Source organism: Kitasatospora sp. UYEF31 (genome assembly GCF_057291755.1).
This window is the reverse complement of the sequence record NZ_JBXAWK010000043.1, coordinates 1-56,222: the sequence shown is the minus strand read 5'-3', so window position 1 is coordinate 56,222 and position 56,222 is coordinate 1. Positions and strand designations below refer to the sequence as shown.

General features: G+C 67.8%; 54 protein-coding genes, 3 tRNA genes and 1 pseudogene. 20 read left to right on the top strand and 38 right to left on the bottom strand.

The annotated features are described in order from the left end of the window. Positions 1-150 precede the first annotated feature (150 nt). From mutM to AC0Z36_RS20800, 8 genes are all read right to left on the bottom strand, one after another. Positions 151-1,032 (bottom strand): bifunctional DNA-formamidopyrimidine glycosylase/DNA-(apurinic or apyrimidinic site) lyase, encoded by an 882-nt coding sequence (mutM, locus tag AC0Z36_RS20835; RefSeq protein ID WP_485464486.1) that lies wholly within the window; start codon positions 1,030-1,032, stop codon positions 151-153. Continuing rightward, on the bottom strand, positions 1,033-1,797 hold the full coding sequence (rnc, locus tag AC0Z36_RS20830) for a ribonuclease III (protein WP_485464485.1): 765 nt from the start codon (positions 1,795-1,797) through the stop codon (positions 1,033-1,035). Between the two features lie 7 nt (positions 1,798-1,804). Beyond that, complete coding sequence (gene rpmF, locus AC0Z36_RS20825; RefSeq protein WP_485464484.1) at positions 1,805-1,978, bottom strand: 50S ribosomal protein L32; 174 nt, start codon at positions 1,976-1,978, stop codon at positions 1,805-1,807. Between the two features lie 2 nt (positions 1,979-1,980). Next, positions 1,981-2,565 carry a YceD family protein gene (locus tag AC0Z36_RS20820; protein WP_485464491.1) on the bottom strand — a complete coding sequence of 195 codons (585 nt, stop codon included), beginning with the start codon at positions 2,563-2,565 and terminating at the stop codon, positions 1,981-1,983. A 200-nt stretch (positions 2,566-2,765) separates the two neighbouring features. Continuing rightward, on the bottom strand, positions 2,766-3,737 hold the full coding sequence (locus AC0Z36_RS20815) for a cell division initiation protein (protein WP_485464483.1): 972 nt from the start codon (positions 3,735-3,737) through the stop codon (positions 2,766-2,768). A gap of 75 nt (positions 3,738-3,812) precedes the next feature. After that, entirely contained in the window at positions 3,813-4,298 is a 486-nt protein-coding gene (gene coaD / locus AC0Z36_RS20810) for a pantetheine-phosphate adenylyltransferase (RefSeq protein WP_485464482.1), read from the bottom strand. A gap of 25 nt (positions 4,299-4,323) precedes the next feature. After that, positions 4,324-4,890 carry a 16S rRNA (guanine(966)-N(2))-methyltransferase RsmD gene (gene rsmD, locus AC0Z36_RS20805; protein ID WP_485464481.1) on the bottom strand — a complete coding sequence of 189 codons (567 nt, stop codon included), beginning with the start codon at positions 4,888-4,890 and terminating at the stop codon, positions 4,324-4,326. A gap of 29 nt (positions 4,891-4,919) precedes the next feature. Further along, a complete protein-coding gene (locus AC0Z36_RS20800) occupies positions 4,920-5,438 on the bottom strand; it encodes a hypothetical protein (RefSeq protein WP_485464480.1) in 519 nt (172 codons plus the stop codon). Positions 5,439-5,733: 295 nt separating this feature from the next. Here AC0Z36_RS20800 and AC0Z36_RS20795 point away from each other — a divergent pair, with 295 nt between their 5' ends. Then, positions 5,734-6,102 (top strand): hypothetical protein, encoded by a 369-nt coding sequence (locus AC0Z36_RS20795; protein ID WP_485464479.1) that lies wholly within the window; start codon positions 5,734-5,736, stop codon positions 6,100-6,102. Positions 6,103-6,218: 116 nt separating this feature from the next. On the opposite strand, the gene AC0Z36_RS20790 is transcribed toward AC0Z36_RS20795, so the two are convergent. The 4 genes from AC0Z36_RS20790 to AC0Z36_RS20775 all read right to left on the bottom strand — a co-directional run bounded on the left by AC0Z36_RS20790 (position 6,219) and on the right by AC0Z36_RS20775 (position 11,569). Then, positions 6,219-6,806, bottom strand: a complete 588-nt coding sequence (locus AC0Z36_RS20790; protein ID WP_485464478.1) for a hypothetical protein — start codon at positions 6,804-6,806, stop codon at positions 6,219-6,221. Next, complete coding sequence (locus AC0Z36_RS20785; protein ID WP_485464477.1) at positions 6,803-7,348, bottom strand: RNA polymerase sigma factor; 546 nt, start codon at positions 7,346-7,348, stop codon at positions 6,803-6,805. The genes AC0Z36_RS20790 and AC0Z36_RS20785 overlap by 4 nt, the downstream gene beginning before the upstream one ends. Positions 7,349-7,420: 72 nt before the next feature. Beyond that, positions 7,421-9,688 (bottom strand): ATP-dependent DNA helicase RecG, encoded by a 2,268-nt coding sequence (gene recG, locus AC0Z36_RS20780; protein WP_485464476.1) that lies wholly within the window; start codon positions 9,686-9,688, stop codon positions 7,421-7,423. 255 nt (positions 9,689-9,943) lie between these two features. Then, positions 9,944-11,569, bottom strand: coding sequence for a DAK2 domain-containing protein (locus AC0Z36_RS20775; protein ID WP_485464490.1), 1,626 nt, complete (start codon positions 11,567-11,569; stop codon positions 9,944-9,946). A gap of 325 nt (positions 11,570-11,894) precedes the next feature. Between AC0Z36_RS20775 and rpmB the strand changes: the two genes are divergently transcribed. Beyond that, positions 11,895-12,080 (top strand): 50S ribosomal protein L28, encoded by a 186-nt coding sequence (rpmB, locus tag AC0Z36_RS20770; protein WP_485464489.1) that lies wholly within the window; start codon positions 11,895-11,897, stop codon positions 12,078-12,080. A gap of 133 nt (positions 12,081-12,213) precedes the next feature. Here rpmB and thiD read toward each other — a convergent pair whose 3' ends face one another. Both thiD and AC0Z36_RS20760 read right to left on the bottom strand, forming a co-directional pair. Beyond that, positions 12,214-13,047 carry a bifunctional hydroxymethylpyrimidine kinase/phosphomethylpyrimidine kinase gene (gene thiD / locus AC0Z36_RS20765; RefSeq protein WP_485464475.1) on the bottom strand — a complete coding sequence of 278 codons (834 nt, stop codon included), beginning with the start codon at positions 13,045-13,047 and terminating at the stop codon, positions 12,214-12,216. A 286-nt stretch (positions 13,048-13,333) separates the two neighbouring features. Then, on the bottom strand, positions 13,334-14,287 hold the full coding sequence (locus AC0Z36_RS20760) for a thiamine-phosphate kinase (protein ID WP_485464474.1): 954 nt from the start codon (positions 14,285-14,287) through the stop codon (positions 13,334-13,336). Between the two features lie 150 nt (positions 14,288-14,437). Between AC0Z36_RS20760 and AC0Z36_RS20755 the strand changes: the two genes are divergently transcribed. Together AC0Z36_RS20755 and AC0Z36_RS20750 are read left to right on the top strand one after the other, a co-directional pair. Next, positions 14,438-14,674: an Lrp/AsnC family transcriptional regulator gene (locus AC0Z36_RS20755; RefSeq protein WP_485464488.1), complete on the top strand. Its 237-nt coding sequence runs from the start codon at positions 14,438-14,440 to the stop codon at positions 14,672-14,674. A gap of 16 nt (positions 14,675-14,690) precedes the next feature. Beyond that, positions 14,691-15,200 (top strand): DUF3515 family protein, encoded by a 510-nt coding sequence (locus tag AC0Z36_RS20750; protein WP_485464473.1) that lies wholly within the window; start codon positions 14,691-14,693, stop codon positions 15,198-15,200. Between the two features lie 198 nt (positions 15,201-15,398). Here the strand turns inward: AC0Z36_RS20750 and AC0Z36_RS20745 are convergent, their stop codons facing one another. From AC0Z36_RS20745 to AC0Z36_RS20735, 3 genes are all read right to left on the bottom strand, one after another. Continuing rightward, entirely contained in the window at positions 15,399-16,526 is a 1,128-nt protein-coding gene (locus AC0Z36_RS20745; protein ID WP_485464472.1) for a D-alanine--D-alanine ligase family protein, read from the bottom strand. A gap of 268 nt (positions 16,527-16,794) precedes the next feature. Further along, entirely contained in the window at positions 16,795-17,793 is a 999-nt protein-coding gene (locus tag AC0Z36_RS20740; protein WP_485464471.1) for an NAD(P)H-dependent glycerol-3-phosphate dehydrogenase, read from the bottom strand. Continuing rightward, positions 17,790-18,527 (bottom strand): lysophospholipid acyltransferase family protein, encoded by a 738-nt coding sequence (locus AC0Z36_RS20735; RefSeq protein WP_485464470.1) that lies wholly within the window; start codon positions 18,525-18,527, stop codon positions 17,790-17,792. Before AC0Z36_RS20735 ends, AC0Z36_RS20740 begins: the two co-directional genes overlap by 4 nt. 368 nt (positions 18,528-18,895) lie before the next feature. Here AC0Z36_RS20735 and cofC point away from each other — a divergent pair, with 368 nt between their 5' ends. Together cofC and AC0Z36_RS20725 are read left to right on the top strand one after the other, a co-directional pair. Then, positions 18,896-19,564, top strand: a complete 669-nt coding sequence (gene cofC / locus AC0Z36_RS20730) for a 2-phospho-L-lactate guanylyltransferase (protein WP_485464469.1) — start codon at positions 18,896-18,898, stop codon at positions 19,562-19,564. 14 nt (positions 19,565-19,578) lie between these two features. After that, on the top strand, positions 19,579-19,782 hold the full coding sequence (locus tag AC0Z36_RS20725) for a S1 domain-containing protein (protein ID WP_485464468.1): 204 nt from the start codon (positions 19,579-19,581) through the stop codon (positions 19,780-19,782). Positions 19,783-20,026: 244 nt separating this feature from the next. Here the strand turns inward: AC0Z36_RS20725 and AC0Z36_RS20720 are convergent, their stop codons facing one another. The 4 genes from AC0Z36_RS20720 to leuC all read right to left on the bottom strand — a co-directional run bounded on the left by AC0Z36_RS20720 (position 20,027) and on the right by leuC (position 23,639). Continuing rightward, positions 20,027-20,776: an HU family DNA-binding protein gene (locus tag AC0Z36_RS20720; protein WP_485464467.1), complete on the bottom strand. Its 750-nt coding sequence runs from the start codon at positions 20,774-20,776 to the stop codon at positions 20,027-20,029. A 116-nt stretch (positions 20,777-20,892) separates the two neighbouring features. Beyond that, entirely contained in the window at positions 20,893-21,108 is a 216-nt protein-coding gene (locus AC0Z36_RS20715; protein ID WP_485464487.1) for an SCO5555 family protein, read from the bottom strand. A 197-nt stretch (positions 21,109-21,305) separates the two neighbouring features. Next, positions 21,306-21,908, bottom strand: coding sequence for a 3-isopropylmalate dehydratase small subunit (leuD, locus tag AC0Z36_RS20710; RefSeq protein ID WP_485464466.1), 603 nt, complete (start codon positions 21,906-21,908; stop codon positions 21,306-21,308). Positions 21,909-22,223: 315 nt separating this feature from the next. Further along, entirely contained in the window at positions 22,224-23,639 is a 1,416-nt protein-coding gene (gene leuC, locus AC0Z36_RS20705; RefSeq protein ID WP_485464465.1) for a 3-isopropylmalate dehydratase large subunit, read from the bottom strand. Between the two features lie 121 nt (positions 23,640-23,760). Here leuC and AC0Z36_RS20700 point away from each other — a divergent pair, with 121 nt between their 5' ends. Beyond that, positions 23,761-24,486, top strand: coding sequence for an IclR family transcriptional regulator (locus AC0Z36_RS20700; RefSeq protein WP_485464464.1), 726 nt, complete (start codon positions 23,761-23,763; stop codon positions 24,484-24,486). 196 nt (positions 24,487-24,682) lie between these two features. Here AC0Z36_RS20700 and AC0Z36_RS20695 read toward each other — a convergent pair. The 6 genes from AC0Z36_RS20695 to AC0Z36_RS20670 all read right to left on the bottom strand — a co-directional run bounded on the left by AC0Z36_RS20695 (position 24,683) and on the right by AC0Z36_RS20670 (position 27,904). Then, positions 24,683-24,758: transfer RNA gene (locus tag AC0Z36_RS20695), tRNA-Glu, on the bottom strand. A gap of 70 nt (positions 24,759-24,828) precedes the next feature. Continuing rightward, positions 24,829-24,901 (bottom strand) — tRNA-Glu (locus tag AC0Z36_RS20690). A gap of 61 nt (positions 24,902-24,962) precedes the next feature. Beyond that, positions 24,963-25,034 (bottom strand) — tRNA-Gln (locus AC0Z36_RS20685). A gap of 329 nt (positions 25,035-25,363) precedes the next feature. Then, on the bottom strand, positions 25,364-26,887 hold the full coding sequence (gltX, locus tag AC0Z36_RS20680; protein ID WP_485464463.1) for a glutamate--tRNA ligase: 1,524 nt from the start codon (positions 26,885-26,887) through the stop codon (positions 25,364-25,366). Then, entirely contained in the window at positions 26,880-27,677 is a 798-nt protein-coding gene (locus AC0Z36_RS20675) for a fumarylacetoacetate hydrolase family protein (RefSeq protein WP_485464462.1), read from the bottom strand. Before AC0Z36_RS20675 ends, gltX begins: the two co-directional genes overlap by 8 nt. A 74-nt stretch (positions 27,678-27,751) precedes the next feature. Next, the gene (locus AC0Z36_RS20670; protein ID WP_485464461.1) at positions 27,752-27,904 is read right to left on the bottom strand and encodes a hypothetical protein; all 153 of its coding nucleotides are present in this window, start codon (positions 27,902-27,904) and stop codon (positions 27,752-27,754) included. Between the two features lie 627 nt (positions 27,905-28,531). Here AC0Z36_RS20670 and AC0Z36_RS20665 point away from each other — a divergent pair. The 5 genes and pseudogenes from AC0Z36_RS20665 to AC0Z36_RS20645 all read left to right on the top strand — a co-directional run bounded on the left by AC0Z36_RS20665 (position 28,532) and on the right by AC0Z36_RS20645 (position 34,830). After that, complete coding sequence (locus tag AC0Z36_RS20665) at positions 28,532-32,713, top strand: nitrate- and nitrite sensing domain-containing protein (RefSeq protein ID WP_485464460.1); 4,182 nt, start codon at positions 28,532-28,534, stop codon at positions 32,711-32,713. Beyond that, positions 32,710-33,132 (top strand): roadblock/LC7 domain-containing protein, encoded by a 423-nt coding sequence (locus AC0Z36_RS20660; protein WP_485464459.1) that lies wholly within the window; start codon positions 32,710-32,712, stop codon positions 33,130-33,132. Before AC0Z36_RS20665 ends, AC0Z36_RS20660 begins: the two co-directional genes overlap by 4 nt. 41 nt (positions 33,133-33,173) lie before the next feature. After that, positions 33,174-33,500: pseudogene (locus AC0Z36_RS20655) on the top strand (DUF742 domain-containing protein); the annotation flags it as partial. After that, positions 33,481-34,068, top strand: coding sequence for a GTP-binding protein (locus tag AC0Z36_RS20650; RefSeq protein WP_485464458.1), 588 nt, complete (start codon positions 33,481-33,483; stop codon positions 34,066-34,068). The pseudogene AC0Z36_RS20655 and the gene AC0Z36_RS20650, both read left to right, overlap by 20 nt. A gap of 333 nt (positions 34,069-34,401) precedes the next feature. Further along, positions 34,402-34,830 (top strand): hypothetical protein, encoded by a 429-nt coding sequence (locus tag AC0Z36_RS20645; RefSeq protein WP_485464457.1) that lies wholly within the window; start codon positions 34,402-34,404, stop codon positions 34,828-34,830. Positions 34,831-34,990: 160 nt separating this feature from the next. Here the strand turns inward: AC0Z36_RS20645 and cimA are convergent, their stop codons facing one another. The 4 genes from cimA to AC0Z36_RS20625 form a co-directional block, all read right to left on the bottom strand. After that, positions 34,991-36,595 (bottom strand): citramalate synthase, encoded by a 1,605-nt coding sequence (cimA, locus tag AC0Z36_RS20640; protein ID WP_485464456.1) that lies wholly within the window; start codon positions 36,593-36,595, stop codon positions 34,991-34,993. Between the two features lie 409 nt (positions 36,596-37,004). Continuing rightward, on the bottom strand, positions 37,005-39,401 hold the full coding sequence (locus tag AC0Z36_RS20635) for a caspase, EACC1-associated type (protein ID WP_485464455.1): 2,397 nt from the start codon (positions 39,399-39,401) through the stop codon (positions 37,005-37,007). Further along, positions 39,395-39,523 carry a hypothetical protein gene (locus tag AC0Z36_RS20630; RefSeq protein ID WP_485464454.1) on the bottom strand — a complete coding sequence of 43 codons (129 nt, stop codon included), beginning with the start codon at positions 39,521-39,523 and terminating at the stop codon, positions 39,395-39,397. Before AC0Z36_RS20630 ends, AC0Z36_RS20635 begins: the two co-directional genes overlap by 7 nt. Then, positions 39,516-39,983 (bottom strand): effector-associated constant component EACC1, encoded by a 468-nt coding sequence (locus AC0Z36_RS20625; RefSeq protein WP_485464453.1) that lies wholly within the window; start codon positions 39,981-39,983, stop codon positions 39,516-39,518. The genes AC0Z36_RS20630 and AC0Z36_RS20625 overlap by 8 nt, the downstream gene beginning before the upstream one ends. A 157-nt stretch (positions 39,984-40,140) precedes the next feature. On the opposite strand from AC0Z36_RS20625, the gene AC0Z36_RS20620 reads away from it, so the two are divergent. The 3 genes from AC0Z36_RS20620 (at position 40,141) to AC0Z36_RS20610 (ending at position 41,201) form a co-directional block, all read left to right on the top strand. Continuing rightward, the gene (locus AC0Z36_RS20620) at positions 40,141-40,389 is read left to right on the top strand and encodes a ribbon-helix-helix domain-containing protein (RefSeq protein WP_485464452.1); all 249 of its coding nucleotides are present in this window, start codon (positions 40,141-40,143) and stop codon (positions 40,387-40,389) included. A gap of 2 nt (positions 40,390-40,391) precedes the next feature. Continuing rightward, a complete protein-coding gene (locus tag AC0Z36_RS20615) occupies positions 40,392-40,841 on the top strand; it encodes a type II toxin-antitoxin system VapC family toxin (protein ID WP_485464451.1) in 450 nt (149 codons plus the stop codon). Positions 40,842-41,009: 168 nt separating this feature from the next. Continuing rightward, positions 41,010-41,201 carry a hypothetical protein gene (locus AC0Z36_RS20610; protein WP_485464450.1) on the top strand — a complete coding sequence of 64 codons (192 nt, stop codon included), beginning with the start codon at positions 41,010-41,012 and terminating at the stop codon, positions 41,199-41,201. A gap of 64 nt (positions 41,202-41,265) precedes the next feature. Here the strand turns inward: AC0Z36_RS20610 and AC0Z36_RS20605 are convergent, their stop codons facing one another. Both AC0Z36_RS20605 and AC0Z36_RS20600 read right to left on the bottom strand, forming a co-directional pair. Then, positions 41,266-42,372: a branched-chain amino acid aminotransferase gene (locus AC0Z36_RS20605; RefSeq protein WP_485464449.1), complete on the bottom strand. Its 1,107-nt coding sequence runs from the start codon at positions 42,370-42,372 to the stop codon at positions 41,266-41,268. A 346-nt stretch (positions 42,373-42,718) separates the two neighbouring features. Then, positions 42,719-43,765, bottom strand: coding sequence for a 3-isopropylmalate dehydrogenase (locus AC0Z36_RS20600; RefSeq protein ID WP_485464448.1), 1,047 nt, complete (start codon positions 43,763-43,765; stop codon positions 42,719-42,721). A gap of 647 nt (positions 43,766-44,412) precedes the next feature. Here AC0Z36_RS20600 and hsdR point away from each other — a divergent pair. The 5 genes from hsdR (at position 44,413) to AC0Z36_RS20575 (ending at position 51,151) form a co-directional block, all read left to right on the top strand. Next, on the top strand, positions 44,413-46,896 hold the full coding sequence (gene hsdR / locus AC0Z36_RS20595) for an EcoAI/FtnUII family type I restriction enzme subunit R (protein ID WP_485464447.1): 2,484 nt from the start codon (positions 44,413-44,415) through the stop codon (positions 46,894-46,896). A gap of 85 nt (positions 46,897-46,981) precedes the next feature. Then, complete coding sequence (locus AC0Z36_RS20590) at positions 46,982-47,584, top strand: type IV toxin-antitoxin system AbiEi family antitoxin domain-containing protein (RefSeq protein WP_485464446.1); 603 nt, start codon at positions 46,982-46,984, stop codon at positions 47,582-47,584. A gap of 128 nt (positions 47,585-47,712) precedes the next feature. After that, positions 47,713-48,465: a nucleotidyl transferase AbiEii/AbiGii toxin family protein gene (locus AC0Z36_RS20585; RefSeq protein ID WP_485464445.1), complete on the top strand. Its 753-nt coding sequence runs from the start codon at positions 47,713-47,715 to the stop codon at positions 48,463-48,465. Positions 48,466-48,470: 5 nt separating this feature from the next. Then, positions 48,471-49,967, top strand: a complete 1,497-nt coding sequence (locus AC0Z36_RS20580; RefSeq protein ID WP_485464444.1) for a class I SAM-dependent DNA methyltransferase — start codon at positions 48,471-48,473, stop codon at positions 49,965-49,967. Next, the gene (locus AC0Z36_RS20575; protein ID WP_485464443.1) at positions 49,964-51,151 is read left to right on the top strand and encodes a restriction endonuclease subunit S; all 1,188 of its coding nucleotides are present in this window, start codon (positions 49,964-49,966) and stop codon (positions 51,149-51,151) included. Before AC0Z36_RS20580 ends, AC0Z36_RS20575 begins: the two co-directional genes overlap by 4 nt. Here the strand turns inward: AC0Z36_RS20575 and AC0Z36_RS20570 are convergent. From AC0Z36_RS20570 to AC0Z36_RS20550, 5 genes are all read right to left on the bottom strand, one after another. Then, the gene (locus AC0Z36_RS20570) at positions 51,135-51,797 is read right to left on the bottom strand and encodes a UPF0758 domain-containing protein (protein WP_485464442.1); all 663 of its coding nucleotides are present in this window, start codon (positions 51,795-51,797) and stop codon (positions 51,135-51,137) included. The genes AC0Z36_RS20575 and AC0Z36_RS20570 overlap by 17 nt on opposite strands. 2 nt (positions 51,798-51,799) lie before the next feature. Further along, complete coding sequence (locus AC0Z36_RS20565; RefSeq protein WP_485464441.1) at positions 51,800-52,927, bottom strand: hypothetical protein; 1,128 nt, start codon at positions 52,925-52,927, stop codon at positions 51,800-51,802. A gap of 85 nt (positions 52,928-53,012) precedes the next feature. After that, positions 53,013-53,507 carry a DUF262 domain-containing protein gene (locus AC0Z36_RS20560; RefSeq protein ID WP_485464440.1) on the bottom strand — a complete coding sequence of 165 codons (495 nt, stop codon included), beginning with the start codon at positions 53,505-53,507 and terminating at the stop codon, positions 53,013-53,015. Positions 53,508-53,655: 148 nt separating this feature from the next. Further along, complete coding sequence (gene serA / locus AC0Z36_RS20555; RefSeq protein WP_485464439.1) at positions 53,656-55,248, bottom strand: phosphoglycerate dehydrogenase; 1,593 nt, start codon at positions 55,246-55,248, stop codon at positions 53,656-53,658. Positions 55,249-55,541: 293 nt separating this feature from the next. Further along, on the bottom strand, positions 55,542-55,949 hold the full coding sequence (locus AC0Z36_RS20550; RefSeq protein WP_485464438.1) for an FHA domain-containing protein: 408 nt from the start codon (positions 55,947-55,949) through the stop codon (positions 55,542-55,544). Positions 55,950-56,222: the final 273 nt, after the last annotated feature.

The following is a 56,222-nucleotide window of genomic DNA, read 5'->3' as shown; positions in this document are numbered from 1 at the left end:
CGCGCAGCGCCCCGAGCGCGCCCGGAGGGCGCGGCCCGACCGGGCGACGCGCGGGCGCCGAACGGCCCCGGAGCGCAGCGACGGGGACGTGAGGACGACGCCCGCGCTTGGAGCCCGGCGGACAGCACAGCCCGCGCTTGGAGCCCGGCATCAGTAAGGCGCCTTCTGGCACACACCGCAGAAGTAACTGCTGCGGTTCATGAACGAGATCCGCTGGATCTGCGTACCGCAGCGGTTGCAGGGCTCCCCGCCGCGGCCGTACGCGTCCAGCGAGCGGGAGAAGTAGCCGCTCTCACCGTTCACATTGACGTACAAACTGTCGAAGGACGTGCCGCCGACCGCCAGTGCGTCGGTCATGACCTGCCGGGCGTGCGCGACCACGCTTGCTGTCCGGGCCCTGGTCATCGTCGCGGTGGGCCGCGCCCCGTGCAGTTTGGCGCGCCACAGCGCCTCGTCTGCGTAGATGTTCCCGATGCCGCTGATCAACGACTGGTCGAGCAGCGCCCGCTTCAGTTCGGTCGTCCGCCGGCGCAGGGCACGGTGGAAGGCTTCCTCGTCGAACAGCGGGTCGAGGGGGTCGCGGGCGATGTGCGCGATCGACACCGGCAGGCCGTCCCCCGCTTCGGACACCACAGTGAGCGGCTCGACGGCCAGGCCCCCGAACGTGCGCTGGTCGACGAAGCGCAATTCCGTACGCAGATCGTCTTCGAAGGCGAAACGGACCCGCAGGTGCTTCTCGTCGACGGCTCCGGAAGGCTGGATCAGAAGCTGCCCGGACATGCCGAGATGCCCGACCACAGCGTGGTCGGGCAGCTCGTCGACTGCGGTACGGAACGGCAGCCAGAGGTATTTTCCGCGCCGGTGCGCGGCGGTGACCGTACGACCGTTCAGAACGGCCGCGAAGTCCGCCGCCCCGGCGGGGTGCCGACGGACCGCACGGGGATGTGCGACCTCGACGGCGTTGATGGTCCGGCCTACGACCCAGCGTTCCAGGCCGCGTCGGACCACCTCGACCTCAGGCAGTTCCGGCATCTATGCGTCCGACGACTCAAGAGACTGCGGGGAGCCGTCCTCAGCTTCGGGTGCTTCGTTGTACTTCGCCTGGATCCCGAGCCACGCGCTCTCGGCGGCCATCTGCTCCGCCTCCTTCTTCGAGCGCCCGGTGCCGGTGCCGTAGTCGACACCCGCGACACGGGCGAGCGCGGTGAAGGTCTTCTCGTGGTCCGGGCCGGTCTCGGAGATGACGTACTCCGGGACACCGATGCCGACCGTCGCGGTCAGCTCCTGGAGGCTGGTCTTCCAGTCCAGGCCGGCGCCCAGCGACGTGGATGCCTTGATCAGGGGGTCGAACAGGCGGTGGACGAGTTCCGTCGCAGCGCCCAACCCCTGGTCCAGGTACACCGCGCCGATGATCGCCTCAAGGGTGTCGGCGAGGATCGAGGACTTGTCCCGGCCGCCGGTGCCCAGTTCACCCCGGCCGAGCCGGATGGACCGGCCCAACTCCAGGGTCCTGGCCACGCCGGCGAGCGCCCGTGAATTGACCACGGCCGCGCGCAGCTTGGCCAGCTGGCCTTCCGGAAGCTCCGGGTGCAGTCGGTAGAGCGTGTCGGTGACGACCAGCCCGAGCACCGAGTCGCCCAGGAATTCCAGACGCTCGTTGGTCGGCAGGCCGCCGTGCTCGTACGCGTACGAGCGGTGGGTGAGCGAACGCTCCAGAAGGGCGGCGTCGACTGACCAGCCGAGCCGCCCTTCCAGGTCCGCGTTGCGGTTGCTTGAGTCCGTCACAGGGACGACCACCCGAGGATCAGACCTCGAGGACCTGACGGCGGTTGTACGTTCCGCACGTCGGGCAGGCAATGTGCGCCAGCTTGGGCTCACGGCAGCTGTCACAGCTCACCAGGTTCGGGACAACTGCTTTCCAGTTGGCCCGACGGTGACGGGTGTTGCTGCGCGACATCTTCCGCTTCGGAACAGCCACGTCTACTTCTCCTGGTTCTCATCGGCGCGCATCGCACCGCTGTCGTCGCCTTCGGCGGCGGCTCCGCCGAAGATTCCGGAAAGCGCAGACCAGCGAGGGTCTTCGCTCCCGTGTGTGTGCTCCGGGTCCTGCTTGAGGGGGACTCCGCAGTCCGAGCAGAGGCCCGGGCAGTCCTCTTCACAGAGCGGCTGCAGCGGCAGTGCGAGCACCACCGCGTCACGCAGCACCGGTTCAAAGTCGAACAGGTCGCCGTTCAGGCGCGGGTCGTCCTCCTCGGCTTCGCTGTCCGGGTAGAAGTACAGCTCCTGGAACACGACCTCGAGGACATCGTCATCGAGCGGTTCCAGGCAGCGGACGCACTCGCCGACCAGCGGCACCGTGGCGGTACCGGATACCAGCACCCCGTCCATCACGGACTCAAGCCTCATGTCGAGCTTGAGTTCGCGACCTTCGGGGACGCCGATCACTTCCACGCTCATGTCCGCCGGAGCGGGCACGGTGCGGTCCACCTTGCGCATGGATCCGGGCCGACGACCCAGCTCGCGTGTATCGAAGACGAGCGGGTTACGGGGATCCAAGCGTTCCAGGGTGTCCTACCTCGTGCTAGTGCTGCCGCCCCGGGATCGCCGGGGAGGCGCAGCGGTCATGATTGTCCGGTCCGCGGGCGGGCTGAAAAAAGCTGCTTTATGCGGACCGATCGTTAAGAATATCGCAAGCCCCGCGCTTCACCCCAACCGGGGACAGGAAGCGACAGGCCAGCGGCCATCCTAACCGCTCGTACGGGTACTCAACGCCGATCACGCTGCTGCTGCTCGATCTGCCGCAGGTCGATCAGGCTGGTGTCGAAGAAACTGGTCTCGTCCAGGGTGCTGCTGTCGTACGGGCCCTGGCCCTGCTGGCCGAGCTGGGCGTACGCGGACGGCTGGGCGCTGTAGTCCGGCACGGGGGTGGCACCGGTGTCGTAGCCCTGTTCGTAGCCGGACTGGTCGTAGCCGCCCGGGACGTACGCCTGCTGCTGGCCGCTGTAGTCCGGCATCGGTGTGGCACCGGTGTCGTAGCCCTGTTCGTAGCCGGGCTGGGCGTAGCCGGACTGGTCGTAACCGCCCTGCTGCGGGACCACAGCGGGGTAGCCGCCGGTGTCGTACACGGCAGCCGCGGGCTGCGACTGCGGCTGCGACGTCTGGGCGGGAACCGCGGCCAGCCCCGCGAAGCCTTCGTCCTCGTGCCGGTCGAGCTGCGCGGCAAGGCCCGGGGCCCCGCGCCGGGCGTCCGCGGTGTCCTGCTCTTCGAGGTACTCGGACAACTCGTCGACGGACCTGCGACCACGCATCTTGTCGCGGCCGCGGCCGACCGCGCCGAGCGTCTTGGTCAGGACGACCTCGAAGTTCGCCAGCTTCTGGTCGACGTAGTCGTCGGCCTCGCCACGCATCCGGGCGGCGTCGGCTCTGGCGTCGGCCAGGATGCGCTCGGCTTCGCCGTACGCCTCCCTGGCGACCTCCGTGTCCGCGACGAGCGCGCCGCGCTCCTGCCGGGCGTGCGCGAGGACACGCTCTGCCTCGCGCCGGCCCTCAGCCAGGACGGACTCCTTGTCGCCGAGGAGCCGGCTCGCCTGGTTCAGCTCCTCGGGGAGCAGGTTGCGCAGCTCTTCGAGGCGGGCCGTCAGCTCGGCCCGGTTCACCACGCAGGACGCCGACATCGGCATCGAGCGGGCGGTCTCGACGAGGTCGAGCAGTTCGTCGAGCTTCTTTGCCACGTCCACGTGCGTCAGCTTTCTGTTCCGGGGTGCCCGGGGAGGCCCCGGTCTGTCAGGCGACCTACCGGGCAGAGCATCTCATCATCGAGTCGCCGCGATGCGGTCCGTCAAACGGCGTAGAACCAGCTCAGGAACCAGTCCTGACACATCACCACCGTACGTCGCGACTTCCTTGATCAGCGAGGACGAGAGAAAGCTGTACAGCGGATTGGTGGCCATGAACAGCGTCTCGACCTCTGTCAGGCCGTGGTTCATCTGCGCCATCTGCAGCTCGTAGTCGAAGTCGGTGACCGCGCGCAGGCCCTTGACGATCACCGGGATCTCGCGTTCCCGGCAGAAGTCGACGAGCAGCCCCTCGAAGGCCTCGACCTTGACGTTGCCGTAGTGGGCGGTGGTCTCCTCAAGCATCTCAATGCGCTCTTCGACCATGAAGAGGCCGGTGCGCTTGGCTTTGTTGAAGCCGATCGCGATGTGGACCTCGTCGTAGAGCTTGGACGCTCGACCGATGATGTCCAGGTGACCGTTGGTAACCGGGTCGAACGAACCGGGACAGGCGACTCGACGCACGGACTCATCCCCTTGGATCTATGACTTAGGCACGCGCGGCGCGACCGTACCAGAGGGTGCCTTCTCCGTATTTGCGGGACCGTACCGCTTCGAAGCCCTCGGGCCACGCGAAGTCGCCGCCGCGTGTCTTGCGCTCGGCGGCCACCACGGCGTCCTCGGCGATCCAGCCGCCGTCGAGCAGGGCGGTCAGCAGGCCGGTGACCTCCTGGCCAGGCAGGGCGTACGGCGGGTCGAGGAAGACGATGTCGTACGGGCCGCCGGCCGGCGCGCGCAGCGGCACGGCCTCGGCCTGCCCGCAACGGACCTCCGCGCCGGGCATGCCGACCGTGGTCACGTTGTCCTGGATGATCTTCGCGGCCTTCGGGTCCAGTTCGTTGATGAAGACGTGCGCCGCCCCGCGGGACAGCGCCTCCAGGCCGATCGCCCCGGAGCCGCCGAACAGGTCGAGCACACGCGCGCCGAAGAGCGCTCCGTACAGCGACTCCAGGCTGGAGAAGAGTCCTTCCCGGGCCCGGCCGGAAGTCGGCCGGGTCCCGTCCGGCGGGACGGTCAGTCGACGGCCCCGGGCAGCTCCAGCGATCACACTTGTCATAGCGCTTATTGTCACGGATCGAAACGCGACTACGGGACGGCCGGGACCTCTGCGGCTCCGAGCAGGCCGGCGGTCGCGTAACGGGACCACGACAGGCAGCCGTCGGGCGGGCAGTACTCGGGGCGGCGGGGGTCGTGGCCGAGTTCGCGGATCTTGGTGCGGATCGAGTCGGGCGTACGGCCGAAGCGGGCCGCGATGCGGGCGATGGACTCGTTGTCGTGGAAGCGGCGCAGGAGGTCCTCCTCGTGCTGGGCGACCCAGGGGGCGCCGTGGCCGGGGAAGAGCTCGCGCAGCACGTCGCGGTCCGGGATGGGCTCGGCGACCTCGGCGACGATCGCCAGGGCGCGCAGAGCGCGGTTCATCGCCAGGCGCAGCGCGGCGACGTCCTCCATCGGGAGGGTGAGCTCGCCGGTGAGCAGACGGACGTCAGGCTCGGTGTCGCGCCAGCCGGACAGGGTGATGGTGACCTCGCGGTCGTCGTCGCTGGCGAGTTCGATGCGGAAGACCTTGTCGCCGAGCGGCAGTTCGTTCAGGTGGCGGAATGCCATGGTTGCTCCCCCTTCATCCTGCGTTAATTGTCTCTCCTCGCACTGACATCTGAGAGTTCGTCAGGATGCGGGAACGGTTCAGGAACCGACTCCGAAAGCGATTCCACAACCGGCTCCACAACCGGCTTCGGAACCGGCGCCGGAAAATTCTTTCGCCCGGGTGTCATACGAACCAGTGGGTTGCCGCGTACAGAGGGTGGAACGGCGGGGGCGCCACCGCCGGTCCAGTCCGAATCGACACCTCAGCACCCGCGTGCCGCAATCACGCGGGGGCTTCCGCACCTGGGAGACCAAGATGAAGATCCGTTCGATCGCCGCGACCACCCTGGCCGGTGCCGCACTTGTGCTCGGCACGTTCGCCCCCGCCGCCGTCGCGGTCACCCCGTCGGCCGCCGCCGCTGCCTGCTACGTGGACAGCAACGGCTCGCTGCACTGCGCCAACGGCACGAGCGACCTGCGTTCGGGGCCGCACTTCAACGCGCCGGTGGTCAGCAGGCTGACCAGCACGTACTCGTACTTCAACTGCTACACCGAAGGTGACCGGCACGGCGGCGGCAACAACATCTGGTACTACACCGACGGCGACGACGGCGGCCACGGCTTCCTGCCGGCGCAGCGGGTGTACACGCCGCAGGACCCGATGCCGGGCATGTATCACTGCTGACAAGCCGCACCCGACATACGCAGGGCGGGAGGAAAAACCTCCCGCCCTGTTGTCCTGCCGTCACACCATCATGGCGTCACATCTTTGTGGCGGCATGGCGTCCGGCCCGCATGCCGTCACCCCGTGCAGCCGGGGACCTCCAGTGTGTTGCGCACCCGCACACCGGGCAGCCAGCCACTGGCGCCGGTGGCTTCGTCGGTGATGCGGTACCACCGGGTGGAGGACACCCCCGTCTCGTCCCTGACCAGCGGGCCGTCGGCGCGTACGCAGTCCAGCCTGACCCGGTCGCCGTGCCACACCCGGTCCACCAGGTCGGCCTGGCTCTTGGAGAGTTTCGGCGTACGGAACACTCCGAACGAACACTCGATGATGCGCTGGGTCCGGCAGGGTCCCTCGACGTTGACGACCTGGGTGACGACCGCTTTCGCGTGTGCGGACGGCGGGCTGTGCTGACGACCCCGCTGTTCACCGAACAGATAGGAACCCCCCGTGAGTGCCACAACGGCGACTGCGGCGGCCAGGGCCCGCAACGGCTGCCGGGACCAGGGACTCCACGTCCGTACGGACCGCTCCCGGGGTCGGATCACAAGCGCGGCCAGATTCGCCGGCACATCCACGGCCGCGTCGGCACGGCGCAGTCCGGCCCGCAGTTCGCGGACGGCGGGGTCGTCGGTCCCGTCGATGGGGCTCTGCTTCGGGATCATGCCGCTCCTCCGCCGGTACCGATCGCGCCGACCAGGGCGCGCAGCCGGGACAGCGCCCGGCCCCGGGAGCGCGAGACTGTGCCCCGGTGCACACCCAGGATCTGCGCGGCCTGGTCGATGGTGTAGCCGTCGAGGTCGACGAGCATGACCGCGGCGGCCTGTCCCGCCGACAGTCCACGGAGTAGCCGTACAGTCTCCCACTCGGCTTCCCGGCAGCCCAGCGTGTCGTCACCGAGGGTCTCCCCGGGTTCGGGCGGCTGGGCGAGCAGCACCTGACGGCTGTGCCTTCGCCAGGTGTCGCGGGTGACGTTCACGAGCGTGCGGAAGGCGTAGGCGTACGGCTCGGGGTGGTCGAGTAGCCGGTGTGGCTTGCCGACGAGTTTGAGGTACACCTCGTGGACTGCGTCCTGGGCACCGCACTCGCCGGTGAGCATGACGGCCCGCCGGTACAGGCGGGGCAGCAGGTGGCAGAACAGGTCGTCGAAGTCCTGTCGGGGGTCTGCCGGTCTGCCCCGCGGCCCGCCCCCGTGATGTTCGTACATGCGCCAATTGCTATCGGCGGCGCAGGTTTGCTGTCAGTCCCCCGTACGGGTGTCACCGGCGCGCGGAGGCGGTCAGCCCTTGTCGAGGTACTCCGCGCGCTCCTCAGTGAGGATGGTCTCCAACGCGCTGCGCAGTTCCTGGTGTTCGGCAAGCTCCGGGTCAGCCGCGACCACGGCGACGGCCTCCTCGCGGGCGGCGATGATGACGTCCTCGTCGCGGACGACTTCCAGCATGCGCAGCGAGGAGCGACTGCCGGACTGCGCCTGGCCCAACACGTCGCCCTCGCGTCGCTGTTCGAGGTCGATGCGGGACAGCTCGAAGCCGTCGAGGGTCGCCGCGACCGCGTCGAGGCGCTCGCGGGCCTTGGTGCCGCCGGGCATCTCGGAGACGAGCAGGCACAGGCCCGCCGCGCTGCCACGGCCCACGCGTCCACGCAGTTGGTGGAGCTGGGAGACGCCGAAGCGGTCGGCGTCCATGATGACCATCGCGGTGGCGTTGGGCACGTTGACGCCGACTTCGATGACGGTGGTGGCCACGAGCACGTCGACTTCACCGGCGCCGTAGCGGCGCATCACCTCGTCCTTGGCGTCCGGAGCCATGCGGCCGTGCAGGACGGCGATGCGCAGGCCGTTCAGCGGCCCCTTGTCGAGCATGTCGGCGATGTCCAGGACGGCGAGCGGGGCCCGGCGCTCCTGGTCATCCGTACCAGCGCCCTGGTCTTCGGGGTCGTCGTCGTAAGCCTCGTCGGGGAGGTCACGCTTCTTCGCCGGTTTTTTCTTCTTCGGCTCGTCCTCGTCGTCGCCGATGCGCGGGCAGACCACGTACGCCTGATGTCCCTTGCCGACTTCTTCGCGGACTCGTTCCCACGCGCGTTCGAGGAAATGCGGTTTCTCCTGCGCGGGGACGACGTGGGTCGTGATCGGCAGGCGTCCGGCCGGGAGTTGGTCGAGTACGGACGTCTCAAGGTCGCCGAAGACTGTCATGGCGACCGTACGCGGAATGGGGGTCGCGGTCATGACCAGCACGTGCGGCGGGTTCGCCGACTTGCCACGCAGGGCGTCCCGCTGTTCGACGCCGAACCGGTGCTGCTCGTCGACGACGACCAGGCCGAGGTCGTGGAACAGGACCTTGTCCTCGATGAGGGCGTGGGTGCCGATGACGATCCCGGCCTCCCCGGTGACCAGGTCGAGCAGCGCCTGGCGGCGGGCCGGCACACCCATGGAGCCGGTGAGCAGGGTGACCTTCGTGCCGGACTCGTGGCCGCCGAGCTGCGTCGGCGGTTCGGCGAGCGGTCCGAGCATCTCGGTGATCGAACGGTGGTGCTGCTGGGCGAGCACTTCGGTGGGCGCGAGCATGGCCGCCTGGCCGCCCGAATCGACCACGGCGAGCATCGCGCGCAGGCTCACGACCGTCTTGCCCGAGCCGACCTCACCCTGGAGGAGACGGTGCATGGGGTGGTCGGTGGCCAGGTCGGTGAAGATCTCCGCGGTGACCCGCTCCTGCCCGTCGGTGAGGGTGAACGGGAGGGTCGCGTCGAAGGCCGTCAGCAGGCCATCCGCCTTCGGTTTACGGGGCACGGCGGTCTGCTTGGAATGCGCGAGCCGCCGTTGTGCCAGCGCGATCTGCAGGACGAACGCCTCGTCCCACTTGAGCCTGTCCTTGGCGGCGGTGACCTCGGCCCACGTGGTGGGGCGGTGCACCCACTCCAGGGCCTGGCGCAGCGCGGGCATGTCACGCCGGGTCAGCAGCTCGGCGGGCAGCGGGTCGCCGACCTCCCCGAGGGTGTCCAGGGCGACGGTGACGCACTGCGCGACCTTCCAGGACGGCATGCTCCCCGAGGCCGGGTAGACCGGGATCAGCGCGCCCGCGAAAGCCGCCGCGTTCTCGTCCTCGTCCTCGCCGACCAGCAGGTATTCGGGCTGGTTGAGCTGCAGGGTGTCGCGGAACCGGCCGATCTTCCCGGCGAACATGCCGCGTCGCCCGGGGCGCAGTTCGGTCTCCCGCCAGCCCTGGTTGAAGAACGTCAGGGTGAGGCTGCCGCGGCCGTCGGTGACGACGACTTCGAGGAGGTTGCCGCGCCCGTTGCGGAACTGCCGCTTGGTCGACTTCGCGATCTCCGCCATGACGGTGACGTGCTCGTCGATCTCCAGGCCGGTGAGCGCGGTCAGCTTGCCGCGCTCGGCGTAGCGCCGGGGGTAGTGGCGCAGCAGGTCGCCGAGCGTCCGCAGGTCGAGCGACTTCTCCAGCACCTTGGCGGTGCGGTCGCCGACCAGCTTTTTGAGCGGTTCATCCGTACGTGACACTGTTTTCTCCTGCCGGGCTCCCAGCGCAGGCGTCATCCTCCCGCCGCCTTCGCTTCGCTCAGTCGTCGGTCGGCGCCCGCGCGTCGCCCGGAAAGACCGCGTCCTCCGGACGCGCTCCTTCGCTTCGCTCAGTCGCCTCGCGGGGCCCCGCTGGTTTGGCCTCCGGACGCGCGCGCAGGGGCCCGCTGGTTTGCTCTCCTCGCTGACGCTCGTCGATCAGACGCTACCCGCAAGGTCCGTCATCCGGCTGCCGAACCGGTTGGGACCGTTCGTACGGGGATGTTCCTGGCGTTACTCCACGCCGATGAGGAGCGGGTAGAGCTCCTGGCCGCCGTCGTAGACCATCACGTCGACTTCGGGGCGCAGGACACGGGCACGGGCCTCGATCCCGGCGGCCAGGGCCGGTGTGCTGTCGACGCCGCCGATCAGCGTGATCAGCTCGCCGCCGCCGGCCAGCATCCGTTCGACCACCGTGACGGCGGTCTGGACGAGGTCGCTGCCGATCACCGCGATGTCGCCGTCGATGATGCCGAGGTAGTCCCCCGCCTGGCAGACCCCGGCCATCGTCCAGGACTCCCGGGCGGCCCGGGTGAGCGCGCCGTAGCGGGTCGCGCCGGCGGCCGAGCTCATCCCGATGACGTCCTGTTCGAAGCGCCGGTGCGGGTCGTGGACGGCGAGTGCGGCCAGTCCCTGGACCGCCGCCTTGGTGGGGATGACCTGGACGCGGAAGCCGAGTTCGGCGGCCTGTTCGGCGGCGACGTCGGCGACCGCGTGGCCGTCGTTCTCATTGGGCAGCAGCACGATCTCGCGGGCCCCCGCCTGCCGGATGGCGTCCAGAAGCGCGCTGGTGGAGGGCGCGCGCCCAGGCCCCGCCTCGACGACGTGCGCGCCGGCTTCGCCGAACAGGGCTGCCATGCCGTCGCCGTAGGCCACCGCGACCACCGCGCGCCCCGCTGTGCTGGGCTGCTGCTGGTGGGCGAGGGTGCGTTCCAGGTGGGTGATCCGGACCCGGTGCGGCCTGCCCGCCTCGATACCGGCCTCGACGGCCGCGCCCGCGTCGTCGACGTGGACGTGGATGCTCCACAGCCCTTCGCCGCCGACGATCACCAGGGAGTCACCGAGCGCGGACAGCCGCGCCTTCAGTGTCGGGATCGTCTGGTCGGTCGTGTCGAGGAGGTAGATCACCTCGAAGGAGGGGCCGACGTCTTCGTTGTCATCGATGACAGCGGTCGGCACGGGCACGTGGTGGGTGCGGTCGTGGGGTTCGGCGTGCTCCCCCGTGACAACGGTGACGAGGGCGTCCAGGAGCACACACAGACCGCGCCCGCCGGCGTCCACGACGCCGGCCCTGCGCAGGGCCTCCAGTTGGTCGGGGGTGCGCGCCAGCGCGGCGCGCGCCCCACGGGCCGCGGCGCGGACCACCGCGGGCAGGTCGTCGGGGGCCTGTTCGGCCGCCGCGGCGGCGGCCCGGGCCACCGTGAGCATGGTCCCCTCAACCGGTTCGGCGACCGCGATGTAGCCCGCCTCGGCGGCCCGGCGCAGCGCCTGCCGCAGGACCGGGCCTGCGACCTGCGGGTCAGTGGTGTTCTGCGCGACGTCGAACTGCTCGGCGATACCGCGGAACAACTGGCTCAGGATGACTCCGGAGTTGCCGCGCGCACCCATCAGGGCACCGTGTGCCAGAGCCCGTACGGCCTGCCCGGCCTCGGGGGCGCGCCCCTCGTAGAAGGCCTGGTCGTACAGGGACTCGATTTCGGCGGCGCCCGACTCCATGGTCAGGAACATGTTGGTGCCGGTGTCACCGTCGGGCACCGGGTACACGTTGAGGGCGTCGATCTCCTCCCGGGCCCGGCCCAGCCGGGCCAGGGCCGCATGGCTCCAGCGCCGGACCGCCTCGGCGTTGAGCCCGCTCGGCACACCCACCTGACTGCCCCCATCATCCTGTGTCCGCCACTGGCCTGATCTTTTCCGGCTGTGTCCCCCACGGGCACCGCCGGGACGGTCTGCACAGCGCTCGCAGCGTATCCGCACCTGGGAGCGGCACTGGTGGGACCGGAGCCCCAGGCGATGGGTTAGTCTGTTCGGGAAGCGTCGACGGAAACCCATGTCTGCATACGACGGCTGCATACAACCCGGATAGCGGGTTTGGCAGCGTTTCCGTTCTTCGGTTAGTCTTCTGCGGTTGCCTGGCATCAGCCGGTACCTAACGTACGTGCATCTCATCGTCTTTGGAGTGTCTCCCGTGGCTGCTAACTGCGACGTCTGCGGCAAGGGGCCGGGTTTCGGCAACAGCATTTCGCACTCGCACCGCCGTACCCCCCGCCGTTGGAACCCGAACATCCAGACGGTGCGCACGGCAGTCGGCGGAACGCCGAAGAAGGTCAACGCCTGCACGTCTTGCATCAAGGCTGGCAAGATCACGCGTTGATCAGCATCTGAAACTCGGCTCAGGGGCCGGTTCACCTTCGGGTGTTCCGGTCCTTTTGCTTGTCCGGACCGCTTGTCTGGAATTCCGCAAAAGCGCGGTGCTGCCGATTCACCGGCAGCACCGCGCTTTTATGTCAGCGGGTCCGCCACGCGTGGTCCACCGGGCCGATGCCGGCGCCGAGGGGGAAACCGGCTCTGATCGCTCCGGCCGTGTACTCCTGCGCATCGCCGACGGCGCGGACGACATCGCGTCCGGCGGCCATCCGGGCGGCGATCGCCGCAGCCAGCGTGCAGCCGGTGCCGTGGGTGTGCCGGACCGGCAGCCGCGGGCGCCGGAACCAGTGCTCGGTACGGCCGTCGGTCAGCAGGTCGGCGACGGTTTCGCTGGCCGCGTCCCGGCCGCGGGCGTCGGGCAGGTGACCGCCCTTGACGAGCACCCACAGCGGCCCGAAGGCGAGCAGCGCTCCGGCCGCCTTCGCCATGTCGGCCTCGCCGAGGACTTCGATGCCGGTGAGCTGGCGGACCTCGTGCAGGTTCGGGGTGGCCACGGTCGCCCGCGGCAGCAGCAGCCGGCGGACGCTGTCCAGGAACTCTGAGGCCGGAGCGTCGTGTGCGAGCAGCGGATCACCGTGCTTGGACACCCCGACCGGGTCTACGACGATGGGTGCGCGGACCTTGCGCAGCAACTCGGCGACAGTCGCCACGGTTTCGGCGGAGCCGAGCATGCCGGTCTTGACCGCCTGGACACCGATGTCGTCCACGACACTGCGGAACTGCGCTCGTACGGCGTCGTCCGGCACCGGCCACACACCCTGGACGCCCAGGGAGTTCTGGGCGGTGACGGCGGTGAGCACGGTCATGCCGTGCACGCCGAGGGCGGACATCGTCTTGAGATCCGCCTGGATTCCGGCCCCACCGCCGGAGTCGGAGCCGGCGATGGTCAATACGCGTGGAGGAATGCGACCCATGCAGGTCAGCGTACCGACGGGTAGTCAGACTGTCCGGCTGACCCACCAATTCAGACGACAGGCGCGCAGCGCCCCCAGCCGCACCACCACGGAGCGAGGACGCGCAGCGCCCCCAGCCGCACCACCACGGAGCGAGGACGCGCAGCGTCCCGAGCGCGCCCGGAGGGCGCGGTTTGACCGGGCGACGCGCGGGCGCCGAACAGCCCCGGAGCGAAGCGACGGGGATGTGAGGATGACGCCCGCGCTTGGAGCCCGGCAAAAGAACAGCCCGCGCTTGGAGCCCGGCCTAAGAAAAGTGATCCCAGCCACCGGAACTGAGGTACGGCGCTCCGTCGACGGTGACCTCCTTGCCCTCGTGCACGTGTCCGATGACCCGCCAGCGGGCCGACAGCGCCGTGCCGGGCGGGAAGGTGGCCACCAGCGCGTGGTCCTCGCCGCCCGCGAGGATCCAGTCGAGCGGGCGGGCCCCTATGGCGCGCGCCACATCGCGCATCTGCTGTGGGACGTCCAACTCGGCGGTGAGCACGTCGATCCGCACCCCCGACGCGGCGCAGATGTGGCCCAGGTCCGCGATCAGGCCGTCGCTGACGTCGATCATCGAGGTGGCGCCGAGGTCGGCGGCCGCGGGGCCCGCGTCGTAAGGGGGTTCAGGCCGGCGGTGTGCCTCGACCAGGGCGCGCGGAGCGCGGTGCCCGTGCCGCAGGATCTCCAGGCCCGCCGCCGACCAGCCCAGCCAGCCGGCCACCGCGAGCACGTCGCCGGGCTGCGCGCCCGAACGCACCACCGGGTCCCGGCCGCGCAGGTCGCCCAGGGCGGTGACCGCGATGGTGACGGTGTCGCCCCGTACGACGTCTCCCCCGGCGATGCCCGCGCCGACGACTGCGCACTCGTCGGTCAGCCCGTCGTACAGTTCCAGGACCCACGCCGCCGGAAGGTCGGCCGGGACAACCAGCCCCACCAGGAGGGCTGTCGGCACCGCACCCATCGCGGCGATGTCCGCGAGGTTCTGCGCGGCGGCCTTGCGGCCGACGTCGTACGCGGTGGACCAGTCACGCCGGAAGTGCCGCCCGTCGATCAGCAGATCGGTGCCCGCCACCACCCGGCCGTCCGGGGTTTCGACCACCGCGGCGTCGTCGCCGATGCCCAGGGGGATCCGGGCACCGCCGCCGGCACGCTCGGTGAGAGCCCGGATCAGGCCGAATTCGCCGAGTTCGCCCACACTGTGTGCGCTGCCGGTCATCTGCGCGTACCCGCCTTTTGTTTCGTATGCCCGTACGTCCACCGAACCTGGTGGCTGTCCACCGGGTCCGGACCGACAATGGTTGCAGGCCATCCCAATCCGGGCCTACCCGCGTTAGTGTGCTGTGCCCTGCTCAAGTGGGAGGCCATGGTGATACAGGCGTACATCCTGATCCAGACCGAAGTGGGCCGCGCCTCCGCCGTGGCCGAGGCGATCGCACGGGTTCCCGGAGTCACCCGGGCGGAGGATGTGACCGGCCCGTACGACGTCATAGTCCGTGTCGAAGCCTCCAGCGTGGACGAGTTGGGCCGGATGGTCATGTCCCAGATCCAACAGGTCGACGGGATCACCCGTACGCTCACCTGCCCGGTGGTCCGATTGGGCTGATCCTTACAGTGGGACTGTGCCCCACCGACTTTTCCGCGTCCTCGCCGCCGCCGTCGTCACGGTGACCGCGCTCAGCGGCTGCTCCGGCTCGTCCGGTTCCGCGGGCGACGTGAAGGTGTCCGTGCCGTCCCCGCCCGGCGGACCCGTCACGGCCGCCTGTGCGGCGCTGCGTCCGCTGCTGCCCGGGACTGTGATGGACGAGAAGCCCCGGGCGACCTCGCCGGAGTCCGGCCTCACCGCTGCCTGGGGCGGCAGTCCCGCGACGGTGCTGCGCTGCGGTGTGCCCAAGCCCGTCTCCCTGCGCCCCGGAAACCCCGCCTACGAACCGGACCAGAACGCGGCGGGCGTCAACGGCGTGAACTGGACCTTCCGCAAAACGAAGGACGGGGTTGTGTTCACCACACTCAACCGGGCGGCGAACGTCGAGGTCTTCGTACCCAGGCGGTTCGGCGAGCCGACCGCGCCGCTGGTGGACCTGGCGGACGCGGTCAGCAGAGCCGTGCCGTCGCTGATGGGCCCCGAGTAGTCGCCGAGAACCGCACCACTGCGAAGCGACGGGCGCGCAGCGTCCCAGAGCCCGGCGGACAGCACAGCGAGGGCGCGCAGCGTCCCGAGCGCGACCGGAGGCCGCGGCCCGACCGGGCGACGCGCGGGCGCCGAACAGCCCCGGAGCGCAGCGACGGGGATGTGAGGACGACACCCGCGCTTGGAGCCCGGCATATGTTCAGCGCAGCAAGGTGTTCGGGCGGCGCAGCGCAGCCTTGATCAGCCGGTCGACCAGCTCCGGGTACTCCACTCCGGAGGCCTTCCACATCTGCGGGTACATCGACACCGGGGTGAACCCGGGCATCGTGTTGACCTCGTTGATGATGAACGAGCCGTCCTCCAGCAGGAAGAAGTCCACCCGGGCCAGGCCCTCGCAGCCCAGGGCCTCGAAGGCCTCGACGGCGGTCCGCCGGACGTCGGCGAGTTGCTCCGCCGTCAGGTCGGCGGGGACGTCGACCTCGGTGGCGTCGTCGAGGTACTTGGCGTTGAAGTCGTAGAACTCGTGGTCGCCGCGGACCTTGATCTCGGCGGGCAGGCTCGCGCGCGGGCCGTCCTCGAAGTCGAGCACGCCGCATTCGATCTCACGGCCGGTCAGCATCGCCTCGACGACGAGCTTCGGGTCGTGCGTACGGGCTTCCTCGATCGCCGCGTCCAGGTCCTCGACGCGGTGGACCTTGCTGATGCCCATGCTGGAACCGGCGCGGGCGGGTTTCACGAACACCGGGAAGCCTAGAGCCGCGATCTTGTCCCGTACGGCCTGCTTGTCCGTCTCCCACTCCCGCGGGCGGACCGTCGCGTACGGGCCGACGGGGAGACCGAAACCGGCGAAGACCCGCTTCATGAACTCCTTGTCCATGCTGACCGCGCTGGCCAGGACGCCGGAGCCGACGTACGGGATGCGGGCCATCTCCAGGAGGCCCTGCAGGGTGCCGTCCTCGCCGTACGGGCCGTGCAGCAGCGGGAAGACGACGTCGACCTCGCCGAGGAGTTTGACCGTCTCGCCGGTTTCGATGACGGTCAGTTCGCGGTTGGTCGGGTCGGCCGCGAGCACCACGGCGGCCTGCGACTCGGCGACGTCGGAGACGCTCGGCAGCCGGCCGTCGTTGATGGCCATCCGCGCCGGTTCGTCCACGGCGAGCACCCAGCGCCCCGTGGTGTCGATGCCGATGGGCACGACGTCGTACGCGGTGCGGTCGATCGCGGACAGCACGCTGCCGGCGGTGACGCAGGAGATGGCGTGCTCGCTGCTGGTGCCGCCGAACAGGAGGGCTACGCGCGGGCGGGGTGTGGGGGTCTGGTCGTCCATGATGCGAAAACCCTATACGTCGGTGCGTTCGAACGTTACGGAACCGCCGCCGGGCGGGAGGGCCCGGCGGCGTGGCGAGGGCGCGCAGCGACCCAACGGCCCCAACCACCGCGTGGCGAGGACGCGCAGCGTCCCGAGCGCGGCGAAGGTGCCGGCGAAACTCGGCGGGTGCCGCGGCCCGACCGGGCGACGCTCAGGCGCCGAGCGACGCCTGAGCGAAGCGAAGGCGGCGGGAGGACGACGCCTGAGTTTGGAGCCCGGCATAAGTTCAGCGTTCAGCTTTAGTGGAGCGGGACATCAGTTCCTTCAACGCCACCAGCGGCGACTTGCCGTCGTGGACGATCGACACCACCGTGTCGGTGATGGGCATCTCCACGCCGTACCGCCGGGCGAGCAACTGCACGGACTCGCAGGACTTCACGCCCTCGGCGACCTGTTTGGTGATCTTCACAACCTCCTCAAGGCTCAGGCCGCGGCCCAGGTTCTCGCCGAAGGTGCGGTTGCGGGACAGCGGCGACGTGCACGTGGCGACCAGGTCGCCCATGCCCGCCAGACCCGCGAAGGTGTGCGCGTCCGCGCCCATCGCCGCGCCGAGCCGGGAGGTCTCCGCCAGACCGCGCGTCATCAGCGACGCCTTGGCGTTGTCGCCGAGCCCGATCCCCTCGGCCACGCCGACCGCGAGCCCGATGACGTTCTTGACGGTGCCGCCCAGTTCGCAGCCGACGACGTCGATGTTCGTGTACGGGCGGAAGTACGGCGTCTGACAGGCGTCCTGGAGCCGCTTGGCGACGTCCACGTCAGCGCACGCGACGACACTCGCGGCGGGCTGCCGCAGGGCGATCTCCTTGGCCAGGTTGGGCCCGGACACGACGGCGATGCGCTCGGGGCCGGCTCCGGTGACCTCCGCGATGACCTCGCTCATCCGCAGCCCGGTGCCGAGTTCGGCCCCCTTCATGAGGCTGACTAGGACCGCGTCCGCGGGCAGCAGCGGCGCCCACACGGTGAGGTTGGCCCGCAGCGACTGCGACGGCACGGCCAGGACCACGAACTCCGCGCCCGCCGCGGCCTTCGCCGCGTCGGTGGTCGCGGTGATGCCGTCCGGCAGGGTGATGCCCGGCAGGTAGTCCGGGTTCTCGTGCCGCTCGTTGACCGCGGCCGCCAGTTCCTCCCGGCGCCCCCACAGGGTCACCTCGCAGCCCGCGTCGGCCAGGATCATCGCGAACGCGGTGCCCCACGAGCCGGTGCCGAACACCGCGCAGCGCGTCATGCGGCGTCCTTCTTGCCCTGGGACTTGCCCTGGGACTTGCCCTGGGACTTGTCGCGCACCGGCGCCTTCTCGCCGCGCAACTCCTCCAGCAGGCCGGTGATGTCGGCCATGATGCGGTTGGTGGCCTCCCGCAGGACCTCTGCGGTCAGGTCCTTGCCCCGCAGGTCGTCCAGGTCGACGGGCGGCCCGGCGAGCACGCGCATCGTCTTGCGCGGGAAGAGCTTCAGCCTCTTGGAGTACGGCGCGAGGACCTCCTGCGGGCCCCACTGCGCGATCGGCACCACCGGGGCACCGGTGGTCAGCGCGATGCGCGCGGCCCCGGTCTTGCCGGCCATCGGCCACAGATCCTTGTCGCGGGTGATCGTGCCTTCCGCGTACACGACGACGCACTCGCCCTTGTTGACCGCGTCCACCGCCGCCCGGAAGGCCAGCGTGGCGTCGGCCGAGTCGCGGTACACGGGGATCTGCCCGGCGCCGCTGATGATGCGGCCGATCACCGGGATCTTGAACAAGCTCGCCTTCGCGAGGAACCGCGGCACCCGGTGGGTTTCGTACTGGTAGTGCCCGTAGGTGAGCGGGTCCAGGTGGGAAACGTGGTTCGCCGCCGTCACGAACCCGCCGGTGGACGGGATGTTCTCCACACCACGCCAGTCGCGCTTGGTGAACATCAGCAGCAGCGGTTTCACCACCGCCACCACCAGGCCGTACCAGAAGCCGATCCTTGGGCGGGACACCGGCATTCCTCTCTGTCGTTGTGCGGAAGGGCGAATCCTGCCACGGGTTTGTTTCATTACACCGGACGGAGTCCGGTACGGCTCCAAGGCGGTGTCCGGAGCGGATCGTGAGGTACGGACGAACTGCTCAGAGCACGGTCCTGGCGGTCATAAAAACAGTGTCGCTGCTCACATCGCCGTTGTACGCCCTGTTCGGACGGCCTTCGATTCTTGTACAAGGAGACCCCATACTTTCCCGTGCGGCATGGGGCCTTGTCGACAAAGGGTGGTGATGTGTGTCCGGCCCGATTATGGACAAGTCGATGCGTAACGGGAACAGGGAGAGCCACCAAATCTCGTTCCGCGGCGGATGCGAGGATCTTCCGGTGATGTCCGTGACGCATTCCACAGGTTCCACGGGCCCCGTACGGCCGTGGATCCTGGTGGTCCCGGTCAAGCCCCCGGCCGTCGGCAAGAGCCGCCTCGCCCCCTACAGCGGGCCGCTGCGCCCCGGCCTGGCCCTGGCCTTCGCCGTGGACACCGTCGCCGCCGCACTGGCCTGCGACCGGGTCCAGGGCATCCTGGTGGTCACCGACGACCTCGAAGTCTCCGACCGGGTACGCGAAGTCGGCGCACTCACCGTGCCCGACGTAGGCACCGGCCTGAACGGCGCACTGGCACACGGGGCCCGGACGGCCGCCGCCCGCTTCCCCGGGGCGTGGCTCGCCGCGATGTCCGCCGACCTCCCCGCGCTGCGTCCGGCGGAACTGGACGCCGTACTGGCCGACGCGGAACGCGCCCCGAGGTCCTTCCTCGCCGACGCGGCCAGGATCGGCACGACCATGCTGACCGCCGCGCCGGGGGTGCCCCTGACGCCGCGCTTCGGCGGCCCGTCACGCCGGGCCCATCTGCTGTCCGGGGCGCGGGAGATCACCCTGTACGGGGTGGAAACGGCCCGTCGTGACGTGGACACGGCCGACGACCTGCGGGAGGCCGTACGCCTGGGTGTAGGGCCGCGTACGGCCACCCTGGTGCCGCTGTTGCCCGCCTTTTGTTGAGTACGCTGCCGTCCATGCAGGCCACAGTGCGATCCTTCGACGCTTCCACCACCACCGGATCGGTGCTGCTCGACGACGGCACCCCGGTCGATTTCGGGCAGTCGGCGTTCGCCGCCTCGGGGTTGCGGCTGCTGCGCCCGGGGCAGCGCGTCCGGCTGCGACTCGACGCGACGGGCGGCATCGGCTTCCTGACGATCGCAACCCTGAGTGACCCGTAGGAACCACCAGGCGATGGGCGCGTAGCGTCCCGAGCGCGTCGGAGGAGTCGGCGAAGCCCGGCGGCGGACGCGGCACCGGGCGACGCGCTGGGGTAGGTCCGGATTCCTGAGCGAAGCGAACGAAGCGGCCCCGAGTGTTTGGAGCCCGGCAGAAAAACAGCCGGGGCCGGAAATCCGTACAAGGATTTCCGGCCCCGGCTGATGTGCGTACTGATGTGCGTACTGATGTGCCTACTGCTGGGTGTTACTTCTTCGCGGGGGCCTTCTTCGCCGCCGGCTTCTTGGCCGCGGGCTTCTTCGCGGCCTTGACCACGGTCTTCTTCACCGTGGCGGTGGCCGCGGCGGCGACGGGGGCCGCAGCCTTGGCCGTGGTCTTCTTCGCTGCCGCGGGCTTGGCGGCCGTCTTGGTCGCGGCCTTGGCCGGAGCCTTCTTCGCAGCGGCCTTCGCGGGGGCGGCCTTGACGACAGCGGCCTTCGCGGTGGTCTTCTTCGCCGCCGCGGGCTTGGCGGCCGTCTTGGTCGCGGCCTTGGCCGGAGCCTTCTTCGCAGCGGCCTTCGCGGGGGCGGCCTTGACGACAGCGGCCTTCGCGGTGGTCTTCTTCGCCGCCGCGGGCTTGACAGCCGTCACCTTGGGCGTGGTCGCCTTGGCTGCGGCGGCCTTGCCCGGGGCCGGGGTCGGGCTGCTCTTGGCAGCCGCGCTTCCGGTCTTCGGGAGCTTCTTGGTGCCACCGGTCAGGTCCTTGAAGCCCTGGCCCGCGCGGAAACGCGGAACTGCGGTCTTCTTGACGCGCACCCGCTCACCCGTCTGCGGGTTGCGGGCGTAGCGCGCGGGGCGCTCGACCTTCTCGAAGGAGCCGAAGCCCGTGATGGAAACCCGGTCGCCGCCGGTGACCGCGCGGACGATGGTGTCGAGAACCGCGTCTACCGCCTCCGCAGCCTGACGACGTCCACCGAGTCGATCCGCGACAGCTTCGACGAGCTGAGCCTTGTTCACGTCTACCCCTTCAGAAAAGTTAACCGGATCAGGACAACCGGCTATCGGCACGTTATGCGCCTAAATATGTCAAAGCAATTGCTGGAAGCGCGAATCACCCTTGTGCCGCAGTGGATTCAGGACTGCGGGGGTGTCTGCGGCACTTCGGGCTCGTTGTCCAGGTCATCCAGAAACTTGGCCAACCGCCGTGCGGCATCGCCCAGATCATGCTTCGCGGTATCAGTGATGATGAGAAGTCTGCGTACGAGAACGACTTTCCGTTCTTCGTCGACCTCACGTCGGGCCACGGATGCGTGGGCGAGTTTGAGATCCGCTGCGAGTTCGGCGTACAGCCCTGGTGGTTGTGAGGCGTCAGCGTCCGGTCCGCACCCGGACAGGTCGCGCTCAACAGGGACTGGGTCGTTCACCCACTGATTGTCGCAGCTTGTCCCGGGATGCCCCACCGGGGGTGAAGTCGGGGCGAAAATGCCGAGGCGGCAGGACGCTTGGAGCGTCCTGCCGCCTCGGGAAATCCGGGATATAGGGCCGTTCAGACGACCGGTACCGGCTGTGTCAGAGGCAGCCATCCGGGTCGATTCGCTTCGAACGCGGTGACGTCTTCTTCATGACGCAACGTCAAACCGATATCGTCCAAACCCTCCAGCAAACGCCAGCGGGTGTACTCGTCCAACTCGAAGTCCGCAACGAGTTCACCGGCTCTGACCTGGCGGTCTACCAGATCGACGGTGATCTGCAGGGTCGGGTCCGACTCGATCAGCGCCCACAGTCTTTCGATGGTCTCTTGCGGCAGGATCACCGTCAGCAGTCCCTGCTTGAGCGAGTTGCCGCGGAAGATATCGGCGAAGCGCGACGAGACGACGGCCTTGAATCCGTAGTTCTGCAGCGCCCATACGGCGTGTTCACGGGAGGAACCGGTACCGAAGTCGGGACCGGCGACCAGGACCGTGCCGCCGACGAACTCCGGTTTGTTGAACACGAACTCCGGATCCTTGCGCCAGGCCTCGAACAGACCGTCTTCAAATCCAGTCTTGGTGACCTTCTTGAGCCAGTGCGCGGGGATGATCTGGTCGGTGTCCACATTGCTGGCGCGCAGCGGAACGGCCGTACCGGTGTGGGTGGTGAAGGCTTGCATAGTGATCAGACTCCAGCGTGACGGGAAAGAGGCGACTGAGCGCAGCGAAGGAGCGCGTCCGGAGGACGCGGCTTGACCGGGCGACGCGCTGAAGCAGCGACGACGCGTGAGCGAAGCGAAGGCGACGACGCCCTCAGCGCTTGGAGCCCGGCTCCAAATCAGCTTGACCGGGCGACGCGCTGAAGCAGCGACGACGCGTGAGCGAAGCGAAGGCGACGACGCCCTCAGCGCTTGGAGCCCGGCTCCAAACCAGCTTGACCGGGCGACGCGCTGAAGCAGCGACGACGCGTGAGCGAAGCGAAGGCGACGACGCCCTCAGCGCTTGGAGCCCGGCTCCAAATCAGCCGGTGCGGCCAGGTGGCCCAGCACGGCGGTGGCGGCAGCGACCTGCGGCGAAACCAGGTGGGTGCGGCCGCCCTTCCCCTGCCTGCCTTCGAAGTTGCGGTTGGACGTGGACGCGGAGCGCTCACCGGGGGCGAGTTGGTCCGGGTTCATGCCCAGGCACATCGAGCAGCCCGCGTACCGCCATTCGGCGCCGGCTTCAGTGAACACCTTGTCCAGGCCCTCGGAGACGGCCTCGATCGAGACGCGCACCGAACCGGGAACGACCAGCATCCGTACACCGTCGGCGACTTTGCGGCCCTTCATGATGTCGGCGACCGCGCGCAGGTCCTCAAGCCGGCCGTTGGTGCAGGAGCCGACGAAGACCGTGTCGACCTTGACGTCGCGAAGCTTCTGGCCGGCGGTCAGCCCCATGTACGTCAGGGCCTTGGCGGCGGCGTCGCGCTCCGACGGGTCGGCGAACGACGCCGGGTCGGGTACCGAAGCGCTCAGCGGCGCGCCCTGGGCGGGGTTCGTGCCCCACGTCACGAACGGGGACAGTCCGGCCGCCTCGATGACGACCTCGTGGTCGTACACCGCGTCGTCGTCGGTCTTCAACGTCTTCCAGTACGCGACGGCTTCGTCCCAGTCGGCGCCCTGGGGCGCGTGCGGGCGGCCTTCGACGTACGCGAACGTGGTCTCGTCGGGGGCGATCATGCCGGCCCGCGCGCCCGCCTCGATCGACATGTTGCAGACCGTCATCCGGCCCTCCATCGAGAGGTGCCGGATCGCTTCGCCCCGGTACTCGATGACGTAGCCCTGGCCGCCGCCGGTGCCGATCTTCGCGATGACCGCGAGGATGAGGTCCTTGGCGGTGACGCCGGCGGGCAGCGGGCCGTTGACGGTGACCGCCATGGTCCTGAACGGCGCCAGCGGCAGCGTCTGGGTCGCGAGCACGTGCTCGACCTGGCTGGTGCCGATGCCGAACGCCAGGGCGCCGAAGGCGCCGTGGGTGGAGGTGTGGGAGTCGCCGCACACGACCGTCATACCGGGCTGGGTCAGGCCGAGCTGGGGGCCGACGACGTGCACGACGCCCTGCTCGATGTCGCCGAGCGAGTGGATGCGCACGCCGAAGTCGGCGGCGTTCTTGCGCAGCGTCTCCAGTTGGATGCGGGACACCGGGTCCGCGATGGGCTTGTCGACGTCGAGGGTCGGGGTGTTGTGGTCCTCGGTCGCGATCGTGAGATCGGTCCGGCGGACCGGGCGGCCGGCCTGACGGAGACCGTCGAAGGCCTGCGGGCTGGTCACCTCGTGCAGTAGGTGCAGGTCGATGTAGAGCAGATCCGGTTCACCGTCGGCACGTCGTACGACGTGGGACTCCCAGACCTTCTCCGCGAGCGTGCGTCCCATGGCAATTCCCCAATCGGACCGGCTTCGTCGCCGACCCTCGTTGTAGCGTCCGGTCGAGCGTGCCACGCACGTCACATCGGACGGACTTGCGTCTCGTCATTCGAGACGTCAATATCAAGGCATGGACAACTCTAGCGGAGTCGGCGTACTCGACAAGGCAGCTGTGGTTCTGGGCGCCCTGGAGGCAGGCCCGGCCACGCTCGCGAGCCTGGTCTCGGCCACCGGACTGGCCCGGCCCACCGCGCACCGCCTCGCGGTCGCACTCGAACACCACCGTCTGGTGGCCCGTGACATGCAGGGCCGCTTCGTGCTCGGCCCGAGGCTGGCCGAACTGGCCGCCGCGGCCGGTGAGGACCGGCTGCTCGCCGCCGCGCACCCGGTGCTCTCACACCTGCGCGACCTCACTGGGGAGAGCGCGCAGCTCTACCGGCGCCAGGGCGACATGCGCGTCTGTGTGGCCGCCGCCGAGCGCCTCTCGGGCCTGCGGGACACCGTCCCGGTCGGCAGCACGCTGCCGATGAAGGCCGGTTCGGCCGCACAGGTGCTGCTCGCGTGGGAGGAGCCCGAGCGGCTGCACCGCGGCCTACAGGGCGCGCGTTTCACCGCGACCACGCTGTCGGGCGTCCGGCGGCGCGGCTGGGCGCAGAGCATCGGCGAGCGCGAGGCCGGCGTCGCGTCGGTCTCCGCGGGCGTCCGCGGCCCCAGCAACCGCATCGTGGCCTCCGTGTCCGTCTCAGGGCCGATCGAGCGCCTGACGCGCCACCCGGGCCGCCTGCACGCCCAAGCCGTCCTGGACGCCGCCGCACGCCTCTCCGAGGCCCTGCGCAAGTCCCAGGTGGACCTGTAGGTCCACGCGGGCTTCACCTCCGTACGAAGTTAAAACGCGCAACACCCCCGACCGGTCGCCCCGTAAGGCGACCGGGCCGGGGATTGTGTCGTTCTCTGGACCACCGGAGAGAAAACGGAGTGCGGAAAACAGAAAACCCCCCGGCGTTCGCCGAAGCGATTCAAGCCGGAGGGTTCTCCTGGTTTTTCTGCTGCTCTGGTAGTCCCGACGGGATTCGAACCCGCGCTACCGCCTTGAGAGGGCGGTGTGCTAGGCCACTACACAACGGGACCCTAGCGAGATGTTGCTCTTTTTTATCAAGCCGGGCTCCCTCCCCGTTAAGGGGAGGGCTCACCTTGCTTGTAGCTCCGACGGGATTCGAACCCGCGCTACCGCCTTGAGAGGGCGACGTGCTAGGCCACTACACAACGGAGCCAACACGAAGTGATCATTTTTCAATGACCACCAGCTCGTGATCCACCCGAAGGTGATCACAGCTGGGGTACCAGGACTCGAACCTAGACTAACGGAACCAGAAACCGCCGGGCTGCCAATTACCCCATACCCCATCACAATGGCTTCAGCTCTTCGATCTTACCGGATCATCCGGACCTGCCGGACGACTACCGACCCGATGTTCAGGGCTTCTGCTTTGGCTTGCCCCCGTTGAGGTTTCCCTCGGCGACAGAAAGAACTTTACCCGATGACCGGCCCTGTTCCAAAACGGGTTCCCCCAAGCCCTTAGAGCTCCCTCACCGACCACCCGCCAGTCGGCCGTCGGGACGTCCCCCGGCTCCCTGTTCGAGCCGTCGTACGGGTCCTGAACTGCGCCAGGGCCCGCCCCCGACAGAGTCGGAGACGGGCCCTGGACGCCTTCAGCTGATGGTGACCGGGCAGGTCAGCCCTCGCTGTCCGCCTCAATGCCGGCCTCGGCGGCACGCAGGCGGCGCAGGGTCTCGTCGCGGCCGAGGAGTTCCATCGACTCGAACAGCGGCGGGGAGACCCGGCGCCCCGTCGCGGCGACCCGCAGCGGCGTGAAGGCGTTCTTGGGCTTGAGGCCGAGACCGTCCACCAGCGCCTCACGCAACACCGCCTGGATCGGGTCGGTGGCCCACTCGACCTTCTCCAGCGCCGTGATCGACGCCTGGAGGACCGGCTTGGCGTCGGCCTTGAGGACCTTGGCCCGGTCGGTCTCGTCCAGTGCGAACTTCTCCGGCGCGACGAACAGGAAGCCGGCCATGCCGACGATCTCCGAGAGCACGACCATGCGCTCCTGGGTCAGCGGCGCGACCGCGGCCAGCAGGTCCAACTGCTCCTTGGCAGGCTCGGCCGGCAGCAGGTCGACCGCTTGGAGGAACGGCACCAGACGGGCGCAGAAGTCCTCGGGCGCGAGCATCCGCAGGTGGTCGCCGTTGATCGCCTCGCACTTCTTGAGGTCGAAGCGCGCCGGGTTGGCGTTGACGGCGGCGATGTCGAACGCGGCCACCATCTCGTCCATCGAGAAGATGTCCTGGTCGGCCGACAGCGACCAGCCGAGCAGCGACAGGTAGTTGAGCAGGCCCTCGGGCAGGAAGCCGAGCTCGCGGTACAGGTTGAGCGAAGCCTCCGGGTCGCGCTTGGAGAGCTTCTTGTTGCCCGCGCCCATGACGTAAGGCAGGTGCCCGAACTGCGGGGTGACGCCGGTGCCGACACCGAGCTCCGCGAGTGCGCCGTACAGCGCGATCTGGCGCGGGGTGGAGGACAGCAGGTCCTCGCCGCGCAGCACGTGGGTGATCTCCATCAACGCGTCGTCGATGGGGTTGACCAGCGTGTACAGCGGCTTGCCGTTGGCCCGCAGGATCGCGAAGTCGGGCACGTGCTCGGGCTCGAAGCTCAGCTCGCCGCGGACCAGGTCGGTGAAGGTGATGGTGCTGTCCGGCATCCGGAAGCGCAGCACCGCCGGGCGGCCCCCGGCGCGGTAGGCCTCGACCTGCTCAGCGGTCAGGTCGCGGCAGTGGCCGTCGTACCCGGAGGGCTTGCCGGCCGCGCGGGCCGCGTCCCGGCGCTGGTCCAACTCCTCGGTGCTGCAGTAGCACTCGTACGCGTACCCGCCGTCGTGCAGCCGCTTGGCGACGTCGGCGTAGATGTCCATCCGCTCGGACTGGCGGTAGGGCGCGTGCGGGCCGACACCCTCGACGGAGGAACCGTCGAACGCGGCCGGGCCCTCGTCCCAGTCGAAGCCGAGCCACCGCAGCGAGTCCAGCAGCTGGTTGTACGAGTCCTCGGAGTCGCGGGCCGCGTCGGTGTCCTCGATGCGGAAGATGAACTTCCCACCGTGGTGCCGGGCGAAGGCCCAGTTGAAGAGGGCCGTACGGATCAACCCGACGTGCGGGTTGCCGGTCGGGGACGGACAGAAACGAACACGTACGGGTGCGTTAGCCACGCTTGATCACCTTGTTGGTGAGAGTGCCGATGCCTTCGATGGAGACGGCGACCTCGTCGCCGACGTTGAGCGGACCGACACCCGCGGGGGTGCCGGTCAGGATCACATCACCGGGCAGGAGGGTCATCGCCTCGGTGATGTGCACGATCAGTTCAGTGATGGAGCGGACCATCTGGGAGGTGCGTCCGGCCTGCCGCAGCTCGCCGTTGACCTCAGTGGTGATCGCGAGACCGTCGCTGTCGAGCTGCTCCAGGGAGATCCCGGTCTCGATCCAGGGACCCAGCGGGCAGGACCCGTCGAAGCCCTTGGCGCGGGCCCACTGCCCCTCGGTGCGCTGCGCGTCGCGCGCGGTGAGGTCGTTGGCGATGGTGAAGCCGAGGATGACGTCCTGGACCCGGTTGGCGGGGACCTCACGGCACATGGTGCCGATGACCACGGCCAGTTCGCCCTCGAAGCTGAGCTCGGAGGTGAACGGCGGGTACGCGATCGTGTCCCCGGGGCCGGTCACCGAAGTTGAAGGCTTGAAGAACACCAGCGGGACGTCCGGGACGTCGCTTCCCATTTCCTTCGCGTGGTCGGCGTAGTTCTTGCCGACCCCCACGACCTTGCTGGGGAGCATGGGCGGCAGGAGCCGGACCCCGTCGAGCCGGTGGGTCCCGCCGGTGGGACGCAACTCCCCGAAGGGGTGCCCGGCCAGAGTGGCGACCATGAGGGTGTCCGGGTCTTCGGGAGCTCCTCCCACCACCCCGAACGAGACGTTGCCGTCGACCGAGAACCTGACGATGCGCACCGGGGGTCACCTTTGGATCGGGGTGTCTTGTGAACACCCCCAGGCTATCCGGCGCGGTGGGGGTCAGCCCGTGGTCACAGGTTTATGCGCTTCGGGTTGGCCGTGACGAGCGGGACGCTGACGACCTCGGCGGCCGACGACTCGGAGCCGGTGCGCGGCGCGGGAACAGTGTGCAGCTGGATGCGTCGCGGGTTGGCGGTCGTCGCGGGGAGGGTCATGTCAGTCATGCCGACAAGATTACTTCGCCGCGGGCATGCCTCCCGCCGGGCCTCACGCGGGGCACGGGGTGCCGGGTGCACCGCTTCCGGCCACGAACGCGCGGTGGGCGACTTGTGACACTTCGGGCGTTCTCCGGAAATCCAGCACGACGGGGCGTAGCATTTCGTGCGCGGTACGTGATCGGTGGATTGCGTATTCCTGTGATGTTCGCCTCTCTGTCGATGCGGTAAAGGTGGGGTCATTTGCCCTCGAACGTCCCTTTATACCGGCTAATACCCGGGCAACCAGGTCAGATCGGCTTGAGCGCCCTGATCCGCATTTGTCGGTATCCGGCTATCTTGTTGCGGCCACGGTGCTGTGCTGGAATGCCGTGCGACTACTAAGGGTGGTTCCCAACCGCAGCCCCCGTCCGGAACGCGAGACTGGGTGCTAACACAGTCGCGCGAAAACACAGGTGTTCGGAAACACGGCCGTCCGGATCGCAGTCCGTTCGGCCCTAAAGCGGTAACGGACAGCATGTATCACACGCCTCGCCGAACCGGCGGGTCGACGACTGGTCACAAGAGGTTGCGACGCTAGTGCAGGGACGTCGGAAGAGGCAGCAAGAGTCCATACCCCCGGCTGCGGCCGGCGCTGTGGACGTGCACGCCCACCAGGAAGCCACCGGACCCGTCGGCCAGGACAACTCCTCGGCCGGCGAATCGTCGCGCGAACGCGCCCCGAAGACTAAAAAGGACAAGAGCCCGAAGGCCGCCAGCGGCGGCTCGCGGATCGGCGGATTCTTCGCCATCCGCAACTGGCGTATCCGTACGCGAATCACCGCCCTGCTGCTGCTGCCCGTTGTGGTCGCGGCGCTGCTCGGTGGCCTGCGGATCCAGGCATCGATCGACAAGTCCGCTGAGATGGACCGCGTCAACACGGCGAGCGCCGTGCTGAACGCGGCCGCCAGCCTCAGCAAGGCACTGTCAGCGGAGCGCGACGTCAGCGCCGCGCCGCTGACCCTCGGCCTGACCCCGGAGAGCCAGCCCGCGGTCATGGGCGCCCGGAAGGCGACCGATGAATCGGTGAAGCGCTACGCCGCCACGGCCACCAAGATCGACACTCAGGACCTGCCGATCCTGCGCAAGACCCTGGAACGCTCACAGCGCAAGCTGTCGGACCTCGACTCGGTCCGCAAGAACGCGTACAAGAACAACGGGATCAAGTCGACCGTCCTGGGCGGTTACGGCACGATCATCGAGCAGTTGCTGTCGGTCTACCAGGAAGCCCCTGAGCTGACCCGCGACGCCGACCTGATCCAGGGCGCCCGTGCGCTGTACGCGTACGGAATGATGTACTCCAACGCGACCGCCCAGCGGGCCGCGCTGATGGCGTACAGCGCCAAGCCGAACGAATCCTTCGCGGACTCCTACGAGACGCTGAAGCAGGCCAACGACGACGAACTCGGCGCGTTGCGGCAGTTCGACGAACTGGCCCCTGAGTCGTGGCGCAACCTGCTGAAGACCACTGTCACCACGGACAAGACGACCGTGGTCGAGCAGATGCTGCAGAACGCCAAGTCCGCGGTGAAGCCGCAGAACAGCGACACGAACAAGCCTGAACCGCTCGGCAAGGAGCTCAACTCCGCCGACTGGTGGAAGGCCACCGAGGTCAAGCTCGGTTCGCTCAACAAGGTGCACGCCGTACTGGGCGGAAAGCTCCAGCAGCTGGCCGCCGACCTGCGGCAGGGCGCCCGCGACGACGCCACCCGCGACGCGATCCTGGTCGTCTCCGCGCTGCTCGTCACCATCCTCCTGGGTGTGTTCGTCGCCCGGTCGCTGGTCAAGTCGCTGAACCGGCTGCGCCGCGGCGCGCTGGAGATCGCCGAGCAGCGGCTGCCTGAAACGGTGCGCCGACTCGCGGAGTCCGATCCCGCCGACGTCGACCTGGAGATCCAGCCGATCCCGGTGTTCTCCAAGGACGAGGTCGGCCAGGTGGCCCGCGCGTTCGACGCGGTCCACGGTGAGGCCGTGCGCCTCGCCGCCGAGCAGGCCCTCCTGCGAGGCAACGTCAACTCGATGTTCACCAACCTCTCGCGCCGCAGCCAGTCGCTGATCCAGCGCCAGCTGGCGCTGATCTCCGACTTGGAGAACAAGGAGGCGGACCCGGACCAGTTGGCCAACCTGTTCAAGCTGGACCACCTCGCCACCCGTATGCGCCGCAACGGTGAGAACCTCCTGGTCCTCGCCGGTGAGGAGCCGGGCCGCCGGTGGACCCGCCCCGTGCCGCTGGTCGACGTGCTCCGCGCCGCCGCGTCCGAGGTGGAGCAGTACGAGCGGGTCGAACTGGGCGCACTGCCCACGACCGACCTGGCCGGCCGCGCCGTCAACGACGCGGTCCACCTGCTCGCCGAACTCCTGGAGAACGCGACCACGTTCTCCAGCCCGCACACCAAGGTCCGGGTGACCGGCCACATCCTTCCCGACGGCCGCGCGCTGGTGGAGATCCACGACTCCGGCATCGGCCTGACCGGCGACGACCTCGCCGACGCCAACCAGCGGCTGGCACGCCCGCCGGTGGTTGACGTCTCGATCTCCCGTCGCATGGGTCTGTTCGTGGTCGGCCGACTGGCCACCAGGCACGGCATCCGCGTCCAGCTGCGACCCGGCGAGGGCGGCGGCACGACCGCGCTGGTCATGCTGCCGATCGAGCTCATCCAGGGCGAGCGCGGCGGTTCGGCCGAAGGCTGGGGCGAAGGCGGAAAGGGCCAGCGGCCCGCCGTGGCGCCCGTGCCCGAGAAGGAGCGCATCGAGGCCCGGCCCGCCGCCCAGGCACTGCCGCCGTCCCGCGGTGGCGGTCGCCGTCGCGGCGGTTCGGAGAACGGCGCGTTCGGCGATCCGGCGGCGGACGTCTTCCGCAAGCCCGAGCCGGACGTCACGCGTCAGCAGCAGCCCGCACAGCCCCAGCAGACGGCGCCGTCGCAGCCCCAGCAGGAGCAGCAGCGGCCGCCGAAGCAGGGCCGTCCGGCCCCACAGCAGACGCAGTCCCCCGCCACGGGCCAGTTGCCCCGGCGCGACCAGAACTCGCCTGACGGCGGTGCCACCCGGCCGGAGATCAGCCGGCAGGACACCGGGCAGCAGCCGCAGTACGGCACGCCGTTCGAGGGCGCTCCGGTCTACGAGCGTCCCCCGTACGACACGGGGTCCTACGAGCCCGCGCAGGGTGTCGGCACCGGGTCCTTCCCGGCCCCGCAGGCACCGCAGCCGAACCCGTACGACACCGGTTCCTACGCGGCCGTGCAGGAGACCGGGTCGTACGACGCCCGCGCCTTCCGCGAACAGCCCCGGCAGAGCCCGGAGCAGCCCCAACAGCAGCCGCAGGCGTACAGCCAGACCCCGTACCCGGGCACGCCGGTCGTGCCGGCCGTACCGGACAACCCCTTCGCCCCGGTGGGCCCGGGACCGCAGGCACCCCAGGTGCCCCAGGCCCCGCAGCCCGCACGCCAGGACGACGGGACCCGCGAGTTCCCCGACGGTCTGTTCCGCGAGGAACAGCCGCAGGCGCCGGCGGCCGGTGACGGCGGCCGTTACGCCGACCGGAACGATTACGGCCGGGCCGATCACGGCAGGGCCGACGACCAGCAGCCGCAGCAGCCCGCCAACTGGGCCAACCCGGAGTTCGACCGGCTCTCGCCGGTCCAGCCCCAGGCCTTCGGAGTCCCGCCGCACCGCGGCCCGGAGCCGGAGTGGGCCGAACCCGAACACGTTCGTCCCACCTCGGGTGACTCCCTGCCCGCACTGCGCGACCCGCGCCGCCAGGCACCGCAGCCGCAAGACCAGCAGCCAGGTCAGCGGGGACAGCAGGGCCGGCAGCCCGCGCCGCAGCAGCGGCCCGAGCAACAGCAGCGGCCCGAGCAGCAGCAGCGCCCCCGGGCCGAGCTGCCCGCCGCACCGCAGCCCGCCCTTGAGGCACCGGCACCGCAGGGCTGGCCTGGCCAGCAGCAGCCCCAGCAGCAGCTGCACACCCCGGCCGACGGGGTCTCCGCGCTCGACGCGGAGACGGTGGTCGAGTACGGCGACGACGAAGGTTCTCCGATCTTCGACACGCTGAACTCCGACTGGTTCCACCGGCGTACCGGACGCGGCGGGCGCATGCGCGCCGCGCAGGTCCGCTCCAACGACGAGGTGGACGACCCCGGCCTGGGACAGGACGAGGCCGAACGCCCCGCCCGGGTCCGCGGCCGGGCCGCCGAGGCGGCGCCCCTGCCGCAGCGGGCCCCGCAGGTGGACGAGACGGCCCGGTCGTTCCAGCCGCAGGCCGCCCAGCAGCAGCCCGTTGCTGAGCAGCAGGCAGTCCGGGAGTCCCTCCCGAACCGTCAGCAGCCCCAACAGCCGGCGTACGAACAGCAGTCGCCGCAGGCGCCCGCACCGTTCCGCGCCGAACCCCAGCAGGACCCGGCGTCCAGCTGGTACTCCGCGGGCGACGAGGGCTGGCGGGCCGCAGAGGCCGCACGGCTGCCCTCGGAGGGCGGCACCACCGGTGCCGGTCTGCCCCGCCGGGTACCGCGGGCCAACCTGGTCCCCGGTGGGATCAATGAACCCGTCGCGGGCAGCGCGTCCGATGCCTTCCCCGCATCGGCGGCACCCGCAGCACCCAGCGCGCCCGGAGCGCAGGGTGGCGCGGTCGCTCCGCAGGCCCCCGGCCTGTCCCGGAACCCCGACGACGTCCGCGGACGTCTGACCAACTTCCGACGGGGCATCCAGCAGGGCCGCACCGCCGGGACCGGGGGAAGTGCCCCGGGCTCCCGTGATGAGAACAACCAGCAGGAGCAGGCATGACTAATCTGAGCCAGGCCGCGCAGAACCTGAACTGGCTGATCACGAACTTCGTCGACAACACCCCAGGTGTGTCGCACACGGTCGTGGTCTCCGCCGACGGACTGCTGCTCGCCTTGTCCGAGGGATTCCCACGGGACCGGGCCGACCAGCTGGCCGCCGTGGCCTCGGGCCTGACCAGCCTGACTCTGGGTGCCTCGCGCATCTTCGAGGGCGGGCACGTCACCCAGACCGTGGTCGAAATGGAACGGGGTTTCCTGTTCATCATGTCGGTCTCGGACGGTTCGTCCCTTGCCGTGCTGGCGTCGCCCGAGTGCGACATCGGCCTGGTCGGGTACGAGATGGCGCTCCTGGTCGACCGGGCCGGCGCCGTCCTCACACCGGCGCTGCGCGCCGAGTTGCAGGGTGCGCTGCCCCGATGATGCCTTCGGAGATGCCGGACCACGAACAGGACTACACCCAGGCCCTGGTCCGCCCGTACGCGATGACGGGTGGTCGTACCCGTCCGCGCTACCAGCTCGCGTTGGAAGCGCTGGTGACGACCACCCCACAGGTGGCAAACCCCCCCGGCCTGCTGCCTGAGCACCAGCGGATCTGCGCGCTCTGTTCGCAGGTCAAGTCGGTCGCCGAGATCTCGGCACTGCTCGCCATCCCGCTCGGTGTCGCGCGCGTGCTCGTCGCCGACCTCGCCGAGGCCGGACTGGTGGTCATCCACCAGCCCGGGAACGACCAGGGGCAGCCGGACGTGACGCTGCTCGAAAGGGTGCTCAGTGGACTTCGCAAGCTCTAGCCCGGGTCCGGTGGCCCGCTCTTCCACCACCTCCGCGAAGATCGTGGTCGCCGGCGGTTTCGGCGTGGGCAAGACCACCATGGTCGGCGCCGTCTCGGAGATCGCGCCGCTTCGCACCGAAGCGGTGATGACGCAGGCCAGTGCCGGTGTCGACGACCTCTCGGCGACGCCGGACAAACAGACCACCACGGTCGCCATGGACTTCGGCCGCATCACGCTGGACGAGGACCTGATCCTGTACCTCTTCGGTACGCCGGGTCAGCACCGGTTCTGGTTCATGTGGGACGACCTGGTCCGCGGCGCGATAGGCGCGGTCGTGCTGGTCGACACCCGCCGACTGGCGGACTGTTTCCCGGCGATCGACTACTTCGAGAACAGCGGTCTGCCGTTCATCGTGGTGCTGAACTGCTTCGACGGGATGCTCGCGCACTCCGAGGACGATGTCCGCGAAGCACTGCAGATCGGCCCGGACACTCCGATCGTCACCGCCGACGCACGCCGCCGTGAGTCGGCGAAGTCGGCGCTTATCACGCTGGTCGAGCACGCTCTGATGGCGCGCCTGCGCTGATTCGGCGGGTGTTCTGAGCACGTGCTTTGTGGCGGGTCCCGTACTCCGGGGCCCGCCACTGTGTTTTGCGGACGCTTTCGCGGGGAGAAGCGGGCTCTGCGGAATTCGACGGAGAACCGGAAATTGTCACGGAGGGAAACCGTACGGTGACTTCATATTTCACAACTTCGTGACAACCCCGCAGATCAGGCCCGGGAACTCCGATTCCGGTGCCCGCGTTGGTAAGGTCATCAGCACTACTTCGTTGCTGAATCGGTATCTGAACGATTCTGAAACGAACCTCTGATTTATCTGAAAACACCCCAACCCATGACGAACCGAGCAGGGGCTTCCATGGATGACAACACCTGGCGGGCGGTGCAGGCCGCACGGATTCCAGTAGTGGGCGAAGCGACCGGCTCCGGTCTCCCCCTCCGCCTGCCGCAGGCCAATCTGATGCCCGGCGCGGCCGTGGACAGTGGCGGCGGCGAGGACGGTCTGTCCCGCGAGCCGGAAGCGGTCAGGGACCGCTGGACCGCGTTCGCGCAAGGCGTGGAGACCGGCCGCAGCGGGGTTTCGACCCTGTCGCCGAACGTGCTGCCCACCGCGCCGATCGGGGCCGCGGCCAAAGGCGACAACAAGATCAGCCCGAAGGCGAGCGCCAAGAACCACGGCCGCGACACGACCAAGTCGCTGCCCGAGCCCTCGCAGCTGCACGCGCTCCCCGAAGGCTGGGACGAGCCGTGGGGCAAGGGCTGGAAGTCGTTCCGGCCGCAGAGCTGAACCGCTGTGTGTTACCGGGGGCGAGTGAGCGGGGCTTGGGCGGTGTTGTCCGCGGGCGGCTTGGCACGTGGGCCGCGTAACCCACGGGCGGCGTAACCCACGGGCGGCTTAACCCACCCTTCGCGGGAAAGACACCCCAAGCCCCACTCAGCAGGCGGTCTCAGTTCTTCCCCGGCTCCAGACCCGCCTTGATCAGGCCGAAGGTGTACGCGTCCTCAAGTGCGAGCCAGGACGCTGTGATCACGTTCTCCGCGACACCGACCGTGTTCCACTCGTGCTGCCCGTCGCTGGTCTGCACCAGGACCCGGGTGATCGCGTCGGTGCCGTGCCGGCCTTCGAGCAGCCGCACCTTGTAGTCCGTCAGCTCGAAGGTCGCCAGCTGCGGGTAGATCCGCTCAAGCGCCAGACGCAGAGCCTTGTCGAGCGCGTTGACGGGGCCGTTACCCTCCCCCGTCGCGACGATCCGCTCACCCTTGGCGTGCAGTTTCACCGTCGCCTCGTTGACGTGGCCGCCGCCCGCGCGCTGCTCGCTGATGACCCGCCAGCTCTCCAGGGCGAAGAAGCGCTCGCTCGCGCCGGCGACTTCGTCGCGCAGCAGCAGTTCGAAGGACGCGTCCGCGGCCTCGTACGAATAACCGCCGGCCTCGCGGGACTTCACCGCCGCGACGACCCGGCCGACCAGTTCCTTGTCGTCGGAGAGGTCGTAGCCGAGTTCCTTGCCCTTGAGCTCGATCGAGGCGCGGCCGGCCATGTCGGAGATGAGCATCCGCATGTTGTTGCCGACCAGGGCCGGGTCGGTGTGCTGGTAGAGGTCCGGGTCAACCTTGATCGCACTGGCGTGCAGTCCGGCCTTGTGCGCGAACGCCGAAATGCCCACGTACGGCTGGTGCGTGGACGGCGTCAGGTTCACGATCTCGGCGATGGCATGCGAGATGCGGGTCATCTCGCGCAGTTTTCCTTCAGGGAGTACGGACATCCCCTTCTTCAGTTCGAGTGCCGCCACGACCGGGAACAGGTTCGAGTTGCCGACCCGCTCGCCGTAGCCGTTGGCCGTGCACTGCACGTGCGTGGCCCCGCCCTCTACCGCCGCGATGGTGTTGGCGACGGCGCAGCCACTGTCGTCCTGCGCGTGCATCCCGAGCCGGGCGCCGGTCTCCGCCTGGACCTTCGCGACGATCCACTGAACCTGGTTGGGCAGCATGCCGCCGTTGGTGTCGCACAGCACGACGACATCCGCGCCGGCGTCTTTGGCCGTACGGACGACTTCGGTCGCGTACTGCGGGTTGGCTTTGTAGCCGTCGAAGAAGTGCTCACAGTCGACGAACACCCGGCGTCCCTGCGCGCGCAAGTGCTCCACGGTGTCGCGGACCATCGCGAGGTTTTCTTCGAGGGTCGTACGGAGTGCGAGCTTCACGTGCTTGTCATGCGACTTGGCTACCAGGCAGACCACCGGAGCTCCGGAGTCGAGGAGGCCCTGCACCTGCGGGTCGACGGCTGCCGTGGTCCCCGCCTTCCGCGTCGACCCGAAGGCCACCAACTGCGCGTATTTCAAGTGTAGTTCGGTCTCTGCGCGCCGGAAGAACTCAGTGTCCCTCGGCACCGCGCCCGGCCAGCCGCCCTCGATGAACCCGACCCCGAAGTCGTCCAGGTGCCGGGCGATCGCCAGCTTGTCACCGACGGTCAGGTTGATGCCCTCACGCTGTGATCCGTCGCGCAGGGTCGTGTCGAAGACGTGGAAACCGTCATCGGGGTGAAGGGCGGTCATGGCCTTGGGTCTCCCTGGATGTCGCCGGACGCGCACTGGTGCTGTACGTGCTGTGCTGTGCTGTGCTGTGCTGTCGCGTCGGCTGCGGGTTCTGCTCTCGTCAGTCATGGTCTCGGATGTGCGTGTCTACTTCTGCTGGGGTTCGGTCCAGCAGCGCGTCGGCCGCCCGCCGCAACGTCCGCACCAGGGATGGGGTGGGGACGGTTCCGGAAAACAAGAAGACCCCTCGCGGTCGCGAGAGGTCTGCGTGCGGGCGGTGGAGAGGGGGTTGGTTTCCCGCTCAATCCGTTGCCGGCACGCGACAGCTAATAATCACAAGCTGGTGCTTCATGGTGGTGGCAGTCTGCCACAGGTGACGGTAGGTGGACACTGCGTCTCGGTATGTGGGCAGGGGCGTGTCGGGGCGGGGTCATTCGGGGGCGGGTGGGTCAAGTGAGACGAGGAGGTCACGGCAGGTTTTAGCCTCATCCGGTATGCCGAGTTCTTCGAAAACTGCGAAGGCTCGGGTGTAGTACTCACGGGCCCAACCGTGGTCACCCCGACTATGCGCCACCAGCCCCAGAGAGCGCTCAGCTTCGGCCTGGCCAAGGCGTTCGCCCAGAGCGGCTCGCGTCTCAGAAGCCCTGCGGTAAGCCGTCTGCGCTGCGTTGTATTCCCCTCGCATTCGGGCCACATCTCCCAGCCCGATTTCGGCGTTCGCCTGGCCGAGACGATCGCCCAGGTCAATGTATGTCTCGACGGCCCCTTGGTACGCGGCCTCTGCCGCGTCGTAGTCCCTCCGCATCAAGGCCAACTCCCCCAGCTCACACTCAGCAGTGGCACAACCTTTTTCCGACCCGAACTGCCGCATCAGCCCGAACACCCCCCTGGCCTGCTCCGTACGATCGCTGAGCCTCAGCCACTGGCCGACGGCTATGACGAACTTCTCCGATCCCATCCCCTCATCCCGCAACGTCGTCACAACAGCAGACACCAACTCGGCAGCTGCCGATTCCAACCACCGCTTGGCTGCAACCCGGTCGGCGAACACTTCGGCAGACATCGGGTTGCCGTCGATCGGTTCGTTATAGATCCAGCGCTTGGCATGGACAACGGCCTCGTGGAGTTTCTCGTACAAGACCTTCCTGGCGGCAGCCCCGCGGCCATCCTGGTCAGAAAGCTCGGCAGCCCGGCGCGCGTAGTGCCGATACAGGTCGTGGAAGGTGTACCGACCGGCCTTGCACAGCAGTAGGTTTCGGTCGACGAGCATGTCCAGCCGCAACGAAGCAACTGCCCGGGAGAGACCAGTCATGGCAGCCAGAGACAAGCCGTCGAACTCCGGCCCCGGGTGCTGCGCAGCGGCGAACAGAACCGCACACAGGTCGTCGTCCAGCCGCTGGAGGGAGGTCTCGAAGGCCGTCCGTATCGCCCGTCCGCTCTCGGGGAGATGGTGTAACGGGTGTGCCGCTACGCGCATCACCTCGCGCACGACCTGCGGGTTTTTCCCCCGCAGCTGGGCCCCGACCGATCCCAGGGCCAGCGGGAGACGACCGCAGTATCCAGCGATCTCGGCCAGAATCCCACTGTCGACTGATGCAACGTCAGGACACTCGCCGACCATGCGCAGCAATGCAACCGCTTCGAGTAACGGCAGACTGTCCACCGCAATCCGGTTCGCACGCGGCACGCCTCCGTACACTTCCTCTTCGCGGCTGGTGACCAGCACCAGACAGGCGGCGCCCCCAGGCGGGATCAGCGGGATGATCGGGTGACTACCCGCAGCGTTGTCTGCGATCAGCAGGATCTTCTTCCCGACCAGCCACGTACGCCACGTCTCCGCGCGACCCGCGTCGGAGGCCGGGATGCGGTCCGGCGACAGGCCGAGGTTCTGCAGGAGCTCGGCCAGCACAGATCCGACGTCACGCGGTTGCCTGCCCTCGGTGTAGCCGTAGAGGTCGATCTTGTGGCAACCGTCCGGGAAGAGCTGCGCCACCTGCTCCACCGCCGCTTCGGCCAAAGTCGTCTTGCCGACCCCGCCCATGCCGTGGATCACACAGACCTGGGAAGCCCCGGCGGCGGCTTTCCGGGCGATCTCGCCGATCCGGTCGAGTTCTTCCGTACGGCCGACCATGAAGGCGGGCGGAGCCGGAACACTGTTGTGCGACGGACGTCCCCCGGGACCAACTTCACGTAGCTCGCGGCCCGCCGGGTTCCGCGCCAGGACGATCGCGGCGCCGGTGTTCCGGCTGTCGATCTGCGGGACTGGGCGGCCCTTCCCCCGCAGGACGATCTGGAGCCTCCCCGCGATGAGTTGCAGCGTCAGCAGTTCGGGCCCGTCGGCCCAGCCCTTTGTCAGCAACCCGATCAACTCGCCGGTGAAGGCGGTGAGCTCCTCCCCCGGCACAGCGAGCGCTGTGCGTTTGGCGTGGGAGGCAGCCAGCACACACGCGCTGTCCACGACCGCCGCGTTCGCCAGCTCCGCACTCGTGTCACCACCCGACTCCCCGGCCGCATCCATATCACCGGAGGACGCCGCCCGCCCGCTGTAGCAACAATCCAGGATGACGACCTTGTGGGCAGCCGGCGATGCCGCGATGATCCGCCGCAGATCGTCGTACCGCAGCGCGCTCTCGCGCCGACCCTGCTCCGTGTCCGGGAGCGTCAGGTACAACTCCCCGTTGTCCAGCATCCCGTGGCCGCAGTAGTAGACGAGCAGCGTGTCGGTGGCCTGCTCCGCTTTGGCCTTCACGTGATCAGTGATCACCCGTCCGGTGCCCGGTTGCGCGAGCGGAACCGTCGGGCCCCACAGTGCGCTCTGCGTCAGCACTTGCTGAAGCTGGATCGGTTGTTCTCCACCGCCGGGATCGATTCGAGGTGCTGGTAGTCATGCACCCCGATCAGCACCGCCCGCGACGTCTCCGGGTTCGGCAGGCGCCCGGGCTCATTCATCGTCGCCGGAGTCCTCCGTACGCGATGGGTTGTTCAGGTCTTCCCACAGCCTGCGGACCTCGTCAGGGTCGCTGCTGTCGGCGGTCAGCCTCAGGCCGTTGCCTTCGATCACCACAGTCGGCGGGGTGGAGTTCCGCGAGCCGCGCCAGGCGCCGACGCCGCCCAGGAGCCCGCCGAACGCGCCGAATCCGGCGACCACCACGTTGATGATGGCCAGCGCGTCCATTTCGCCGGGCCGCTCCGGGTCGGCAACTGCCTTGAGCGGGAGCCGTTTGGCGTCGGGATCGCCCCGGAGCCAGTCGTAAAGCTCGCCCGTCAGGTGCGGATCGCCTTCGACCCTGATGTGGATGTCCACTGCGGCCCCCGAGGCTTTGTTCAATGCGAACTGGCTTGTCAGCGTATCGATTTCACCCTCGCGCGACACCCGAAGCCGTGAACTCTCCACCAGCGCACGCAGCACGGACCCCGCGCGATACTCCGGGCCCTTGATCGTCGTGGACGCTGAGCATGGATTCTTCTTCCATCCCGCATACGACGATCAAGTCGGGCACAAGGAAGGCTTCTGTCCGATTCCGCTGGATCATCCCGCAAAGCACCCTACGTAGTACCCTACGTCCATGGATGCGCAAGCGAAGATCAAGACCAGCGTCTACTTCGATCGCCCGCAAGCCCAGCGGATAAAGGAGACTGCGTCCGCGCTGGGCGTTTCCGAAGCCGACTTCATCCGGCAAGCGGTCGACCTCCTTCTGCTCCACACCCGGAAGCCTGCGAAGCCGCGCCGCCTGGCCACTTTCCGGTCCGGGGACCCGTCTTTCGCCAGGAACTCGGATGAACTGCTCGATGAGCACTTCCGCGAAGGTGCGTGACCGTGCTCTACATCGCGGACACATCCGCGGTCATCGCCGCGTACGACGAAGACGCGGATGAGCACAAAACGGCCGCCCTCCTTCTCTCAGTGGGGACCGCAGTCGTCTCCCCGCTTGTCCTAGATGAGCTTGACCATCTGCTGGTCGCACGCTTCGGCGGGCGTCAGAAATCCCGCGCCGTCGCCGATCAGGTCATCGAGGACCTCCTGCTCAGCGTCGACGAGGGAACCGTCGTCATTCCATCGGTCAGCGCAGACGATCTACGGGCAGCACGAGCGGTCATCGGCCACTACGCGGACCTCCGGCTCGACCTCACCGACGCCGTGAACGTGGTCCTGGCCCAGCGCTACCTCACCGACGCGGTGTTCACGCTCGACCAGCGGGACTTCCGTACGGTCCGACCGCTCACCGAGACGTTCGCAACCTTCCGGCTTGTCCTCTTCGACAGTTGACACCGCCGCGAACCGGTTCGGCCGGAACCACCGCGCGGGATGGTGTGCATCGCCTACGGAAGGATGACGCGCCCGACGGGTCCGGTTTCAGGATATGAGCGCGTCCAGGGCCCGGACCGTGACTCTCAAGCCCAGGAGGGTGGACCTTGACGGAACTCCTGCGGCGAGGTGTCATCGGCATACCTCGACCCGGTGCCCGTGCTGTTCCTGGCGGTGTTCGTCCTCACCGTGATCGCCACCGTGCTCCTCTCCGCCACCAGGACGCGGAAGCTGGGCCGCCTCACTGTCGCCGCCGCGATCGCCTGCGAAATCGCCGGCTGGATCGTCATCGTGACCATGCCGCCCCTCACTCAGCGGTGAGCGTACGAAAAACGCGCCCCGCACCGGTTCACCGGTGCGGGGCGCGGTCACGTGCGAAGACAACTCAGACGATCTTGTGCATCCAGCCGTGTGCGTCCTCGACCTTGCCGGTCTGCAGGCCGAGCAGTTTCTCGCGCAGTTGCATGGTGATCGGGCCCGGGGTTCCGTCGCCGACGGTCCACTCCGCGGTGCTGGACTTCACCGAGCCGACGGGGGTGATGACGGCGGCGGTGCCGCACGCGAATACCTCAGTGATCTCACCCGACGCGTTGCCCTGCTGCCAGTCGTCGACGGACAGGCGGGACTCCTCGGCCTTGTAGCCGAGGTCGTCGGCCAGCCGCAGGAGCGAGTCGCGGGTGATGCCGGGCAGCAGCGTGCCGGTGAGCGCGGGGGTGACGATGCGGGCGTCGGCGCCCTTCCCGTACACGAAGTACAGGTTCATCCCGCCCATCTCTTCGATCCAGTTGCGCTCGACCGCGTCGAGCCACACGACCTGGTCGCAGCCGTGCTCCATGGCCTGGGCCTGGGCGACCAGCGAGGCGGCGTAGTTGCCGGCGCACTTGGCTGCACCCGTGCCGCCTGGTGACGCGCGCACGTACTCCTTGGACAGCCACACCGAGACGGGCTGCACACCGCCGCTGAAGTAGGCGCCGGCAGGTGAGGCGATGACCATGAAGAGGAACTCGTTGGACGGCTTGACGCCCAGACCGACCTCAGTGGCGAACATGAAGGGGCGCAGGTAGAGGCTCTGCTCGTCCTTCGACGGCACCCAGTCGGCGTCCTGCTCGACGAGGGCTTCGACAGCGGCGACGAACAGGTCGACGGGCAGTTCCGGCATCGCCAGGCGGCGGGCGGAGTTCTGGAAGCGCGCGGCGTTGGCCTCAGGACGGAAGGTGGACACCCCGCCGTCGGGCTGGCGGTACGCCTTCAAGCCCTCGAAGATCGACTGTGCGTAGTGCAGCGTCATGTTCGCCGGGTCGATGTCCAGCGATGCGTACGGCACCAGCTGTGCGTCGTGCCAGCCGCGACCGGCGGTCCACTTGATCGTCACCATGTGCTCGGTGAAGATCCGGCCGAATCCGGGGTTCTCCATCCGCGCCTCGCGCTCGGCGGCGGGCATCGGGTGCGAGGTGGGCTTCTTCTCGATCGTCAGCGGGGTGGGGCTCGTCATGGCTGCGTCTCGTCCTTCACCGGTGAGGGGTTGCTGGCTTATGAGGGGAACTCGGGAAACGGACCGGGGCCGCGCTAGGAAGCCGTTGAAGATCCAGGCCGGATCAGGGAGCGGCCGCCTGCGGCCTACCGCACCTGTTCGGAGTATTCATCCACCAGTTGAGACGGTAACGCAGCAACCCGGATGACCGACAGGCGCATGTGCCGCCTGCGGCCACCCGGGGCTTGTGGTGCGGGTGTGGTGCCGGACGGAGTCCGGCAGCAGGACGGGCGACGACCGGAGCGGATCGTGCGGAACCAACGATTCGCGCCGGGCGTGACCTGTCCTGCTGTGAGCAGGGCGGCGGCTAGCCGACTACTACTCGGGCCACGAGCGCGTCGCCGACCTGGGACGTCGTACGGGGACCGTGCTGCGCGCGCTCGGCGAGGTCGGCTTCGACGGCCGCCTCGATACGGGCTGCGGGGTCGGTGAGGCCGAGGTGCCGCAGCAGCATCGCGACCGACATGACGGTGGCCGTCGGGTCGGCCTTGCCCTGGCCCGCGATGTCCGGTGCGGAGCCGTGGACCGGCTCGAACATGGACGGGAACGTGCCGCTGGGATTGATATTGCCGCTCGCGGCCAGGCCGATGCCGCCGGCGATTGCCGCGGCGAGGTCGGTCAGGATGTCGCCGAACAGGTTGTCGGTGACGATCACGTCGAACCGGCCCGGGTCGGTGACCATGTAGATCGTGGCCGCGTCGACGTGGATGTAGTCGGTCGTGACCTCGGGGAACTCCTGCGCGACGGTGTTGAAGACCCGCGTCCACAGGTGTCCGGCGTGGACCAGCACGTTGTTCTTGTGCACCAGCGTGAGCTTCTTGCGCGGGCGGTCCTGGGCGCGGGCGAACGCGTCCCGGACGACCCGCTCGATGCCGAACGCGGTGTTGAGGCTGACCTCGGTGGCCACCTCGTGCTCAGTGCCGGTGCGCAGCGAGCCGCCGTTGCCGACGTACGGGCCTTCGGTGCCTTCCCGGACGACGATGAAGTCGATCTTCGCGCCTTCACCGAGCGGGGACGCGACACCCGGCAGGAGCTTCGCCGGGCGCAGGTTCACGTGGTGGTCGAAGGCGAAACGCAGCTTGAGCAGCAGCCCGCGCTCGAGCACCCCCGAGGGGACGCTCGGGTCGCCGATAGCGCCGAGCAGGATCGCGTCGTTGCCGCGCAACTCCTCAAGCACACTGTCCGGCAGGGTTTCGCCGGTGCGGTGGTAAAGACGGGCGCCGAGGTCGTACTCAGTGGTCTCGACCTTGACATCGGCGGGGAGGGCTGCGGCGAGGACCTTGAGGCCCTCGGCCACAACCTCCTGGCCGATGCCGTCACCGGGGACCACTGCGAGACGAATGCTACGAGACATGTCCGGAACCCTACCCCCGGTCCCACAGGGTGACATTCCCAATCCACATAGTGGACACGACGGGGTCGGCGGGGTCGGTACGGCGGAGTGGAGACACTGCGAGGAAGTGGACTCGGCGGGTGCGGTCAGCGCTGCGCGGGCTCCGGGCTGCCGCCGTTGTCCCGGCGGTCCAGGGCGCGCTGCAGGGCCTGCTTGGCGTTCTTGCGGGCGGTCTCGTCCATGGGGATGCACTCCTTGGTTCGCGCGACCGCACGGAAGGCGGTCGTCGGCGCGGAACTCTGCTCTCTGCGCAGAGATGTGGAGTGGACGGGCCTGGTGAGGCTGAGGAGTCCGCGGGGCGCAGTGACCACCAGCTGTGATCAGCCGGGTGATCCGGTCGCCCGTCGCGCGGGGGTGGGGCGCGACGGAACAGGCGCTTTCATCCCGGCAAAACCGTATTTACGGATATGCGGAACACCCGATTCCCTCACCGTAGGCGAGGCCGGCCGTCGCTGTCTGCGATTTAGTCGGAGTTCCTAGCATTTGAGATGACGGCCACTCGGACGGGTGCACGGACGGGTCTGCGCGGACAGCTGTACGTGGACGGATGCGCGCGGGGATCCACAGTTCGAACAGACACTGTCGGCCAGATCAAGTAGGAAAGTCCCATGACGACTGCCGGGTGGGACCCGAACGAAGCCGAGACTGTCGAGCGATTGGTCCTTCCACGTCTGGAAGCTGCTGGATGGAGCAGGGAACAACTCCAGGCCGAGTACGTCATCTCAGCGGGCAAGTGGATCGCCAGGCCTTCGGGTGAGCACCGCGAACGCCCGCTGCGCGCCGACTTCGTGCTGAAGCACGGCCGGGACCTGCCGATCGGCGTCGTCGAGGCGAAGCGGGCCCGCAAAGACGCGACGGCTGGTATGCAGCAGGCGGAGGAGTACGCCCGGCGGCTCGATCTCCCCTATGCCTACGCCACCAACGGCACCGCGATCTACGAAACCGAGATGGCAACCGGAGTCGTCAGGAAGATCGACCGCTTCCCGTCACCACAGGAGCTGTGGACCCGCTATCAGGTGGCGAAGGGACTCGTTGACGAGGCGACAGCCACGATGGTCGCGACGCCGTTCAACAGCGCCCTGCGCAATAACGACAACACCCCCAAGGAACCCCGCTACTACCAGCGCGTGGCGGTGAACCGAACGCTGGAATCGATCGGCCGGGGCGACAAGCGCATCCTGTTGACCTTGGCGACAGGGACCGGCAAGACATTCCTCGCCTTCCAGCTCGTCGCCAAGCTCCGCACGGCGAAGTGGGTCGGCGAGCACCGGAACCCGCGGGTTCTCTACCTGGCGGACCGGAACACGTTGATCAACCAGCCGAAGGACGAATACTTCATTCCAGTGTTCGGCGATTCCGTCCACCGGCTGACGCGTGGCGACGCCCGTGGAGGCCGGGACATTTATTTCGCTTCCTACCAGTCGCTGGACCGCAGCAACCAACGAAGCGGTGAGGATGACGCATCCACACTCTTCGAGCGATTCGAACCCGACTACTTCGATCTGATCATCGTGGACGAGTGCCATCGGGGCAGCGCCCGCACGGCTGCGCGATGGCGGAAGATCCTGGAGTATTTCGAGCCTGCCGTGCAGCTAGGCCTGACCGCCACGCCGATCAGTACGAGGGAGGCCGACACCTTCGGCTACTTCGGCGAGCCCATCTACGAGTACTCCCTCAAGCAGGGGATCGAGGATGGGTTCCTGGCCCCGTACCGGGTCTGCCGGGTCCGCCTCGACGTGGACATGACGGGGTGGCGTCCCGAACGCGGCCAGCTGGATGACGACGGAGATGAGATCGGCGACCGCGTTTACAGCGCAGTCGACTTCGAGCGGATTCTGGCCCTGCTTGAGCGCACCAGGACAGCCGCTCGGTATCTGACGGACTTTCTGCGACGGACAGACCGTATGGGCAAGACGCTCGTGTTCTGCGAGAACAATGACCACGCTTGGCGGATGCTTCAAGCACTACGCGAACTCAACGCCGACATGACCACCCGGGACGGCGAGTTCTACGCCTGCCGGATCACCGACGACGACGGGCCGGCGGGGCTGGCCCAGCTGGCCAAGTTCAAGGCCGAGGACCAGGATTACCCCGTAATCGCGGTGACTTCGCAGATGTTGTCCACCGGAGTGGACATGCCTGCCGTACGGAACATCGTGCTGTTCCGGCGGATCCGTTCGATGCCCGTCTTCAAGCAGATCATCGGGCGGGGCACCCGGCTGGCTCTGGACCTGGAACGGCCGAAGGCGTCGTTCGACATCATCGACTTCGTCGACGCGACCGTTCTGTTCAACGACCCTGAGTTCGACGGACCACCGGTCCGGATCGTCCGGGACGATATCGATGAAAACGGCGTACTGCTCGCGACAGTTACCGAATACGACGAAGGCGAAGAGACCGTCGCGGAACCTGAAGCCGACTACCAGTCAGCGGACGGCGGGTCGCTGGACCTTCCCGTCCCCACCACGCCCGATGAGATCACCGATACTGACCAGATCAACGAGATCACCGGCCACGCCAGGAAGCGTTACATCGTGAGTGACGCGCATGTCTTTGTGTGGGGCGAGTCCTTCTACGTCCTGGACAGCGACGGCCGTCGGCTGAAACTGATGACCTACCGGCAGTTTGTCCACGATCAGGTTCTGGAGATGCGGGTCGAACCGAACGACCTGCGTACCCAGTGGGCCTCGGCCAAGTCCCGCCGAATGCTGATAGAGGCACTCAACGAGCGCGGCATCGAGGTGGGGCAGCTCGCGGAGCAGTTGGAGTCCCAAGAGGTCGACCCGATCGACGTGCTGCTCCACGTGGCCTGGGAGATGCCGTTGGTTAACCGGCGCGAGCGGGTGGGCCGACTCAAGCGGGAACACACCGACTTCCTGGCGACCTTCGGCCAGGATGCACGCGAAGTCCTGGAGATGATCCTGGACAAGTACAGGTCGCACGGTCACGAGCAGCTGGAGGCGACCGTACTGCGCCTGGAGCCCTTCGCTTCGCTCGGCACGCCGGCGCAGATCGGTTCGCGGTTCGGCGGGAAGCGGCAGTTCGACCAAGCACTTGAGGTGCTGGCAACCCATCTCTATGGAGTGGCATAACTATAACCAGTTTTTAGTTTCGTGCACACGTTCTACTTGAAACTAAAGTCTGCTATGAGTATTCGAAATGCGTTAGCCTGGCGGCATGCTTACGGAACCCCGGGGCGCCCGGGACCGGCTCTGGCGTGCCGCCAGCGCCCAGCGCGGCTACTTCACCGCAGCCGACGCAGTGGAAGCCGGCTTCAGCCATCAGGCACAGTATTTCCACAGCAAGCGCGGCAACTGGATCCGGATCGACCGCGGCATCTACCGGTTCCGCGAGTACACCGATCTGCCGGGTGAAACCGACGACCAGTTCGTCCGGTGGACCCTGTGGAGTCGGGGCCGGGCGGTGGTGTCTCACTACACCGCCTTGGCCGCCCATGATCTGGGCACGGCGAACTCCGCCGATGTGCATCTGACCGTCCCGTCCAGCTTCCGTCAACGCGAAGACGCGGTCGTCCTGCATCGGGCAGAACTCAGCAAGACCGATATCGAGCAGCGCTCCGGCTACCGGGTGACGACTCCAGTTCGGGCGATCGTCGAGACTGCGCTGCTGAACGCGGATCAGGACATCATCGACTCCGCCGTGACGGAAGTTCTGGAACGCGGCTCCGCTACCCGGCGACGGCTACTGCACGCGGCACAGCAGGCAGGCCCACGCGCCGAACTCGCTGTCGAACGGGCACTACGAGAGGTCGCCGCATGAGCCGGTACAAAGACTCGTCGGCACTTCGGCGCGCGCTGGAAGCCCGGCTGAAGTAGACCGCTGAGGAGAGCGGCAGCGATCTCGGCCGTCTGCGGCGACGAGTCGTCTTCGACCGGATCGCTTCCCGGTTGGGATCCGACCAGGAGACCGGCTGGATCCTCAAAGGCGGCGCGGCACTGGAGTTCCGGCTCCTCGATCGCGCGCGCAGCACCAAGGACCTTGATCTGGCCGTCCGTTCGGACAGTGACGGTGACGACGGCGACGAACTGCGCGATCTGCTGATCGAAGCGCTGACGGCGGACCCTGACAAGGACGGCTTCATCTTCCGGGTCGGTCCGGCGAGTCGACTGGCCGCCGACACTGCCGGCCGCGCAACCTGGCGGTTCCATCTCGACGCACATCTGGCGGGCAAGCTGTTCGCCGGCATCCGGGTGGACATCGCTATAAGAAGTGAGGAGCTGGCACTGACGTGCACGCTGCTCCTGCCGGGAACTCTGGATTTCGCGGGCGTACCAGCCCGTTCGATCGAAGCCGTGGATCTGCGGCAGCACTTCGCCGAGAAGCTGCACGCCTTGACCCGCGACTACGGTAACCGGCCGAACACTCGGGTGAAAGACCTGGTCGACCTGGTACTGCTGATCGAAATGGGGCTGGCCGCCGATTCATCGCTGGTAGGCGCAGTACGACACGTGTTCACCATTCGTGACACCCACCCGATGCCGGGTCAGATCGCGGATCCGCCGCCGTTGTGGGCGGATGTCTATCCGGGCATCGCCCGCAGTTTGACCCTCGAAACCGAGCCGGAGCTGCCCGCCGCCCTGACACTGCTGCGCGCCTTCTGGCAGACCGCTCTTTCCGACACCACAGGACCGGACAACTGAGTTCCATGGCAACAAAGAAGACCAAACCCGTTCCAGACAAGCGCACCAGCCTTGCCGCCGTCATCAAGTCCGCGCGCGACATCATGCGCAAGGACGCCGGGCTCAACGGCGACCTGGACCGGTTGCCGCAGCTGTCCTGGCTACTGTTCCTACGCGCCTTCGACGCGCAGGAGGAGAACTACGAGTACGACGACCCCGACTACACCCCCGCGTTGAAGGAGGGGTTCCGCTGGCGTAACTGGGCGGGCGACTACCAGTTCACCGGCGACCATCTGTTGAAGTTCGTCAACGACGAACTGTTGCCGTATCTGCGCGAACTGAAGAGCGACCGGCCGGACGACCCCCGCAACGTACTGTCGGCGATCTTCAGTCAGCTGCACAACCGGATGCTGTCCGGGGTGCTACTGCGCGATCTGGTCAATGCGATCGACAAGATTGACTTCCACGGTCGCGACGATGTGCACACGATGGCGGTGCTGTACGAATCGCTGCTGAAGGAGATGCGTGACGCCGCCGGCGACTCAGGAGAGTTCTACACGCCGCGCCCGGTCATTGAGTTCATGGTGCGTCAGTCCTTCCTGGCGCTGGGCGAGTCAGTGCTCGATCCCGCATGCGGTACGGGTGGATTCCTGGTCGAGTCGCACAAGGAGCTGGCTGAACAGCTCAAGACGGACGAGAACGCGACTGTCGCCAATCTTCGGCTGCTGCACGACAGCCTCATCGGCTATGAGAAGAAGCCGATGCCGTATCTGTTGTGCCTGATGAACCTGCTGCTGCACGACGTGCACAATCCGCGGATCGTGCTCGGCAACGCGCTGGTCAAGATGCGCAACGACTCGTCGCCGAAGACCCGGGTGGATGTCGTCCTCACTCATCCGCCCTTCGGCGGTGAGGAGGAGGCGTCGGTCGCCCAGATGTTCCCGGCGGGCAAGCAGGTCAAGGAGACCGCTTGGCTGTTCCTCCAGGCGATCATCGACAAATTGAAGCCCGGCGGGCGCTGCGCGGTCGTCCTGCCGAACGGCTCACTGTTCGACAGTGTGGGCAAGTTGATCCGGTCGGAACTGCTGCGGGACTGCAACCTGCACACCGTCGTACGGCTGCCGCAGGGTGTCTTCGCGCCGTACACCCAGATTCCGGCGAACCTGCTCTTCTTCGAGAAGGGCACGTCTACGGAGGACATCTGGTTCTACGAGGTGGCGCTGCCGGAGGGGCGGCGGGGATACACCAAGACCAAGCCGATGCGGTCGGAGGAGTTCGCGGCCTGCGCTGCCTGGTGGGGCGGGAAGAGCCGGGAGGGCCGGGTCGAAAGTGAGCAGGCCTGGAAGGTCTCCGTCGGCTCAGTCCGGGAGGCCGGGTTCAATCTCGACATCTCGAACCCACATGTGGGGGAAGAGGCGGATCAGCGGACACCGGAGGAACTGGTGCGGGAGTTGATCAAGACGGAGGAAGAGATTCTGGGGTTGCTGAAGGAGCTTCGCGGAGAACTGGGAGAAGAGAAATGAACCCCCCTCTGCGCCCCCTCAGCGATGCCATCCGGCTCGATATCGATGAAGTTCTAGTGACGCCCGGGGAAGAATACCGAATCGCCGGGGTCTACGGGTTCGGGCGTGGCCTATTTGAGCGTGAATCAATCACCAGTGAAGGCACCAAGTATCCGAAGCTTAACCGACTCCATGAGAATCAAATCGTCATGAGTCGCCTAAAAGCATTCGAAGGAGCAATCAGCTCAGTTCCGAGCTCGCTCGACGGAGCATTCCTATCCCAGGAATTTCCCACATTCTCTGTGGATCCGACTGTGGCGGATGCCAGGTACATCCACCACTTCTGCTCGTGGCCGAAATTTTGGAAATCACTGAGCCAGGAATCCAAGGGGCTTGGCGCGCGGCGTGAGCGAGTATCCGCGGCGCGTCTGCTGTCCATCCTTGCACCGCTGCCCGAACTCGCCGAGCAACGCCGCATCGCCGCGAAGTTGGATGTATTCCTCAACCGTGTCACAGAACTTGAGAGCAGATCCCCGTCTCAGCGCGCCGACTCCACACAGGCTTCCGACATCGCTGCGATGAGCATCTACTCGGCCGGGATTGCAAACGGCTGGAAGATCCAGAATCTTGCCGAACTCGCTGAGATCAACCCTCGACCGAAACGGCCCGCCGGGGAAACTGAGGTCGCCTTCGTCCCCATGGCGGCCGTAAGTGACATCACTGGCACAGTAACAAACCCAGAATACAAAAGCGCTGCAGATGTCGGTTCAGGATATAAGCAATTCAAGCGCAATGATGTGATCTTTGCCCGCATCACTCCATGTATGCAGAATGGAAAATCTGCAATCTTCCGTAGCCCTCGTACCGATTTCGGGTTCGGGTCGACAGAGTTCCAGGTGATCCGCGCATTTGATGGAATTCTCCCGGAATGGATTCACCGGTTTGTCCGAACTCAAAGTTTCCGGACACTCGCCATGTCAAACTTCAGCGGAACAGCCGGACAGCAACGTGTTCCTAGCAGCTTCTTGGAACGAGCTAAGGTTCCTGTTCCGCCCAGCGAAGAAGCACAGCGAGCCGCTCTCACACAGTTGGACGCAATCGAGAAGCGACGGCTCCGCCTTCGGGAACTGCAGCTAGCCCAGCACGAACGTCTCAAAGCCCTCCGCCCCGCTCTCCTCAACGCCGCCTTCACCGGCCGCCTATGACCGCCCCTCCCCCCGTGCCCCGTCGCCACTCCTCGTCGGCGATCACCACGTAATCGAGGAACCGGAGCCCGACCATCGCCGCGCCCGCCTGGAGTTCACGGGCGGCGGCCTGGCCGGACTCCTCTGGGTCGGACAGCACACCAGGACGACTGCGGGCGACCCCGAAGCGGACTCCGCCCGCGGTCAGGACCATGGCCAGAATGGACTGCGTCCCCGCCTCCGGCGGCAGTAGCCCGGTCTTCAGCACACCTCCCCCGCTGTCGCAGATCAGCACGGCCACAGAACCGGTCGGCTCTCCTCGAAGCAACTGCGCCGCACACCGCGCCAGTTCCGCCGAACCGGAGATCCACTGTCTGCCTTGTGGTGGAACAGCCCGCCCACCGAGTTCGAAGGCGGCAACGACCCCCGCCGCCTTCGCCGGCCCGATCCCCGGCATCACACACAGTTGCTCGGCCGACGCCTGAGCAACCCCGTACAGCCCACCGAACCGCACGATCAGCCGGGCCGCCAGCTCGACCGCATCCACGCCTACCGCCCCGGTGCCGAGCAACAGAGCGAGAAGCTCACGGTCGGACAGTTTTTCAGCGCTCTGTGCCAGCAGTCGTTCCCGGGGTCTGTCCCGTACCGGATGCTCTTTGATCCGCATCGTCAGTCCGCCGAATCACGGTCCACCGGAAGGTCCGGGTCAAAACCGGCGGTCTCCCCAGCCTCGGCGACCATGGACAGCGTGTCAGAGTCTGACTCTCCTTCCGTGCCGATCAGTTCGACCAGTTTCTGTTGCAATGTCTCCGAGCGTGCCCGCAGGAACCCTTGGTAGTTGTCGTTCAGCGCGGCGTTGAAGGCGTCCTCGTCGATCAGGCAGGTCGCCGCCCGGCGCCGGACCTCCGCCTCTCCATCCGTGTCGCACAGGTCCTTGAGGTAGTCGGAGGGAGCGCGGTCCGTCACCCACTTGTTGGATATGGATGTGAGCATCACCAGGTTGGCGCACACGTTGGCGTCAGCCTCACCGATGCCATTCTTCCTGAGGAACGCCTTGGGGAAGAAGTGGTGGTACTCCTTGCCGTTCTCCCAAGCCAGAGCCTTGCCGACATCGATCGGCCGTCCTGAGCGAAGGTCCGCAGGGTTCTCGTACGCCAGGATCAGCGCGAGCAGTTTCGACGGGGCGTTCGTACTCCGGAACGCGCTGCGGCTCCACAGTGACGACCGTGGAATCGCCGTGGTGACTTCCAGTCCGGTTGTCTCCCCTGCGGCGAACCCGGCCACAGCTGCCTTGTCGGCAGCCATCCTGGCCTCGTTCCAGCCCTGGAAGTAGCCTCCGGCAGCCGTCGACCAGAACCACCGGCAGATCGCCTCGTACTGCCTGGCGGTCGGATTCGGGAGTTGACGGAAGATCTCCGCGAGCACAGCGAACTGGTTCAAATGGGGAAGCGAAGCCGCCTTCGGTGCCCGGATTTCCGTAGTGAGGAAGTCGACCGCGTGCCTCGCGCCCTTCGCGGCCTGCTCCACCGCAGCCCGCACCTCGACGCGGGTGATGCCCCGCAGATGGTCCATGTCCTTGCGGGAGAAACCAAAGCCAGCCGCTGCGGAGATGGACCGCAGCATGGTCTTGGTGTCGATCCGGCCGTAATTCTTCGCGTCGAGGACTTCGAGCAGCTCTTCGATCTCATTCTGGAGATCGAAGTCTGGCCGCCAGGTCGCCGCGCGCATGAGGTCGACCACGTCCAGCGGTGTTCCGGTGCTGTTGATGCGCTCGAAGACCTTAGCGACCTCGTCCACCGGCATCTCCCGCAGAGTGACTACCGGGATGACGTAGTTTTTGAACTGATTGAGCAGCCACTGCGCACGATCACGAAGACGCTTCTCAAGCCCCAGCTGCCGTCGCGAACTCATACGGATCCGACAGCAAACGTAGTCGGACCTGATGCGGCGGGGGATCATCAAGCGACTGACGATGGCAGAACTCTTCTGCCTCCAGGTCGTACACGATGTTCCACAAACTCTCCGGGTTCCCCTGCGCGTCCCAGTGGAGCGCACCACAAATCGTCGAGAGTCGCTGCTGCCCATCGAGGATGTAGTCAAACGGGTAGCCAGGGCGGTGTGGTTCCACTCCGAGGCCGGCGACCGACCGCTCAGCGACCAGTTGCTCCGTGCTCTGCCAGAGCAGAATGCTGCCGATCGGGTAGTTCCGGATCACCGAGTCAAGCAGGCTGAGGATCTGCTGCCGGTTCCACACGAACTGCCGCTGGAACTTGGGTAAAACGACCTGGCCGCTGAGGATCCGGTCGGCCAGCTTGGTCAGATGTGGGATCTCAGGTTGCGGATCCCAGATGCCGCTCTTCACTACAACCGTCGCCATACGCTCCCCCTCGAAGCAGCCCGGTCCAAAACCGGTGCCGTCATCCTAGGGAAGCCGACCGACAGTAATGTGACCCAATTAACAACAAAAAGGTTGGGCGGAGCTGTCTTCGCGACAACTCCGCCCAACCTCATCAACTGTTCAAAGATCAGCCCTGGTCGAGGTTCACCGCACGGGAGAACTCCGCGCCGATCTCGGCGGCGATCTCGGCGAGCACCGGGGCCGGCACCTCACTGTCGACGGTCAGCGCGACCAGCGCTTGACCGCCGCGGGCCGCGCGGGCGACCTGCATGCCGGCGATGTTGACGCCCGCCTCACCGAGGAAGCGGCCGATGGTGCCGACCACGCCCGGCTTGTCGGCGTACTGCATGAAGATCATGTGCTCGCTGAGCATCAGGTCGACGTCGAAGCCCTCGACCTCGACGATCTTCTCGACGTTCTTCGGGCCGGCCAGGGTGCCGGACACCGATACCTCGGAACCGTCGGCGAGGGTGCCGCGCACGGTCACCAGGTTGCGGTGGTCCGGGCTCTCCGACGAGGTGGTCAGGCGGATCTCGACGCCGCGTTCCTGCGCAAGGAGCGGCGCGTTGACGTACGAGACGCTGTCCTCGACGACGTCGGCGAACACGCCCTTGAGCGCGGCCAGCTCCAGCACCTTCACATCGTGCTTGGTGATCTCGCCGCGGACCTCGACGTCGATCCGCGCGGCCACACCCTGGGCGAGCGCGGTGAAGATGCGGCCGAGCTTCTCGGCGAGCGGCAGGCCCGGACGGACGTCCTCGGCGATGACGCCGCCCTGCACGTTCACCGCGTCCGGGACGAGCTCGCCCGCGAGGGCCAGGCGCACGGACTTGGCGACGGCGACGCCGGCCTTCTCCTGTGCCTCGTCGGTGGAGGCGCCCAGGTGCGGGGTGGCCACGACGTTGTCGAACTCGAACAGGGGCGAGTCGGTGCACGGCTCCTTGGAGTACACGTCGATCCCCGCGCCGGCGACGCGTCCCTCCTTCAGCGCGCTGTACAGCGCCTGCTCGTCCACGATGCCGCCGCGCGCGGCGTTGACGATGCGGACGGTCGGCTTGACCTTGCGCAGCGCCTCGTCACCGATCAGACCCAGGGTCTCGGGGGTCTTGGGCAGGTGCACCGTGATGAAGTCGGACTGCGCGAGGACGTCGTCCAGCGGCAGCAGCTTGACGCCCATCTGCGCGGCCCTGGCCGGCTGCACGTAGGGGTCGTACGCGATGACCGTCATGCCGAACGCCGACATGCGCTGGGCGACGAGCACACCGATGCGGCCGAGGCCGACCACGCCGAGGGTCTTCTCGGACAGTTCGACGCCGGTGTACTTGCTGCGCTTCCACTCGCCCTGCTTCAGCGCGGCACTGGCCTGCGGGATGTTGCGGGCGGTGGCGATCAGCAGGCCGCAGGCGAGCTCGGCGGCGGTGACGATGTTGGAGGTCGGGGCGTTGACGACCATCACGCCGGCCTTGGTGGCGGCGGAGACGTCGACGTTGTCCAGGCCGACGCCGGCGCGGGCGACGACCTTCAGCTTCGACGCGGCGGCGATGGCCTCGGCGTCGACCTTGGTTGCGCTGCGGATCAGGATCGCGTCGACGTCGGCGATCGCGGACAGCAGCTGGGACCGGTCGGCTCCGTCGCAGTGGCGGATCTCGAAGTCGGGACCGAGTGCGTCAACGGTGGCCGGGGAGAGTTCTTCAGCGATGAGTACGACGGGCTTGCTCACGTTTTTCCTTCGCAGGCAGCGGTGGTGGTAGGAGCCATCCGTCGGCGGACAGGGTCACCAAGGTGGCTCGGGGGCCGCGTGGAAGACGCACGACGCTGTGGGCCTGACGCGAAATCGAGTCTACCCAGTTCTTGTGAACGACTTCACACCTGTATCCGGTGTGGACGGTCACGTTGCTGGGCAGGCCCGGCGAAACTTACCTTCAGCAAGGGTATGCCTGCCGGGATTCGCCCGCAGTTCACCCGATAGTGCAGTCCGGGTACGTTTGCGTACGATTTCTGACACGGTGTCAATCAGCGGCCGGCCGGGGCCAGGAACCAGCCGATGGTGACTTTCCGTTGCCCGTTCAGATCAAGGATGACAACTTCGCCGGAGCCTGGCTCCGACAACACGATCCCCGAGCCGTACGGCAGGCAGCGGGGGTTGTCGGATATACCGTCGTCCACCTGGACCTCGGCCACCGGGGCGTTCTGCGAACCGCGCACCCACTCCACCGTCCAGTGCCCCTGCTGGTCGCAGCGGAACTCCAAGTGCACCCGTGAGACGAACAGCCAGTCGGCGGGCGTGACCAGATGGCAGCGGGCCGCGTCCCGGCCGACCGCGAGCAGCGCGCCCGGCTTCGTCTCGGCGCTGGCCATCACCATCGCGACGGTCGCGCCTTCGTCGGCCCCCGACATCGAGGCCATGTTCAGATCGAGCACAACTTCCCCTCTCCTCTTAGCCGGGCTCCAAGCGCGGACGTCATCCTCACGCCGCCTTCGCTTCGCTCAGGCGTCGCTCGGCGCCCGCGCGTCGCCCGGTCAAACCGCAGCCTCCGGCTGCGCTCGGGACGCTTCGCGCCCATCGCCTGCTGTTCACTCGCCGCTCAGCGCCGCTCGTCGCCCGGTCAAACCGCAGCCTCCGGCTGCGCTCGGGACGCTTCGCGCCCATCGCCTGCTGTTCACTCGCCGCTCAGCGCCGCTCGTCGCCCGGTC

Coding starts and splice junctions, on each gene's coding strand:
- AC0Z36_RS20670 (WP_485464461.1), bottom strand. CDS start 27,904: ATGACTGACATGACCCTCCCCGCGACGACCGCCAACCCGCGACGCATC.
- rsmD (WP_485464481.1), bottom strand. CDS start 4,890: ATGACAAGTGTGATCGCTGGAGCTGCCCGGGGCCGTCGACTGACCGTC.
- AC0Z36_RS20760 (WP_485464474.1), bottom strand. CDS start 14,287: ATGACCGGCAGCGCACACAGTGTGGGCGAACTCGGCGAATTCGGCCTG.
- AC0Z36_RS20580 (WP_485464444.1), top strand. CDS start 48,471: ATGGCAACAAAGAAGACCAAACCCGTTCCAGACAAGCGCACCAGCCTT.
- leuC (WP_485464465.1), bottom strand. CDS start 23,639: ATGGGACGCACGCTCGCGGAGAAGGTCTGGGAGTCCCACGTCGTACGA.
- AC0Z36_RS20740 (WP_485464471.1), bottom strand. CDS start 17,793: ATGACGCGCTGCGCGGTGTTCGGCACCGGCTCGTGGGGCACCGCGTTC.
- AC0Z36_RS20700 (WP_485464464.1), top strand. CDS start 23,761: ATGGACAACTCTAGCGGAGTCGGCGTACTCGACAAGGCAGCTGTGGTT.
- AC0Z36_RS20600 (WP_485464448.1), bottom strand. CDS start 43,765: ATGTCTCGTAGCATTCGTCTCGCAGTGGTCCCCGGTGACGGCATCGGC.
- AC0Z36_RS20620 (WP_485464452.1), top strand. CDS start 40,141: ATGGATGCGCAAGCGAAGATCAAGACCAGCGTCTACTTCGATCGCCCG.
- AC0Z36_RS20645 (WP_485464457.1), top strand. CDS start 34,402: ATGGATGACAACACCTGGCGGGCGGTGCAGGCCGCACGGATTCCAGTA.
- AC0Z36_RS20660 (WP_485464459.1), top strand. CDS start 32,710: ATGACTAATCTGAGCCAGGCCGCGCAGAACCTGAACTGGCTGATCACG.
- cimA (WP_485464456.1), bottom strand. CDS start 36,595: ATGACCGCCCTTCACCCCGATGACGGTTTCCACGTCTTCGACACGACC.
- mutM (WP_485464486.1), bottom strand. CDS start 1,032: ATGCCGGAACTGCCTGAGGTCGAGGTGGTCCGACGCGGCCTGGAACGC.
- AC0Z36_RS20785 (WP_485464477.1), bottom strand. CDS start 7,348: ATGTACGAACATCACGGGGGCGGGCCGCGGGGCAGACCGGCAGACCCC.
- AC0Z36_RS20725 (WP_485464468.1), top strand. CDS start 19,579: ATGCAGGCCACAGTGCGATCCTTCGACGCTTCCACCACCACCGGATCG.
- AC0Z36_RS20790 (WP_485464478.1), bottom strand. CDS start 6,806: ATGATCCCGAAGCAGAGCCCCATCGACGGGACCGACGACCCCGCCGTC.
- AC0Z36_RS20605 (WP_485464449.1), bottom strand. CDS start 42,372: ATGACGAGCCCCACCCCGCTGACGATCGAGAAGAAGCCCACCTCGCAC.
- AC0Z36_RS20795 (WP_485464479.1), top strand. CDS start 5,734: ATGAAGATCCGTTCGATCGCCGCGACCACCCTGGCCGGTGCCGCACTT.
- recG (WP_485464476.1), bottom strand. CDS start 9,688: ATGACGCCTGCGCTGGGAGCCCGGCAGGAGAAAACAGTGTCACGTACG.
- AC0Z36_RS20800 (WP_485464480.1), bottom strand. CDS start 5,438: ATGGCATTCCGCCACCTGAACGAACTGCCGCTCGGCGACAAGGTCTTC.
- hsdR (WP_485464447.1), top strand. CDS start 44,413: ATGACGACTGCCGGGTGGGACCCGAACGAAGCCGAGACTGTCGAGCGA.
- cofC (WP_485464469.1), top strand. CDS start 18,896: ATGTCCGTGACGCATTCCACAGGTTCCACGGGCCCCGTACGGCCGTGG.
- AC0Z36_RS20560 (WP_485464440.1), bottom strand. CDS start 53,507: ATGGCGACGGTTGTAGTGAAGAGCGGCATCTGGGATCCGCAACCTGAG.
- AC0Z36_RS20575 (WP_485464443.1), top strand. CDS start 49,964: ATGAACCCCCCTCTGCGCCCCCTCAGCGATGCCATCCGGCTCGATATC.
- AC0Z36_RS20590 (WP_485464446.1), top strand. CDS start 46,982: ATGCTTACGGAACCCCGGGGCGCCCGGGACCGGCTCTGGCGTGCCGCC.
- leuD (WP_485464466.1), bottom strand. CDS start 21,908: ATGCAAGCCTTCACCACCCACACCGGTACGGCCGTTCCGCTGCGCGCC.
- thiD (WP_485464475.1), bottom strand. CDS start 13,047: ATGGGTCGCATTCCTCCACGCGTATTGACCATCGCCGGCTCCGACTCC.
- AC0Z36_RS20630 (WP_485464454.1), bottom strand. CDS start 39,523: ATGAATGAGCCCGGGCGCCTGCCGAACCCGGAGACGTCGCGGGCGGTG.
- AC0Z36_RS20745 (WP_485464472.1), bottom strand. CDS start 16,526: ATGGACGACCAGACCCCCACACCCCGCCCGCGCGTAGCCCTCCTGTTC.
- AC0Z36_RS20570 (WP_485464442.1), bottom strand. CDS start 51,797: ATGCGGATCAAAGAGCATCCGGTACGGGACAGACCCCGGGAACGACTG.